This window comes from Pseudomonas sp. MWU13-2100 (assembly GCF_023242365.1).
Taxonomy (GTDB): Bacteria; Pseudomonadota; Gammaproteobacteria; order Pseudomonadales; family Pseudomonadaceae; genus Aquipseudomonas.
Map to the genome: position 1 here is coordinate 1 of NZ_JALLIX010000004.1, position 57,671 is coordinate 57,671.

Below are 57,671 nucleotides of genomic sequence, written 5' to 3' on the forward strand. Positions count from 1 at the left end.
GCTGATCAAGATGAAGCGCCAGCGCTATATCTGGGTGACCTTGCTGCCCGCCGCCTGGTTGCTGATTTGTACCACCAGCGCCGGTTTCATCAAGCTGTTCGACGCCAACCCGGCCATCGGTTTCCTCGCCCTGGCGAAGAAATACAGCGTAGCGCTGGACGCCGGTCAGGTGATCGCCCCGGCCAAGGACATCACCCAGATGCAGCACGTGATCTTCAATGCCTATACCAACGCTACGTTGACCGCGCTGTTCCTGTTCGTGGTCTTCAGCATCCTGTTCTATGCCATCAAGGTCGGTGTCGCCGCCTGGAGCAGCAAGGAACGTACGGATAAGGAGTCGCCGTTCCAGGCTATTCCCGAGGCGTAATCAAGGTTTGTCCCGGTAGATAAAAAAGAATGCCCCGTATCGAAAGATACGGGGCATTCTTCGTTAGAGAACCGCAACAACTCGTTCCTTTGGCGCAGATTCGCTACTATGGATGCCCCGCTTTTCTTGTCGGCGGTTTTCTTCATTGTGGAGCCCGAATGCCTAGCCAAAAGGACATCGCCGCCGAAAGCGGCGCACCGATGATTCCTGAACAGCGCCGTGAATTGATGCTGCGCCAGTTGCGCAAGCACCAGGTGCTGAGCGTTCATCAGTTGATGGAAATGTTCGAGTGCTCGCACATGACGGTGCGCCGCGACATTGCCTTGCTGGAGCAGGAAGGTCGCGCCTACTCGGTCACTGGTGGCGTACGAATCGCCAGCCAGCTGCACAGTGAGCCCAGCCATCAGCTCAAGGCCGTGGTCGAGTTGCCGCAGAAACAGGCCATGGCGAAACTCGCCGCCCGGCTGCTGCATGCCGATATGACCATCTACCTGGATGCGGGCACCAGTACGCTGGAGATCGTACCCTACGTCAAGGCGCTCTGCGGCATGACCGTGGTGACCAACGATTTCGGTATTGTCCAGGCCTTGATGGACGCGCCCCAGGTCACGGTCATCCATACCGGGGGACAGCTGGATCACTCCAACCATTCCTGCGTTGGCGGCCTGGCGGTCGCCACCTTGCGCCAGATGGTCACCGATATCGCCTTTATCTCCACCAGTTCCTGGGATTTGCGGCGCGGCCTGACCACGCCTTCGGCGCTGAAGGTCGAGGTCAAGCAAGTGGCGATGCAATCGGCCGCGCAAACGGTGCTGGTGGCCAGCAGTTCGAAGTATGGCACCTTCAGCATGTACCGGATCGCCGGCCTAGAGCAGTTCGACATCATTCTCAGCGACGACGCGCTGACCGCCGCCGCGGCCGACGGCATCCGCAAGCAAGGCGTGGAACTGCTGTTGCCTTGCGCCTAGCGCGCCTTCCAGTCCCGCAGCCACTGCAAGCCCGCCGAGGTGTCAGCCTTCGGCCGGTACTCGCAGCCGACCCAGCCGTCATACCCCAACTGGTCGACCAACTCGAACAGATAGGGATAGTTGAGCTCTCCCAGGTCCGGCTCATGGCGGTCCGGCACACCCGCAATCTGGATATGACCGATACCCTCGAAGTCCCGGCGCAATTTGCTGGCCAGGTCGCCTTCGACGATCTGGCAGTGATAACAATCGAACTGCACCTTCAGGTTGCGGGCGCCAACTTCCTTGCGGATGGCCTGGGCCTGATCCTGGCGATTGAGGAAGAAACCCGGCATGTCACGGGTATTGATCGGTTCCAGCAGCACCGTGACCCCGACCTTGGCGGCCTCGGTGGTCGCGTACGCGAGGTTTTCCAGGTAGATGCCGTGATGCCGGGCCCGGTCGCTCTCCGAAGGCAGCAGGCCGGCCATGACGTGAATGCGTGAATTGCCCAGCACCGCGGCATACTCCAGGGCACGGTCAAAGCCGCCACGAAACTCACGCTCGCGCCCCGGCAGCGACACGGTGCCGCGCTCGCCCGCCGCCCAGTCACCGGGCGGCGCGTTGAACAGCGCCTGCACCAGGCCGTTGTCGCTCAAGCGCTGCTTGAGCTCTTGCGCGCTGTAGTCGTAGGGAAACAGGTACTCCACCGCCTCGAAACCGTCGGCGGACGCCGCGGCGAAGCGTTCCAGAAACCCGTATTGCGGGTAAAGCATGCTGAGGTTCGCAGCAAAACGAGGCATGGTAGCTCCCAGGATAAAGGCTCAGACAAACGGCCAGATCAACAAGGTAATACAGAAACCCAGCATGCCGAGCAAGGTGGTCAGCAGCGTCCAGGTGCGCAGGCCATCGGCGACATTCAGCCCGGCCAGCTTGGTGAAGATCCAGTAGCCGGCATCGTTGATATGGGACATGGCCAACCCGCCACCACCCATCGCCAGGCACAGCAGGGCCATATGGTTCGGCGTGAGGTTGAGGGTCGCGATCAACGGGCTGATGATACCGGCGGTGGTTACCAGCGCCACGGTGGTCGAGCCCTGTACCGCGCGCAACAGCAAGGTCAGCAGAAAGCCCAGGGCAAGCACTGGCAGTCCGGTGCTGCGCAACATATCGGAGACCACCGCACCAATGCCGGTGTCCACCAGGACCTTGCCGAAGACCCCACCGGCCCCGGCAATCAGGATCACCATCGCCACTCCGGGCAAAGCCGAACCGATCACATCGGACACTTGGCTCCGGCTCCAGCCCCGCCGCGAACCGAGTAACCAGGCACACAGCAGGGTGTCGAGCAGCAGCGCTACCAGCGGCGCGCCGAGTACGGTCATGATGCTGCGTAGGGTCGAATCGGCGGGCAATAACGAGGTGGCCAGGGTGCCCAGCAAAATCAGCAGGATCGGCAGCAGGATCAGGCCGACAATCAGTCCAAAACCCGGCGGCGGTGCCGGCGGCAACTTGGCGACGAGGTTGCTGGTGGACTCTTCCAGGCCCATGTGCGACACGGCAACGGCAGCTTGCACAGTGCCGCTGTCGTTGCCATTGGCCCAGGCGGCCAAGTCTTCGTTGGTGACATGCGGGCCGTAGACCTCGGCACGGATATCATCGGTCATCGGGTACACCCGACGGGTCATGTGCCCGGCCACGCGGTAGCCGACATAGCACAGCAGCGCAGTGATCGGCAGGCCGAACATCAGCACACGCCCGAGGTCGGCGCCCAACTGGCCGGCAGCGGCCACCGCACCCGGATGTGGTGGCAGGAACGCGTGCACGGTCAAGAGCGCCGCGCACATCGGCAGCGCGAACACCAACAGCGGTTTGCGCGCACTGCGAGCGACACCATAGGCCAACGGCATCAGGATGATCACGCCGACCTCGAAGAACACCGGCACCCCGACCATAAAGCCGGCAATCGTCAACGCCAGGGGGGTGCGCCGGTTGCCGAAACGGCTGATCAGCGTCTTGGCCAGGGCCTCGGCACCACCGGAGAGCTCGATGATCCGCCCGATCATCGCCCCCAGGGCGATGATGATCGCGATATGCCCCAGGGTCTTGCCCATCCCGCCTTCAATGGTAGCCACCAGCTCGGCCGGCTTCACCCCGGCCACCAACGCCACCAGAATGCTCACCAGCATCAAGGCGACAAAGGGCTGGAACTTGTACTTGAGCACCAGGAACAACAATAGCGCGATGCCCGCTCCGGCGGTCACCATCAGGATTAACGGGCTCATTTGCGCAACCCTCCGCGTTGGGTGCACGCAGCGCGTGCGCCACTGGATCTGAAGTTGCCGCCGTGAAGGTCAAACATGCTTGGATTTCCTGTTGTTATTGTTTTTTTGGCAAGCCGGGGCCATCAGGAGTCGCTGCGCGTCTCCCGGACAGGGCCTGCGTTATCGATCTGTTGTCGGGCTAAAAACCGCGTTCTACCAATGCGCGCCGAAGGTCTCGCGCAGCTCGTCCAGCGCCGCCTGATCGAGCGGCTCGGGCCTGGGATTGCTCATCAGCCAGAGCCGCGCGGTTTCCTCGAGTTCTTCCAGGGCATAGCTGGCCTTGGACACCGAAGTCTCCCAGACCACCGGGCCCAGCCGTTCAAGCATCACGCCGCGCACGCGGTTGGCCAGTTGCGCGACCTGTTCGGCCACTTTCGGCGAGCCGGGGCGCTGATAACCGATCAACGGGATATGTCCGACCTTCATGACCTGATATGGCGTCAGCGGCGGCAGAATGTCGTCCGTTTGCCAGACGCCCGCCAGGGTCAAGGCGACCAGATGGGTGGAATGGGTGTGAACCACACCGCCAACACTGGGGTTACGGTCATAGACCTGGCGATGCAGCGCCAGGGTCTTCGAGGGTTTGTCCCCGGACAGCCATTCACCGGCCAGGTTGACCTTGGCAATCATCGCCCGGTCGAGGCGACCAAGGCAGACGTCAGTCGGCGTGATCAACCAACCATCGTCCAGCCGCGCACTGATATTGCCCGCGCTGCCAACGGTATAACCGCGCGCGTAAAGGCTGCGGCCGACCTCGCAGATTTCGTCACGCAAGGCGTTTTCATGAGTCATTGCGCCTCTCCAGTCCGAGCAAGCTGCTTCAAGGCCTTGTAGAAGAAGTCGCGTCCGCCGAAGTTGCCCGACTTGAGGGCCAACGCCAGCGGTTCAGCGGTGCTGCTGACCGTCGCCGGCACCCCGGGATCGATCTGCGCGCCGATGCGCAGCAGCTGCACGCCCAAGGCTTGCACCACCGCGCCCGAGGTTTCGCCACCGGCAATCACGAAGCGCCGCACACCGCTCTGGAGCAGCCCATCGGCGATTTCACCAAAAGCGTTTTCCACCAGGCTACCGGCCCGTTCGCCCCCCAGTTGCTGTTGCACCACCTTGACCTCTTCCGCTGAACAGGTGGCATAGATCAAAACGGTTTCCTTGTGCGCACGGGCGAACGCCAAAGCTTGCGCAACTACCGGCGCACCGGCGGCCAAGGCCAGTGGGTCGATACGCAGGGCCGGCCGCGCGGCTTCGAGCCAGGCCGCTACTTGTCCGTTGGTCGCCAGCGAAGCGCTACCGGCCAGTACCACTTCGCCGCCCGGAACCGGCGTCAATTGCGCCGCATCAAGGTTGCGCAACTTTCCTGTGCGACGGAAGTTTTCCGGCAAGCCCAAGGCCAACCCGGAACCGCCGGTCAGCAATGGCAGGTCGGCGCAAGCCGTGCCCAAGGTGTACAAATCTTCGTTCGACACGGCATCGGCAATGGCGATGCCAACACCTTGCGCACGTAATTCGCTGATGCGCGCACGAACCTGTTCGGCGCCCCGGGCAATACTGTCATAGCGCAGCAGGCCGACATTCAGGCCGGTCTGCGCTTGCAGCACCCGCACCAGGTTGGCATCGCTCATCGGCGTCAGCGGGTGATGCTGCATACCCGACTCGTTGAGAAGTTGATCCTGAACGAACAAGTGGCCGCGAAAGATCGTCCGGCCATTTTCCGGAAACGCCGGGCACGCCAGGGTGAAGTCGCTGCCCAACGCCGCCAGCAGAGCTTCGCTGACCTGGCCGATATTGCCGACCGCCGTGGAGTCGAACGTCGAACAGTACTTGAAAAAGATCTGCTCGCAGCCCTGTTCGCGTAGCCAGGCCAGCGCCGCGAGGCTCTCCCCGACCGCCTCGGCGGCCGGTGTGGTGCGTGACTTCAAGGCAATCACGATCGCATCGGCATCGATCCCGGCGGCGACTTCGCGACTCGGGATACCGATGCTCTGAACAGTGCGCATACCGCCACGCACCAGCATATTGGCAAGGTCGGTGGCCCCGGTGAAATCGTCGGCGATGCAGCCCAGCAATGGTCGGTTATTCATTGTGCGCTCCTCAAACCGGCACGGTCCTGGCCGTGGGCAGCTGGATGCCCGGGAAAATCTTGATCACCGCCGAGTCGTCCTCGCGGCCGAAGCCGGCGCTGGAGGCCTGCATGAACATCTGGTGGGCGGTCGCCGACAGCGGCAGCGGGAATTTGCTGGCCCGCGCGGTATCCAGTACCAGCCCCAGGTCCTTGACGAAAATATCCACCGCGGACAACGGCGTGTAGTCGGCCTTGAGAATGTGCGGCACGCGGTTTTCGAACATCCAGGAGTTACCGGCGCTGTGGGTGATCACTTCGTAAAGCGCGTCGGCATCGACCCCCTCGCGTAAACCGAGGGCCATGGCTTCGGCAGAGGCCGCGATATGCACCCCGGCCAGCAGTTGGTTGATGATCTTGACCTTCGAACCCAGGCCATGGGCATCCCCCAGGCGATAGACCTTGCCGGCCATGCCCGCCAGGATCGCCTCGGCCTTGGCGTAAGCCGCCAGCGGGCCCGAAGTCATCATGGTCATCTCGCCGGCGGCGGCCTTGGCCGCGCCACCGGAGATGGGGGCATCCAGATACAGCAATCCTTTCTCGGCCAGGCGTTGGCCAAGATCCACCGCATAGGTCGGGGCCACGGTGGCGCAGCCGATGACCAGGCTGCCAGGACGCAGCGCCGCTACGGCGCCCCCTTCGCCAAACAGGACGATCTCGGTCTGCTCGGCATTCACCACGACCGTAATGAGCACATCACACTCACCGGCCATGTGCGCGGGCGACGAACAAGCCACTCCACCCTCGCCGGCAAACTGTTGCGTTACCGCCGCCCGCACATCGCAGGCATGCACATTGAAACCGCTGCGCAACAGCGAGCGGGCAATGCCCAGCCCCATCGCGCCCAGACCGACTACACCGACATTTTTGTTATTCATGGGAGGACTCCATCAGGTTGAGCGGATATTCCCCCAATGATCAGAATATGTGAAGCTGTTTTTCAAAATAACATTTTTTAACATCGCGACAGAACTTCACCCCACAGGCAAAGCTCCGCCGCCCGCGCCCGCTTGTTCAGGTTCTGAAACACGCGACTGTCTTGTGCAGGGCACCGGCCATCTGCGCCAACTCCAGACCGGCGGTATGAGTCTGCCGGGCGCCTTGCGAGACCTGCTCGGACAGATTACGAATCCCCACCAGATTGCGATCCACCTCGCGAGCCACCAAGGCCTGCTCTTCCGTGGCGCTGGCGATCATCAGGTTGCGCTCGTTGATCTGCGAGATCGACCGAGTGATTTCTTCCAGTGCCTCACCGGAGCGTTGCGCGACTTCCAGGGTGGCCTGCACCAACTGGCGGCTGCTGTGCATGGCATTTACCGCCTGCCCGGTGTCCTGGCGCACATTGCCGATCATCTGCTCGATCTCCCGGGTCGAGACCTGGGTGCGATGGGCCAGCGCCCGCACCTCATCGGCAACCACCGCAAAGCCACGGCCGGCCTCACCGGCACGGGCCGCTTCAATCGCCGCGTTGAGGGCCAGCAGATTGGTTTGCTCGGCAATACTGCGAATCACGTCCAGCACCGTGCTGATATCCTGCACGCGCCCGGCCAATTGCTGGATACGCTGGGAGGTATCGGTCATGCCGTCCGCCAGCGTGCCGATCGAGGCCACCGTTTCCTGCACCTGTTCACGGCCGCGCCGGGCGGTTTGCTCGGAGATCCGTGATGCCTCGCTGGTACTGACCGCATTGCGCGCGACTTCATCGACCGCCGCGGTCATTTGATTGACCGCCGCCGCGGCCTGCTCGATCTCCTGGCCCTGCAACTGCAAACTGTTGCGGGTCTGGTGGCTGACCACGCCCATCTGTTCTGACGAACTGGCGACGCTATCGACCGACGCGGCAATGTGCTTGACCATCGCATTCAGGCTTTGCTGCATCCGATGCATGTTCATCATCATGCTGCCCTCGGTACTGGCCTGCACGGGCACCTGGATCGTCAGATCGCCTTGGGCGATTTGACTCAAGACTTGCGCGGCCATATCGGGCTCCCCCCCCAAGGGCCGGGTGACGCTGCGCGTGACGATGACCGCCGCGGCAGTGACCGAGACCAGGCAGAGTACAAACAAACCGAGCATGTTCCGGCGCGCATCGCTGTACAGTTCGCCGGCCGAACGTTCACGATCGATAAAGATCTGCCCTTGCAGCGCCATCAAGGCATCCAGGCTTTGATAAACCTGCTGTTCGGCGGGAATGACTTGCTGTTTCAACTGGGTCATCGCCGCCTCGGGAGCGCCTTGCTTGATCAACACCTGCACCTGGGTGAACGCGGCGACATAAGCCTCGCGATTCTTTTTCAGGTTGGCATAGGCGACCTTGCCTGCTGGCGTATCGAGCAATGGCTCAAGGACTTCAAAAGCCTGGCTGATGCGTTTTCTGGTGCTATCGATGGACTGCTGTGCTTGCTGGTTGTCTTTGTCGAGCAGCAGATCCCGGGTGTTCCTGCCATTGTCCCGTACCCCCGTGGCAATCACCATGATCGGGGCGATCTTCGGCCAGTCCTGCTTGACGATCACCATCGACTGGTCCTTGAGCGTTGCCAGATCGTGCAACGCGTACAACACCAGGCCCGTCAGTAGCAACGGGGCAATTGCAAAGCCGATGACAATACGTTGTGCCGTGCTTAGCTTGGCCATATCAAATGTTCTCCGATTAATACCTGCCCGCCGGGCAGCACATTTGAAAACTTCGTGCCCCAGAAACCTTCGATCCGTTTGCTCCAGGATCGCTTCAATGTCCGCGAATGTAGTGCTCCAGCTGCCGGATCAGGTCGGCCTGCTCGGCGATGGCCTCCTTGACCAGATCACCGATCGACAACAGGCCAATCAATTGCCCGCCGTCCATTACCGGCAGATGGCGCAGATGACTGTCGGTCATCACCGCCATGCAGCGCTCGATGCTCTGCTGACTGTCGGCCGTCACCACGGGCGCGCTCATGATGTCCCTGACCGCTGTCCCCACCGAAGACCGCCCCTGTAGAACGACCTTGCGCGCATAGTCCCGCTCGCTGATCACCCCGATCACCTGCCCCGCCTCAATGACGGGTAGAGCGCCGACGTTCTTTTCGGCCATCAGCTTCAGCGCTTCGAGCACCATCTGGTCGGGCGCGATGCTATGCACCTGCTGGTTTTGCACGATCTTGAGCTTCAGCAGCTGTGCGGCGGTTTTCATAGGAGACTCCGATACTGTTCACGATTAAAAAGGCAAAAAAAAACGCCTGAAACCTTGCGGTTCCAGGCGCCTTTGCCTGTTCTTATGCTATGCGTGTTGAAAATTGCCCTGGCCTATTTGGCCAATCGATCGTCGTTGACCGAGGAAGCTGTTCGCGGAAATACATTCCCGGTGAACCTGGAGCGAGCCTTGCAGCCTTTGTGCCAGTCGACGGCACAAAACGCTAAGGCGAATTGCCGGGAAAATCAATCGGGATTGCCATGGCTGAGCGCCTCCGACTGGTGCAAAGGTCGACTGCTGGCGCTTTATAAAAGTGCGGAGATCCGCTGCGTGACCCATCCGGCATATCGAAGCCGGGCGGGGGATCCCGCCGCTGCAGGCGCTACCCAGCGAATTGCTCGGCACTTGCCTGATAGCCATCGACTTGAGCGACGACTGAGCGCGGCGCACCTTGTTTGTCGCGGTCAGGGATGCGGTGCAACCGGCCCCGGAGGCAGCCAAGTTGTTTGAGTATCTGAGTAGCATGCGCGACTGAGGAACAGGCGATGTGCGTCTGTAGTCTATAGTTCCTAGCGGATCAGTTGATAATCTCTTTCGCTCGGACGCTACAAGGAGCATCGATTCCCCCTCCTCGCGCCCTGATCCCGTCGGATACCCGCTAGCCTAGAGTGTTGGTACAACGCAGGGAGCACTGCATGTCGATCCAACGGACAAACGGACTGAGGTCGGCTCCCGGTAGCGCAACGCCCGTAGACACCCCTTCCAAGCCCCGCAACAACCTCTTTCGGCGAGCGCTGGAGCCGATCAAGGAAGCCTACATCTTATTCCCGCTACTGGCCGCCCTGCTGGTGCTGGCCATCTGGTCGGCCAGCCTCTATCTGATCAAGCTGGAACAGACCCGGGCGCAACGCGGCGCCGCCACCGCCAGCCTGGAGATCAGCGCCACCTACGAAGCGCAGATGTTGCGCGCCGTTCGTGAAATTGACCAAACCCTCAAGCTGGTCAAATACACCTATGAAACCGAGGGTGAGCGTAATCCACTGCCCAGGCTCAAGGAACGAGCCTTGTTGCCGCCGGCCCTGTTGTTTGACGTCAGTGTGGTCAACCCGGATGGTGAGCCCGTGGCGAGCACGCGCGCCAACGAGGCGGGAACTATCACCGAACCGGATGAACAGCAGACGCTGCGGCACAACGATACGCTGTTGATCAGTCGCCCCTGGAAAAACCCCTTGACGGGAGAGTGGCGGCTGCGCTTCAGCCGGCGACTCAACGCGGCGAACGGCACGTTCTCGGGCATTGCCCGGGTCGAGGTCGATGCGGCTTACTTCGTCAGCAGTTATGACGACTCGAAACTCGGCGACCGCGGCGTGCTCGGACTCCTGGGCACCGATGGCATCTTCCGGGTACGACGCAGCGGGGAGTCGGTGCTGGCCGGCGACGCCGTCGACTACGCGACACTGGCCCCCAACACCGAGGACACCCAAGCGCGGCTCTCTACCAATGCCTGGGATGGCGTACGGCGCTATACCAGCGTACGCCAGCTCTATGACTTTCCCCTGGCGGTGATTGTCGGACTGTCCGCCGAAGAACGCCTGGCCGCCGTGACCCGGCAAGCGCAGACCTACCTGTGGCGGGCCGCCGCCGGCAGTCTGCTGCTGGTGCTCCTGGCCGGCCTGCTGAGCCGTATGAACTGGCAGCTGGCGCAAAGTCGCTTGCGCGCCGCCGAAGACAAAGTGGCCTATGCCGAGCGCGTCGAGTACCTCGCCTATCACGACGGTCTCACGGCGCTGCCCAATCGCAGTCTGTTCAGCAAACTGTTGAGCCAGAACATCAGTGAAGCGCGCCGTTATCATCGACAACTGGCGGTGCTGTTCCTGGACCTCGACCGCTTCAAATACATCAATGACACGTTGGGCCACCATGCCGGTGACCAACTGCTGCAGGAAGTCGCGATCCGTCTCAAGGCCTGCCTTCGCGCCAGCGATACCGTCGCCCGCCTGGGTGGTGACGAATTCGTGGTCTTGCTGCCGGAACTGTCCGAGGCCAAGTATGTGGCGAACACCGCGCAGAAAATCCTCTCCGCCATTGCCAAACCCTTCAACCTTCAGGGGCGCGAGTACCGGGTGACCGCCAGCATCGGCATCAGCCTCTATGCGCAGGACGGCCTGGACGAACAGACGCTGACCAAACATGCCGATATCGCCATGTATCAGGCCAAGCAACAGGGTAAGAACAACTTCCAGTTCTACTCCGAGAAACTCAACGCCGAGTCGCTGGAACGGTTGACCCTGGAACTGGGCTTGCGCCACGCCTTGGAACGTCACGAGTTCCGCCTCCACTATCAGGCCAAGCGCGATATCCGCAGTGGTCGGATTACCGGCATGGAAGCGCTGTTGCGTTGGGAACACCCGGACCTTGGGCTGATAGCTCCCATGCAATTTATCCCCGTCGCCGAGGAAACCGGCTTGATCATCCCCATCGGCAAATGGGTACTGAGAACCGCCTGCCTGCAGAACATCGCCTGGCAACAGCAGGGGCTGCCGCATCTGGGGATCGCCGTGAACCTGACAGCCCGTCAGTTTGTCGATGACAATCTACTCACCGACCTCGCCGCGATACTGACCGAAACCGGCATGGAAGCCGGCTTGCTGGAACTGGAAATTGCCGAGAGCCTGCTCATGCAGGATGTCAAACGAGCGCTGCGGGTGTTGAACGGGCTTAAAAAGCTGAAGGTCCGGATCGCCATCGATGATTTCGGAATTGGCTACTCTTCGCTCTCGGCGCTCAAGCAGTTCCCACTCGACTCGATCAAGATCGATCGTTCGTTTATCCGTGACGTCACCAGCGTGGAGGAAGACAAGGCCCTGACCGAGGCCATTATCGCGATGGGGCGAACCCTCAGTCTGACGGTGGTCGCTCAAGGGGTGGAAACCCGCGAGCAGGCCGATTTCCTGCGTGACAACGCCTGCGACGAATTCCAGGGTTTCTACTTCAACAAGCCGGTGCCCGCCGATCAGTTCGGGGAATTGCTCCAGGCGCAGGCGGCCAACAAGGCGCCCGGCAGGTAACGTCATCATGGGGCGGGAGGCAGCACCCGGACGCTCGCATCCACTTCACCGGCCTCGATATAACCGATGCTGTCGGGATTCCCGGCAATACGCTTTTTCACTTCCGCGCTATTGGAAAGCGCTTCCGGCGGCTGGCCCCGGCCGGTAAAAATGATTTTCGACCAGTGTGCCTTGAGCTGCGCCGCCGACTTGCCGGTGAAGGTGCTATAGAACTCATCACGGACCGCGGAACCTTCCGCCTGGTCGATTGGAATGGCCGGCTTGCCGCTGGGAAAACGATTGCTCTTGCCCAGGAAGATGTCCGCTACCTGATTGCGCGTCAACGCCTGCACCGGGCCGGCGGCGGAGACAACCACCACCACCTCGGCCATGGCGAGCGTGCTGCACAGACACAGGACGCCCCCTGCCACCGTGCAACCGGCACGTTTGAGAAATCCCATGATCGGCGCCATCAGAAGACAAAATCGACAGCGAGGCTGATCAGGTTGAACGAACCTCCCGGTTCATAGCCCGGCTGGAGATTGATCAACGGGCCAATGGCGTTGCTGTTCAGGCGCGTGTAGTCGTACTGCAACTTGGCATCCATATTCTGCATGAAATCCCAGCGCATGCCGACGGACAGGGTGTGCTGGCCGCTGTTCGATACCAGCAGGGTGTTGAGCGCACTGTTGAGGTCGGTGGCGGCCCCCGCCAAGGCGGGCGGCAACGTCGAGGTGGGCAGGCCTGTGGTGGAGGTTTCGCTCACTGTCTTTGATCGCGCATAAGTGACATAGGGGGTGAACGCGTTGATCCTGTAGCCACTGCTGACATACCAGGCGCTCATCGCTCCGATGACCGAATGACTGTCGAAATGCCCCCATTCACCCATGACGAACCACCTGCCCGGGTCATAGATCGCCCCCACACCGACGAATTCAAAGGGCTTGTCCTTGGAATCATAGTGATCCGCGATAGCATTGCCCTCCTCGCCAAAGCCCCTGAAACTGTCGAAAAGTGGATTGAACGACTCTACGGTCAGGTGGGTTTTCTGGTAGGTGATGCGGGTGGTCAAGGCCCCGTATTCGGTCAAATTGGAAATGCCCCAGGCGTCCCGGCTCAAGGTCCTGCCCGTGTTGGCGGGCATGCGAAAATCGCCCTGGCCGACATTGCCCTGCACGGTATTGGTCAGATCCCCGAAGTGCAGCCGGTAGCTGAGGTCGACGCCATCGGTGCTGGTGACCGGTATCAGGCTATAGACCTCTCCCGGCGGGCGCACCCATGGCAGGGTGTATCCCACCTTTCGGCTATCGGAGAGCAGGAACGCCGGCTGCACTGTACGCCCGACACGCACGCTGAAATCGGGAGAAAACTGATACTTGAAGTTCGCCCACTCGACGGCGGGACGGTAGCTGTCATCGTAAAGCTGCTCCGAGATGACCTGTAGCACCGCCGAGAGCTGCGGGGTAAAGTTGGCGCTCACCTGCGCACCGATCAAGCTGTCGACATCGGCATCCCAGTTACGGGTGTGACCGGCACCGTTGGGTTTGTAGAAGCTGGAGGTGAAGTCGGCGTTTTTCTCGCTGGAGTGAACGATACCGACCGTACCGAAACTGCTGAGTGAAAACGTCGGCAGCGTGGCGTCATCGGCGTTGGCGCCGGAGACATACAACGTCATCACCGCCAGGGCCAGTCTGTTGAGTCTTGGCATCATGGGATCAACGCAGCCGTATCAGGGGAGCGAAGATATCCAGGCAGGCTTTCGCCCTGGAAAGAGTCCCGGGATTGACTGATGGGTTGCAGAAGAGGACTGCGGCCATTCGTTCTATTCCTTGTAACGTTGGCTCAATAGAATCCAGCGATGCCACGAACGAAATTGTAGACGACAAAACCCCGTACGCCCGGCTTATGCAAGCGCTGTCGGGGTCCAGGCCTTGAGGGGCAGCTCCAGGGTGAAGATCGCCCCTTGTCCCGGCCCGTCGCTGTGGACCTTCAAGACCCCGCCCATCTCCATGGCCGCCAGGATGCAACTGTGCAATCCAAAACCATGACCTTCCTTGCGTGTGGTGAATCCGTGGGCAAAAATCCGCGTCAGATTCTCCGCGGCAATACCCTCGCCATTGTCGATCACCTTGATGACCAGGGTCTGCTCCGGCAGCACCTCGGTATGCAGTGTAATCAGCGGAGGTCGGTCGGCAGGATTGTCCATCGCGCCGCCGGCATTTTTTATCAGGTTGACCAGGATCATCAGCAGGCGGTGCTTGTCCAGTTGCAAACCGGGCGTTTCGGCAAACTCTCTCACCACGGTGACCTGGCGGGCGGCGAGGTAGCTGGCATTCATGCGCAGCGCATCCTCTATCAACTGCGGGACCTGCACGGTCTCGGCGAAACTGGAGGCCCCTGAATAAGACTGCTGGGCCGCGACGATTTCCTTGATGTGATCGATGCTTTGGGTCAATTGCTCGAGTTCGTCGGCCATGCTCTTTTGTTCGACCGCCAAAGCGTCCACCAACTGGTTCAGATAGCCCGGCAGCAGCTTGCCTTTCTCGTCCTGGGAAATGAAATGCCCCAGGTCCGCGGCATGCGCGTTCATCAACTGCACCGCTTTGCTCAGCCCCAAGGCTTTGCTGGTGCGCAGCTTGCGGGTAATCACTTCGGCGGAGACATTCACGCTATTGAGCACATTGCCCACGTTATGCAGGACATTGGTGGCGATTTCCGCCATGCCTGCCTGGCGCGCAACGGCGACCAGTTGGGCCTGGGCTTCGGCCGTACGCAAGCGGCTTTGCGCGAGCTGCCAGCTCATCCGGCTCAGCAGGCCGACCAGCAACACCAGCAGCAGGCTGCCGCCGGTGGCCCGCCACAAATAGGTATGTGCCTGCCCGGTCACCGTTGCCAGTTGTTCTTCTTCGGACAACCCGACAATCACTGCCAGGGGCAGGTCATAGAGCTGGCGGGCGCTGGTGTAGCGGCGCACGCCGTCCCAGGTATTGGTTGCCAGCAGCGCCTGGGTGTCCTCGGTGTCCGGAACCAGCCCCGCATAATCGACGCTGTCGCCGGCCAGCAGCGAGTCCCCGCTACGCCGCACCCGGAAAATGCCGTCGGTGCCCAACAGGCCGAGTACGCCCCGGTCACCGAGTTTCGAGGCGTCATAACTGCTGACGAAATAGGCCGCGTCGACCTCGACCCTGGCGATGCCCGAGAACCTGCCGTCCGGCGCATTGAGGCGACGACTGAAGCGCAACCGCCATTCCCCGGTCAGCGGGTTTTTCCAGGGGTGGCTGATCAACAACGTATCGTTGTGCAGCAATGCCTGCTGCTCATCCGGGTCAGGGACAGTATCGGTTTCGTTGGCCCGTGTGCTTGCCACCAGACTGCCGTCCGGGTTGGCCACACTGACGTCAAACAACAGGGGCGGCGGCAACAACGCCCGCTCCTTGAGCCTGGGCAGTGGGTTACGCTCGCCCTCGGCCTCATAGGTATATTTGACCAGTTTGAGGGTTTGATCGATCTCGTGAACGGCACGCAGCATCTGTGCCTCGTAGGTGGCGCCGATCTCCAGGCTGGCCGTGGCCGCGCCGCGCTGTGCCCGCGCCAATTCACTGCTGATGAGGTACAGCGTTGTCGTCCAGATGACCAGCAACAGGCCAACCGCCAGCAAGGGAAACAGGATATAGGCTTCCCTGACCTGATCGAGCCCATGCCGAAAAAGACGGTGGGTACTCCTGGCAACGGCGTCTGCCAACCTGACTATACGAGGAGCCAACCCCAGTCCGTTTGGTCGTTGGATCGACATGCTCTGCTCCCTGCGTTGTACCAATACTCCAGGCTGGCCGGCATCCGACAGAATGGGGCTCAAGGAGATGACAGGTGCTCCTGATAGCGTCCGAGAGAATGAGATTCTCATCGGATCCGCTAAGAACTATAGATCACAAACCGGGTGAGCGAGCTCGATTGCCGAGCGCCAAACTCATTACACCATGTCATCAATAATGTTCCAAACCCCACCTTTATCCATCCATTACAAGCTAATAAATTGACCCCACTGCCTGCCATCATGCCGATGGCAGGTCACTGGAGACTTGTCATGCCTTTTGTCAGCGTGCGCATCACCCGTGACGGTGTCACCTCGGAGCAGAAAGCCCGGGTGATTGCCGAAATCACTGAAACCCTGCGACGGGTGCTCAACAAACGTCCGGACCTGACCCACATCGTGATCGAAGAAGTCGACACCGATAACTGGGGCTATGCCGGTATCAGCACCACCCAGTACCGCCAGCAACTGGGGCAAGCCCCGTCATGAGCGCGGATTTTTTTAGCGACGGCGAGAACCTGAGCGAGCGCGAAACCCTCCGAAGCCGGACTGGATGCTCAGGGAAATAGGCTCCGCTGCCGCTTGATTGATCACGCCCTACCCCATTTATTTGTCTATTCGAGGTTTCATCATGAGCAATACGAGAAAAGTCGTTGTAGTCACCGGCGCTTCCCAAGGTATCGGTGCTGCGCTGGTCAAGGCCTACCGTGATCTCGATTATCGGGTAGTCGCCACCGCCCGCTCGGTCAAGCCGTCCACTGATCCGGACATCCTTATCGTCGCCGGTGACATTGCCGACCCGGCTACCGCCGAGCGTGTCATCCGTGAAGGTGTTACCCGGTTTGGTCGCATCGACAGCCTGGTCAACAACGCCGGGATATTCGTCGCCAAGCCGTTCACCGCCTACACCCACGAAGACTACGTCAAGGTGCTGTCGGTGAACCTGAACGGGTTCTTCTACATTACCCAGTTGGCGATCACTGAAATGGAGAAACAAGGCAAGGGTCATATCGTCAACGTCACCACCAGCCTGGTGGATCATGCGATTGAAGGGGTGCCTTCGGTGCTGGCGTCGCTGACCAAGGGCGGGCTCAATTCGGCGACCAAGTCCCTGGCGATCGAATACGCCAAGCGCGGGATTCGGGTCAATGCGGTCAGCCCCGGGATCATCAAGACACCAATGCATGCTGAACAAACCCACCAAGCGCTGGGCAGCCTGCATCCGGTTGGGCGGATGGGGGAAATCAGCGACATCGTCCAGGCGATTGTCTACCTGGAGTCGGCCGGGTTTGTGATGGGTGAGATCCTGCACGTGGATGGTGGGCAGAGCGCCGGGCACTAGACCTTTGAGCTGAAGCCCGCCGGCAAGCGGGCTTTGCCATGGCCTGGAAAGGCTGATCAGATCTTGAACCTGGTCACCAGGGACGTGAAGAAAACCGCCACTCTTAAAATTCCAGACCATTGAGTTGACAGTAGACACTCCACTCTACATCGACCATTTCCGCCAATTCCTGATGGGCCTTTAGCCGCGACGCCAGTAGCTCACAAGGAGTGTCTGATTCCAGTATCAAAATCAACTCCCAGGTGGCAAGGCCGACTGCCACAGCCTCATCGTCGAGCAAGCGACCGATATGAAATATTTGATCGTCATCGAGCACGGCCCTGGAACTCACAGTCCTGACCTTCAGTTCCTGGAGTTTTTGATCAACCCAGGGGCGTTGAGCAATAAATTTCAAAATGGCTTTATGAGAAATATTATTCGGTCCGTACATATTCCAGGCTCACTCAAATGACGCATCCTTTCGAAAGTTTATTAAAAACCCTCTCTCACGCCACAGCGCGGCAAGGCCATTTGACTTGAAACTTCCCTGGATTCATGACCCACGATACACCGCCCCTTCATCTGAAGCTCAGGCAACTTCCTGCTGCTCCGGAGAATGATCCAGATAACGCATCGACGTCTAGAGAAAAATCAACAAAACCGGAGTTCATAATACAAATATTCACCCGGTCATATATTTCACAAACGATACAATCCATCCCATGACACGCCGCATCCAACACGCGAAAACTCATGTCAAAACAATGAATTCCGCAGGTTTGAATTAACGGTGCCTTGAAAAGAGGGGGATTTTCAGGTTGGCCGGCACCCAATAGATTGATGCGCCATAAGACTTTTGTAGACCATCCCGACAGCGGTTCACAGAGCGATGACAGGATCCAACCGACGGCGAAGAGGCATCAGGGCGATGACCGCCAACGGTCATCGCCAAGCGGTTCTTGTGGATGCTTCAGACGCGAGCGGGCGACACGATGATTTTCACATTGTGCTCCTTGTTATTCACCAACTCCTCGAAGCCCTGTCCAACGATCTGCTCCAGTTGAATACGCCCGGTGATCAGCGGCGTGATGTCGAGGCGACCGTCGGCGATAAAAGCGATGACATCAGCAAATTCACCGTTGTAGGCCAGTGCGCCGAGCACCTGCTTCTCGGTCGCGACCAGCTCGAAGAAATTGAATTGGCTGGGCTCCTCGAAAATACCCACCAGCACACACTTGCCGGCCTTGCGGATCAGGTCGATAGCAAGCTTGGCCGTGTGCTTGTTGCCGATGCACTCGAAACTGACATCCGCCCCCAGCCCGTTGGTCAGTCGCCGCACCTCAGCCAGGGCGTCGCACGCCTTGGGGTCGAGCACCTGGCTGGCGCCGACTTCCAACGCCTTGGCCTTGCGCGCGCCGGACATCTCCAGGGCAATGACCTGAGCCGCGCCCGCCGCCTTGGCGCACATGATGGTGCACAGACCGATGGTCCCCGCGCCCACCACCACGACATTTTTACCCAGCAGGCTGCCAGCCTTTTTCACCGCATGCATGCCCACCGCCAAGGGCTCGATCAGCGCCCCGGCTTCAGCGGGAAAATTGGCCGGCAATTTGTAAAGCAGGTTGGCCGGTACGTTGACCAACTCGGCGAACGCGCCATTGTTCATCAGACCGGTGAACGCCAGGTTTTCGCAAATGTTGTACAGCCCATGGGTGCAGTAATAACAGGTCCCGCAGTGCTGGCAGGCATCGGCGGCCACCGGTTCACCGACGCTGAAACCCTGGACGCCGGCACCGATTTCGACGATTTCGCCACAGAATTCATGGCCGAGAATGCACTGGCCCTTGATCCCGGTGAGCGGGTGCGGTGCGTCCACCGGAATGAACACCGGCCCGGCCACGTACTCGTGCAGGTCGGACCCGCAAATCCCGCACCACTGCACACGAATCTGCACCCAGCCGGCGGGCGGTGACACGGGCAGCGGAACGTCTTCGACGCGGATATCATTGCGGCCATGCCAGACAGCGGCACGCATGCTACGGAGCGGATGGGTTGAAAGTTTCATCGCACAATCTCCTTGAAAGCGTTGGCCCGGCCCCCACAAGGGGGCCGGGGACTTGTCAGTGCTGCTGCACAAAATCCAGGATCAACCGGTTGACCTGCTCGGCGGCCTCCATCTGCACCATGTGGGCCTGTCCCGGGAGGATCTCGATCCGGGCCGTCAGCCCCTCGCCGTGGACCGCCGGAATGATCGCGTCATCACTGCCCCAGATCAGCAGCACCGGCTGCCGGCCTTCCTGCACCACACCGCGTAGATCCTGCGTTTGCCGGCCATCGGGAAACAGCTTGGCAACCAGCAAGCGCAGGGCTGCATCCACCCCCTCCAGGCGCTTGTACTTGAGCATGTCTTCCAGCATCTGCCGATTGACCATCTGCGCATTCGAGAACAGCTGTACCAGCGACGGCTTGAGGGCATTGCGGCTGGCCGCCTCGACAAAGCCTTGCAGGTACTCATCATTGATATGCTCTCCCAGGCCGGCGCTGCCGATCAGTGTCAGGGAACGCACCCGCTGCGGTGCCAGGCGTGCGGTGTTCAGCGATATGGCACCGCCCATGGAGTGCCCGACCAGATGCACCACCGGGATCTGCAGATGGTCGAGCAGCGCCAGCAACACTCCACTCAGTTCATCGAGGTCGCCACGCTGCAGCTGTTTGCTCGACTCGCCATGACCCGGCAGGTCGAGGGCAATCACCCGGCGCCCGGCGGCCAATGCCTCGTGATTGAACAACCAGTTGTTCAGATCACCGCCAAACCCGTGCACCAGCAGCAACGGCTCGCCACCCTCGCCACGTTCGAAGAAGCGGATCAGCCGCCCGTCCAGCTCGACCTTTTGCGGTCTGGGTCCACCGTCTTGCTCAGCGGCATCGGCCGGCACAAACATGGCCTGGAACTGCTCGACCACCGCATCGATCTCCGTCTCGCTGGCTTCGCCTTCGACCACAATGCCAAGCAAGGCGCCGACGGCGAGCGTCTCATCCTGGCGCGCGATCTGCCGACGCAGCACGCCGGAAAACGGCGCCTCGACGCTGCTGGAAATCTTGTCGGTTTCCACATCCAGCACTTCGTCGCCCTTGTCGATCGCCTGCCCCTCCTCCTTGAGCCAGACATCGACACGGCCCTCGGTCATGGACAAGCCCCACTTGGGCATGGTCAGGGTATGGATCCGGCTCATCAGCGCTTGCTCCATTCGATCACTTTGAGCACGGCGTTTTCGATCTTGGCCGCGTCAGGGATGTAGAGGTCTTCCAGGGCATCGGAGAACGGTACCGGTGTATGCGGCGCGGTGACCATTTCAATCGGTGCCTTGAGCCAGGCAAAGGCCTTTTGCGCAACCAGCGCCGAGATATCGGTGGCCATGGAGCATCGGGGGTTGGCTTCGTCGATCACCACCAGGCGCCCGGTCTTTTCCACGCTTTCAAGAATGCTGTCTTCATCCAGCGGGCTGGTGCTGCGCAGATCGATGACCTCGCAGTCGATGCCGCGCCCGGCCAGGCTGCGGGCGGCGTCCATTGCCGTGTTGACCGTGCGCCCGTAGGAGACCAGGGTCACGTCCTTGCCATCGCGCAGGAAGTTGGCCTCGCCGAACGGGATGCCATAGAGCTCTTCCGGCACCTCGCCCTGCATGCTGTAGAGCAGTTTGTGTTCGCAGAAAATCACCGGGTCATTGTCGCGGATAGCCTGGATCAGCAGGCCCTTGGCGTCATAGGGTGAGGACGGACAGACGACTTTCAGGCCAGGAATGTGGGTCCACAGCGAGGTGAGCATCTGCGAGTGCTGGGCGGCCGCGCGCAGGCCCGCGCCGACCATGGTGCGAATCACCAACGGTGTGGAGGCCTTGCCGCCGAACATGTAGCGAAACTTGGCCGCTTGATTGAGGATCTGGTCCAGGCAGCAACCGGCAAAGTCGACAAACATCAACTCACACACCGGGCGCACGCCACAGGTCGCCGCGCCTACCGCGGCACCGACATAGCCCAGCTCCGACAGTGGCGTGTCCAGCACGCGCCCGGGGAATTGATGATAGAGGCCCTTGGTCACCCCCAGCACCCCGCCCCAGGCGTCGTTTTCACCGGGTGCACCGGCACCGCCGGCGACATCTTCGCCCATGATGAACACGCTGGGATCGCGGCGCATCTCCTGGGCCAGGGCTTCGTTGATTGCCTGCTGATAGCTGATTTTTCTCGCCATGATGATGGTCTCGATTCTTGTTATAGGGGTGTTCAGGGGTAGGAGACGTAGACGTCGGTGAGCAAGTCGGCCGCGCTCGGCTTGGGGTCGGATTTGGCCTTGCGCACGGCGTTTTCGATCAGTTGCCCGACCTCGCCATCGATGTCGTCCAGCTGGCCGGAATCGACCAGCCCGGTGCGGGTGGTTCGCTCGCGGAACTGCATCAGGCAATCGTTGTGCTCACGGAAATACTTGACCTCGTCCGTCCCCCGGTAAGTCTGGGCGTCGCCCTCGAAGTGGCCGTAGTAGCGGGTCAGCTTGACCTCGATCAGCGAAGGTCCCTCGCCTGCCCGGGCTCGCTCGACGGCGGCACCGGCGGCTTCGTGAACGGCGAAGAAGTCGAAGCCGTCTACCGTGACCCCGGGCATGCCAAAACCGGCGGCGCGGTCGGCAATGTGGTCGCAGGCCACCGACCAGTTGGAGGCAGTGGCCTCGGCATAGCCGTTGTTCTCGGCAATGAACAGGCAGGGCAGGTTCCATACCGAGGCCATGTTCATCGCCTCGAACACCGCGCCTTCGTTGGAGCCGCCGTCGCCAAAGAACACCACGGCGACAGCGTCGGTCCCCTTGAGCCGGGCGGCCAGCGCCGCCCCCACCACCAGCGGCGCACCGGCACCGACAATGCCGTTGGCGCCGAGCATGCCTTTCTCGAAATCGGCGATGTGCATGGAGCCGCCCTTGCCCTGGCAGACCCCGGTTTTCTTGCCGTAGATCTCGGCCATCATCCCGTGCACATCAACGCCCTTGGCGATGCAATGACCATGACCACGGTGGTTGGAAGCAATGCAGTCATCATCCCGCAGGTGCGCCATGACCCCGGCGGCCGAAGCCTCTTCACCGGCATAAAGATGGACGAAGCCGGGAATTTCGCCGGTGGCGAACTCCACATGCAGGCGCTCTTCAAAGACGCGGATGGTGCGCATCACCCGGTAGGCGTGGAGCAATTGTTCAGCGTTCAGCGGTGTCGACATTTTTATTCTCCAGGGTGTCTTGGGACTCAAGGTTCAGAGGGTGTTGCGGATGCTCGCGGCCGATGGCCAGCAGCCGCTGGCGGGCGGCATGGGCCAGGGCCGCCGGCACGTCGATGCTCAGCGGCCCGCCGGCGTCGAGGGTCACGCTGGGACGGTCGAAGGCGTTGAATTCGATTTCCCGCTCGCCATCCAGAGCGAGGGTGCCGCTGCTCAGGCACAGGTGGTGGGCGACCCCGGGCTCGAGGCTGCCGGCGGCGAGGACACCGCAGCCTTGCAGCAAGCCCGGTGCCAGTGGCACCAGCAGGGCATCGGGGGCGTGCGGATCAAGACGCATCCAGGCACCGCCCGGGGCTTGGCGCGAGACCGGAAACCACAGGCCACAGAGGGCCGAGATGCCAATGGACTGGGGTTCGGCAAAGGTCACGAACACCTCGGCCAGATCGATTGCGCGACTGATTGCCCGGGCCCCGACAAAGGCCAGCGAGGACACAGCCACATCCACCAGCGCCACTTCGCAAAGGCCGCGACTCGGCACCTGCACCCGCAGGCGCTTGTTGCGACGCAAGGCAATCTCGGGAGGAATCCGCCCACTGGCGAACAGCCCCCCGGCCAATCCGGCGCTGGTGGCTTCACGCAGTTCCGGGAAGGCATTGTTGGTTCCGGTGGACAGGGTCAACAGTGGAATGTCGCCGACCTCGGCCGCCACCGCCTTGTGGGTGCCGTCACCACCGAGCACGGCGATCAGCGACACACCGCGTTCCGCCATCCAGCGTGCGGCCTGGCGGGTGTCGGCCACGCTCTGGCGCAAGGTGAGGTCGAGGAACTCCAGCGTCGGCCAGTGGCTGTCGCGAGCCTGGCGGCCATGGCTGTTCCTCTGCACCGCCGCGGCGATACCGGTCATGTCGGTGGGCATCAGCACCCGCTCGACACCGGTAGCGCCAAACGCCGCCAGCAACCGCTGGATCACCGAGACCTTGTCGGTGCTGGAAAACAGCCCGGCATTCGCCGTCAGCCGGCGGACATCCCGACCGGACGCCGGGTTGGCAATGATGCCGACTGTCAGCGGCACGCGACTCATGTTGCCACCGCGGGTGGAACGGGGAATGGGTCTCGGAAGGAGGACATGGGGCACCTCTTTTTATTATCGGGTTGCCAGTCACACTGGTTGCAAGGGGTAGAGCAAGGCCGGTGCCAGGTCCGCGAAAACCTGCGAAGATGGCTGTTCCAGAGCGCTTTTCAAGGGCTGTTCGGCTGTTCGGAAGCAGCCTCGCTTGAGACGCTCCCTATCAGCCGGCAAGGGCTGGCGCAGAGACCGTGAGACGTCGCGTCTCATCGGCGGCGTTGATGAACCTGCGCTTGTCGCCCCGCCATGAACGGCGCTTAATAGCCGCACAACTACAAGAAGCTGGATCCGGAGGCCCTAATGCTTTGCGCACATTCAAAGGCGCATGTGGATTGCGTCAGCCGTGTTCTGAAAAACGCCGCGCACCTGCCGCAGCTGCCGGTGTCGGACCTGATACTCGATTCCTGGCGCCGCTCCATGGAGCAACACCATCTGGACCCGGGCTCGTTGCAAGGGCCGCGGATCCTTTCGCAGAGCCTGCTGCGCGAGTGCCGCGAGCGCTCCGAGCTGTTCCTGCGCATCGCCAGTGAAGAGGTCGCCCGCCTCCACGGCCGCGTGCGTGCCGCCGACTACTGCGTGCTACTCACTGACGCCCAAGGCCGGACCATCGACTACCGCGTGGAAAGCGCGATCCGCAACGACTGCCGCAAAGCCGGCCTGTATCTGGGCACCTGTTGGTCGGAGGGCGAGGAAGGTACCTGTGGCGTCGCCGCGGTACTGACCGCGCGGACACCGATCACAGTGCACAAGCGTGATCACTTCCGCGCGGCGTTTATTGGACTCACCTGCTCTGCCGCGCCGGTCTTCGATCCTCGCGGCGAACTGCTCGGGGTACTCGACGTTTCGGCGGTACGCTCACCCGACGACCGGCGCTCGCAACACCTGATCCGCCAGATGGTGGTACAGAGCGCAGAGGAAATAGAGCAAGCCTTTTTCATGAGCAGCGCTCAGGGGTACTGGGTGCTGCGGGCCCACCACAGCCCGGGCTACGTCGACAGCCACCCCGACTACCTGTTCGCCTGGGACGATGACGGCCAGTTGCAGGCACTGAACCCCGCAGCGCGACAATGGCTGCTGCATAGCTTCGGCCAACTACCGGAACATATCGGGCAGGTATTCGAACAGCGGTTGTTGCATCGCGCCAGAGACGGCGCGCTCTGCCTGCTGCACTGTCACAGCGACGATCATGTCGTGCATGGACGGCTCAGCGCGCCACGTCGGGCAAAACCTCATGCCTCGCGTCTGCTGCCGCCCGCCACCGAACTCGACCCGAGACTGGCAGAAAGCCTGCGCCTGGCAATCCGGGTCAAGGACCGCAACTTGCCGATTCTGATCCAAGGCGAGACTGGCTCCGGCAAGGAAGTCTTCGCCCGCCAGTTGCATCGGGCCAGTCTTCGCCGTGAACAGCCCTTTATCGCGGTGAATTGCGCGGCAATTCCCGAAAGCCTGATTGAAAGCGAGCTGTTCGGTTATGTGGCCGGAGCCTTTACCGGTGCGTCGAGCAAGGGCATGCAAGGACTCCTGGAACAAGCCGATGGCGGCACGCTGTTTCTCGATGAAATCGGCGATATGCCGTTGGCCCTGCAAACCCGGCTGCTCAGGGTACTGGCCGAAGGCGAAGTGTCGCCCCTGGGGGCGTCACGCAGCAAAGCGATTGACATTCAGGTCGTCTGTGCGAGCCATCGCGGTCTGGAAGACTTGGTGCAGGCTGGCGCGTTTCGCGAGGATCTGTACTTTCGTCTCAGTGGCGCACGTTTCCAGTTGCCCCCCTTGCGTGAGCGCAGTGATCGGCTGGCCTTGATCAACCAGATACTCGATGAAGAAGCACGAGCCTGCGGGGTATCGATGCGACTGGGGGTCAGCGCACTGGAGTGTCTGCTCGGTTACCGCTGGCCGGGCAATGTGCGCGAGCTGCGTCATGTGCTGCGCTACGCCTGCGCAGTGTGCGAGAGCGACCTGATTGTGTTGAGCGACCTGCCCGGGCAACTGCTGGGTGGCGGCCCCGATGTTCCGGCAACCGATGGCGCGGTGGAGCCCTGCGCCAGTCCGGAACGTCAGGCACTTATCGATGCCCTCGTGCGTCATCGCTGGAAACCCATCGCCGCGGCCAAGGCCCTGGGTATCTCCCGGGCAACGCTGTACCGACGGGTGCAGCAACATGCCATCGATATGCCCGGCAGAGGTCTGGGGTAAACCCCATCAACATCTGTTTGCCCTCTGTGTGATCTAAATCAAGCACGTCGAACGCCTTCACGGGGACAGTAAGTAGCCGTGTCCCCACGGTTCCGTATCGATTGGAAGTCGCGGTCGGGAAAACCGACCTTGTCAGGACTGTCGAATCGATCCCGCTTTGCCGGGCGAGACAAGCGACCTGGACGCTTGCCCAGCCAGGCTCACCCAAGAGGAGATGTGACGATGGCTAATTCCGTGAAAAAAATGCCGCTGCAGACCGAAGACAAGGCCAGCCACCACCCGGTAACCACTGACCTGTGGCGCCCTCTGGAAAAACTGCGGCAACAAGTGGATCACCTGTTTGAAGACTTCACCCATGGCTCCGGACTGCCCTCCTTTGGACGTGGCCTGTTCGATGTGGAGCCGTTCTGGCGTCGGGAACTGATTACTCACGCAATGCCGGCCGTGGATATCGTCGAGAAAGACAAGAGCTTCGAAATCACTGCGGAACTCCCCGGCATGGATCAGAAAAATATTGAAATCAAACTGTCCAATGGCAGCTTGATCATCAAAGGGGAGAAGAAAGAGGACAAGGAAGAAAAGCGCAAGGGTTATCACATGACCGAACGCCATTACGGCAGCTTCGAGCGTGTCTTCAACCTGCCGACCTCCGTCGAGGCGGAAAAGATCGAAGCCCACTTCAGTAAAGGTGTATTGAACATTTCCTTGCCGAAGAAAGCCGAAGCCATGAAGGCGGAAAAAGTCGTACCAATCAAAGGCGACTGACTGGGTAAGTACTTTGCCCCTGCCGGAATGCCGGCAGGGGCTTTTTACTGCTCGCCAATCGGCTGATAGCCCCGTTTTTCGAACCGGATGCACCACGATCGACCAGGACTGTAGAGCAGAGCGGCAACCCAGCCTCCCTGGCCGGATTGCAAAACCGCCTTACTTGCGGACGGCTTTTTCCAGCATGCGGTTGGCCCGTTCATTGGCCTCGTCAGCCGTGCGTTGCGCCTGAGCGGCGGCGGCCATCGCCTGGTCGGCCTTCGCATAAGCTTCATCAGCCTTCGAGCGGGCCGACGCGGCATTGCTTTGCGCGGAATCCAGACGCGCATCCATTTCACGAACATGTTGCTGGCTGCAACCGGCGGTCGCCGCCAGCATGACACCCAGTACCGCAACAGATAGGAACTTGTTCATGGTATTGCCCTCGATGAAGTGCACTTGAAAAACCAGAATGTCCGGAAAGTATCGGGGCTTGAAAAAACGGAACGCTGATCTTTATCAACTAACGGTACGAACGCCTGATTCGAGCCTTCGCCACCAGGACAGCCCCCGCGGACTACAGATCCAGGCATTGTTGATATAACTCAATGATTTCCCGGCCCTACAGCGTAAAAAAAACAGGTGTGACCGGCCTGGTGCGGTCTGTCATGAACAACCCACCCGCCCGTTAGATAAACCGGGTTTGAAAACGTCGCCCTCCCATCTCTTCCTCCCTGGGCCAAGGTCATGAAAAAGACTCATCAATGGAACCTGTCGTATTTTTTTGTTGCGTTACTCGTGTTTGCCGCGCTGCAGATGTTCCTCGGTCAACAACACACCGTTGAAAGCCTGCCCTACAGCCAGTTCCTCCAACTGCTGGATGCGCACAAAGTCAGTGAATTGCAGGTCGAAAAGGATCAGATCAGCGGCAAGTTGCAAGAGCCCATCAATGGCCATGACCGGTTCACCACGGTACGCGTCGATCCCGCGCTGGCGACCGAACTGGCACAATCCAATGCCAGCTTCTCTGGTGTCAACGAAAACACCCTGCTCACGGGTTTGATTGGCTGGCTGCTGCCCTTTGTCATGATCATGGTGGTCTGGCATTTCCTGTTCCGCGGCATGGCCGAAAAACAGGGCCTCGGCGGAATGATGAATGTCGGCAAGTCACGGGCCAAGATTTTTGTCCAGCGCGATACCGGGGTGACCTTCGCCGATGTCGCCGGCATCGACGAGGCCAAGGCCGAACTGGTGGAAATCGTCTCCTTCCTCAAGGACAAGGAACAATACTCGCGCCTGGGCGCCCATATTCCGAAGGGTACGTTGCTGGTCGGGCCCCCAGGCACCGGCAAGACCCTGGCAGCCAAGGCGATTGCCGGTGAAGCCGGCGTGCCATTTTTTTCCATCTCGGGTTCCGAATTCGTCGAGATGTTCGTTGGCGTGGGCGCTGCCCGTGTCCGTGACCTGTTCGAGCAGGCACGGCAGGCCGCCCCCTGCATTATTTTCATCGACGAACTGGATGCTCTGGGCAAGGCACGCGGTGTGGGAGCCCTGGGGGGCAACGATGAAAAAGAACAGACGCTCAATCAGTTGTTGGCGGAGCTCGATGGCTTTGACCCCCGTGAAGGGGTGGTTCTGCTGGCGGCGACCAATCGTCCGGAAATTCTTGATCCGGCCCTGCTGCGTGCCGGTCGCTTTGACCGGCAGATCCTGATCGACCGTCCCGATCGCAAGGGGCGCCTGGCCATTCTCAAGGTCCACCTGAAAAAAATCACCATGGACCCCGGCACGGATGCCGAACGCATTGCCGATATCACCACTGGTTTCACCGGCGCCGACCTGGCCAACCTGGTCAACGAGGCCGCAATCGTCGCCACCCGCCGCGCAGGCTTGAGCGTCAATCTGCAAGACTTCACCAACGCGGTCGAACGCATCGTCGTCGGCCTTGAACACAAAAGCAGCCTGCTGCATCCCGAGGAACGCCTGATCGTCGCCTATCACGAGATGGGGCATGCCCTGGCAGCCGCGACCTTACCCGGGATGGACCCGGTGCACAAAGTGTCCATTATCCCTCGTGCCGCCGGCTCGCTGGGCTACACCTTGCAGCGCCCGACCGAGGATCACTTCCTGATCAGTTGCCAGATGCTCAAGGATCGAATTGTGGTGCTGATGGCCGGACGCGCGGCCGAATATATCGTCTACGGCCAGATCTCCACCGGCGCGGCCGACGATCTGGCACGCGCCACCGATATCGCCCGGCAGTTGATCACTCGCTTCGGCATGAGCGCCGAGCTCGGCCAATCAGTGCTGGAACGGCAGTCGCCCACTTATCTGGGCGAGCGCCTGCCTGGCATGGGTGAAAAAGACTACTCGGAACAGACCGCCCGGGAAGTCGACCTGGGCATTCGCGCCTTGCTCGCCGAGGCCTATGAGCGGGCCAAGACACTGCTCAACCAGCGGCGCGCCGAGCTGGATAGCGGTGCCAAGCTGTTGATGGAGAAGGAAACGCTCACACCCGAGGAGTTCCCTGCCCTGATGCCCTTGGCTCCCACCGCCGAGTTGCGCCACATTATCGTCTCCGACAGCCCCTCAGGCGTCGCCACGGACGCGACGAAGATAATCCCCGAGCTGCACCAGCGAGCGGGTATTGAGCACCTGTGATTTCTCCAGCCAGGCTCGGCGGGCCTGGCCGACCCCATAAGGCAGGTAGCCAAAGTCAGCGCCAATCCGGGCGTCGGCGCTGATACTGATCAGCACGCCATGATCGCGAGCGTATTGGCACTGCAGGTCGAACAGATCCATGCGCTGGGGCTGCGCATTCAGTTCCAGACAACATCCACGCCGCGCCGCGGCCTTGACCACTGCCGGAAAATCCATGGCCAGGGGCCCACGCTCGTTTATCAAGCGGCACAATGGATGGGCCAGGAGGGTGAAGTACTGATGTTCCATGGCGCGCAGCAGGCGGCGGGTCTGCTGCGCTGAAGGTAACGTGAAATGCTTGCGCACCGCCCCGACCACCAGGTCCAGGTGCGCCAACAGACTGTCAGGCACATCCAGGCGACCATCTTCGAGGATTTCCACTTCGAGCCCCTTGAGCAAGGTGATACCCGACAATCGCCGGTTGATGGCATCAATCTGCTCGATCTGCTGCTCCAGCCGCTCGAACTCAGGCCCCCGCTCGCCCTGCAGGAATGCCGAATCATCGGTGATTGCCAGATATTCCAGACCTGCGGCGCGCGCCGCCAGCGCCATGTCTTCCAGCGCGCGGGGACCACCGTCGAGCGGAGTATGGGCGTGCAAATCGCCTTTGATATCCCCTGATTCGATCAGACAAGGCAGTTGCCCATTCAGCGCGGCGAGGATCTCACCGCGGTCCTCGCGCAGCTCGGGCGCGATCCAGGGCAGCCCCAGGGCCAGGTAGACCTGCGTCTCGCTGGCCCTGGCCAGGCACTGGATTCCGCTGAAAAGCCCATACTCGCTGAGCTTCAGGTTATGCTTCTTGGCCCGCTGACGCAGGGCGATGTTGTGCGCCTTGCTGCCGGTAAAGTACAGCAGCGCCGCCCCTTCGACTGCGGGGTCGACCACGCGCAAGTCGACTTGCAGACCGTCGTCGAGGATCACGCTGGCCCGCGTCGGTCCTTGCTGTAGCTGCGTCTTGATGGCGGGGTAGCGCAGGAAATGGGCCATGACCGCTATATCGGGAGGCGCCGTCACCAGCAGATCGATATCGCCGATCGTATCGCGCATGCGACGCAGGCTGCCGGCCACGGCGGCGGTCCGCACCCCCGGAAAGTCTTGCAGGTACTCGCACAACCGCTGGGCCAGCGGCGCCACCCAGGCCAACGGCAAACGCCGTTCGCCCACGGAGCCTTGTGCCGCTTTGAGCAGGCGGTTTTCCGTCTCCGCGCCAAAGCCGCGCAAATGCCGGATACGCCCCTGGCTGGCCGCCTCGCTCAGTTGCTCCAGGGTCTGGATGCCCAGTTCCTGATAGAGATGCTGCACCCTTTTAGGCCCCAATCCCGGAATGGCCAGCAGTTGCACCAGCCCCGGCATGGATTCGCGCAGGCGCTGGTGCAGGGCGCAATCACCGGTGGTGGTGATCTCCTGGATCTTGCCCAGCAGGTCCTTGCCGATGCCCCGCAGCTTTTCCGGTTGCTTGCCCTGGGCAATCAGTTTCGCCAGCTCGTAGGTCAGCCCCCGGAGCGTCCGTGCGGCGTTGTGGTAGGCACGGATTCGGAAAGGGTTGGCGCCCTGGACCTCCAGCAGTTCGGCGATATCGTCAAAGATCAGCGCGATGGTCTCATTGGCCGGCCATCGAGCCGGCGCATGGGGCTGAACTGACGGGGCCACGACAGTTTTCTTCAGACGTGCTGCGTAAGGACTCATGGGAGACTTCCTCCAGGGAGAAGGTGTCCAGGCAGCATGGATCAAAGTTTCGGCCAATAACTGATCTGGATCAGATCCGCGCGTAAACGAGGTGTGTGTCCGGGTCTACAAGGCCTATGCTCCTACGAGCAATGCGCAGCGCCCGCTCTTGCTCAACCAGGGCGGCCTCAAGACCACTGCCTATGGAGAATCCTCATGCATGCCATGGTCCTGCACTCCCCCGGCCAGCCCCTGCAATCGGAGGAACGGCAGATTCCGCATCCAGCGCAAGGGCAACTGCTGATCAAGGTGTTGGCCTGTGGTGTGTGCCGCACCGATCTGCACCTGCTGGACGGCGAATTGCCCCAGGCTGTGCTACCCAGGGTGCCCGGGCATGAAATCGTCGGCGAAGTGATCGCTGTCGGCAGCGATGTCGCCTCCAGTTGGATCGGCCAGCGGGTCGGTGTGCCCTGGCTGGGCTGGACGTGCGGGGAATGCGAGTTCTGCCGCTCGGGCCGGGAAAATCTTTGCGAGCAAGCGCAATTCACCGGCTGTCACCTGGACGGCGGCTATGCGCAATACACAGTGGCCGATGCAAGATTCTGCTTTGCCCTGCCCGAAAGCATGAGTGCCACTGAAGCGGCCCCCCTGCTCTGCGCCGGCTTGATCGGCTTTCGTGCCCTGCGCTTGGCCGGCACGGCGCCACACCTGGGTCTCTACGGCTTCGGCGCGGCGGCCCATCTGGCGATCCAGGTGGCGCTGGGCCGGGGACAGCAGGTCTATGCGTTCACCCGGCCCGGGGACACTGAAGGCCAGGCTTACGCTCGGGCACTCGGCGCGACCTGGGCCGGCCCCTCGGACCAGCCGCCACCCCATCTGCTGGACGCGAGCCTGATCTTTGCCCCGGTCGGCCCGCTGGTCCCACAGGCGCTGGCCTCCACTGTCCGGGGCGGCTGTGTGATCTGTGCCGGTATTCATATGAGCGATGTGCCAGGTTTTCCCTATCGGCTGCTGTGGGGCGAACGTTGCATACGTTCGGTAGCCAACCTGACGCGCGACGACGGCACGGCATTTTTCGACGAGATCCGACGCACACCGGTGCATTGCGACGTCACGGTTTTTCCCCTGGGCGAGGCCAACCAGGCCTTGGCGCAACTCAGGGCCGGAGCGGTCAAGGGGGCGATCGTGCTGACCCCCTGGCCAACCAGCGCACCCGACAGCTCGTCAGGGCAGCGCTCTCCCGCCGACGGGCTCAGTTGAGTTCGACGCCGTCGCGATACTCCGGCACCGACACCGACCAGCCCAGTTCCTGGCTGATGCGTTGACGCAACACATCCGCGGCATTGGGCTCGCCATGGACCACGTAGGTATGCTTGGGCGGCCGCTGGAACCCACGCAACCACTGGATGATTTCATCGGCATCGGCATGCGCGGACAGGCTGTCCATCTGCACCACTTCGGCTCGGATCGGCACATCCTGGCCGTGGATACGCACCGACGGCGCCCCCGCGACAATATGCGCACCGCGCGTGCCGCCGGCCTGGAAGCCAGGGATCAACAGGGTATTGAGCGGGTTCGGCGCCAATGACTTGAGGTGGTGCAGGACCCGCCCGCCGGTAGCCATGCCGCTGGCGGCGATGATCACCGCCGGGATGCGCTGCTGGTCAAGATCGATGGACTCCTGGGTCGAATGCACGAAGTGCGTGCCCTCGCACATGCCCCGGCATTCTTCCGATGACAAACGGTGTTCATCGCGAAAGCGCTCATACAGGCGCGTGACATCCGTTGCCATGGGGCTGTTGAGGTAGATCGGCAAGTCCGGGATCGCGTGTTTTTGCTTCAACCGATACAGGTAATACATCAGCAACTGCGCACGCCCGACCGCGAACGACGGTACCAGGGTGATACCGTGGCGCAACGCGGTACGGGTAATGACCTCGGCCAATTTCTCTTCCGGGTCCTCGACCGGGTGCCGACGGTCGCCATAAGTCGACTCCACCAGCAGATAGTCCGCCTGCTCGATGGTTTCCGGCGCGAACATCAACGGATCGTTCGGCCGCCCGAGATCGCCCGAACACACCAAGGTCACGCCATCGGCCACGATTTCCACGCTGGCGGCACCGAGGATATGCCCGGCCCCGCGCAACCGCAGGCTCAGCTGCGGGGCGATATCGACCTTGTGGTGCAACGCCAGCGGTCGCAACAGCTTCAACGCCTGCTCGGCGTCCTGCTCGGTGTACAACGGCAGCGCCGGGGCATGCTTGGAGAAACCATGGCGATTGGCGAACTCGGCCTCTTCTTCCTGCAAACGCCCACTGTCCAGCAGCAGGATCTTGACCAATTCGCAGGTCGCGGCGGTGGCATAGACCGGGCCGCGATAACCATTGCGCACCAGCACCGGCAGGTAGCCGCTGTGATCCAGGTGGGCGTGGGTCAGCACAATGGCATCCAGATCGCGCACCGGCAGGCCGAAAGAATCCCAGTTATGCAGGCGCAGCTGCTTGTAGCCCTGGAACAGGCCGCAATCGATCAACACATGTTTGCCGTGATGTTCCAGCAGGTACTTGCTACCTGTGACCGTACCCGCCGCACCAAGAAATGTCATTCGCATGGTCGTCTCTTTGAACACAGTTTAAGTGTTCTATTCATCCTCTCTTGACGGGCATGGGCTGTTGATATTTATCAACGGGGAGGCTTGCAGCCCCACCCGAGCAGCCCGCCCTTCAGCCCCTGAAAATATCGAAAGGCTCGATTCTCAGGACCTTGCGGATACCCACATAGCTGGAGACCCCGGCGATCAGGAGCACCATGACGAAGGCCAGCCCGAGATTCCAGAACGTGATGATGGCCGCATAGCTGGGCAGGTTGGAACGCGCCACGGAGATCATCAGCGTGACCAGGCCGATGCCCAGTCCATAACCGGTCATCGCCGTGAACGTGGCCATGAACAGGATCATGTAGATCAGTTCACGGCTCTTGGCGCCAATGGCCTTGAGCGCGGCGAATTTGTCCAGGTTTTCCAGGATGAAGGTGTAGAAGGTCTGGCCGGAAATCGACAAGCCGACCAGAAAGCTGATGATCGTCATCATCAGAATATTGGTGCCCACCCCGGTCTGATAGATGTAGTAATTGGCGATCCGCTGGTTGAACTCGTCCTTGGTCAAGGCGATGTAACCCAACTTCGAGACCTGTTGCTTGATCTGGCTCACGGCCGCTTCATCGCGGGGGTCCAGGAGGATATAGGAAATGGTGAACCGGGTGGTCGGCAGGTATTCGATGGCACGCCTGTAGGTGGTGTAGAGCGTCGGCACTCCGGTCAGGCCGCTGGTGAGTACCTTGGCAATGCCGACGATGGTGCCGCGATGATCATTGAGCTCGAAGGCGGTGCCTATCCTGGGATTCTCCAGCTTCGAAAACTCGGCATCGTGGACCATGATGAACGCGTTTTCGGCATAGATATCCTCGATGGCTCCCTGCTCCAGTTCCGGCCGGCCAAACAGGCTGGTGTCGTCCAGGCCGATCACACTGACCGACTGGTAAGTGCCGCTGGCCAGCCTGACCTGGGCGCCGCCGATGAAAATCGGCACGGCATAGCGCACCTGGTCCATGCTGCGCACCGCGTCAAGCAGGTAATCCGGCAGCGGGATGACGCTGGTCGGGGTGTTCACGGCAGGGTCCAGGACCCACATCGCCGCGCCGATATTGGTCACTGTCGAGTAGGCCCGGTTGAGGATCCCGGCAAACATCGCCGTCATCTGCATCATCAGGAATACCGAAAAGGTAATGCCCACCAGCAGCGCGGAAAACTTTGAGCGGTCATTGACCAGGAGTTTGAAGCCTATGCGCAGAATGCCGAAGTGCTTCATGGGCCGGGCCTGCTGCTGGTAGCGGCGGCTCGATTCCACCAGCCGCCCCCCAGGGCAACGAACAGGCCGACGGTGTCCTGATGACGTTGGGCGAGCGCCTGCAAATAGGCGATGTTGACCTGATGCAGTTGCACATCGGCGGCCAGCAGATCCAGATAGGTCACCAGGCCCGAGCGATAGTTGGCTTGCAACAACCGCAAGGCCTCTGCGGCGGCGGCCTGGGCTTCGGCCTGCTTTTGCAAGGCCTGGGCATCGAACTCCAGCGCCTTGAGGGTATCGGCGACCTGGGCGAAAGATTCCAGCACCACTTCCCGATAACTCGCCGCGGCCTGCTGATAGGCATCGATCGCGGCCTTGCGGCCAAACCACAGGCGGCCACCTTGGAACAGCGGGATATCGATCGACGGCCCGACACTCCAGAAGCGCCCCGCACCGGCGAACAGTGATCCGGGGCTCGACCCGGCAGTGCCATAGGTGCCCGTCAGGCTGAAGCTGGGAAACATCGCCGCCGTGGCCACCCCGATAGCGGCACTGGCCTGGTGCAGTTGCGCTTCGGCGGAAAGGATGTCCGGGCGCTGGCGGACCAGTACCGAAGGCAGACTGACCGGCAGATCCTTGGGTAACGACAGCCCGGTCAGCTGGATATCCGGGAGTTTGACCTCAGACGGCACAACGCCTTCCAGGGTGGCCAGCAAATGCTCGGCCTGGCTGACTTTCTGCCGCAGGGCCGGCAACAGCGCCTCGTTGCTGGCGATCAGGCTTTGCAAGCTGAGGATCGCCGAATACGCTGTCGTACCGCTGCGTACCTGCACCTGCGTGGTTTGCAACTGCTGTTTTTGCAGTTCGATCAGTTGCTCAGTGGCCTGGATCTGCGCGGCATAAGCCGCGCGGGCGATCGCGGTGTTGACGACATTGGCGGTCAAGGTGAGGTAAGCCGCATGGGTCAGCCAGGTCTGGTGGTCGACCTGGGCCTGCAGGCCCTCCACGGTTCGCCGTTCGCCGCCGAAAATATCGAGGGTGTAGCTGATCGTGCCACTCAAGGTCACAACGTTGAAGATCGCCCCCTTGGTACCCAGACCTTGCTGGATGGGTGCACTGCGCTCACGGTCGGCTCCCGCGTGAACATCCAGGTGCGGGTAGAAAACCCCATAGCCGGCCAACAGCGTATCCTGACTTTGCCGCAAGCTGGCCTCGGCCGCCTGCAGGGTCATGTTGTTGGCAATCGCCTGATGTACCACCGCATCCAGCGAGGCGGACTGGAACAGCCGCCACCAGTCGGCCGCGACCTCGGCCCCCGACAAAAAGCGCTGCGCCTGCCCCTGCGCGGCCACGGTAGCGCTGACCGGATCGCGAATATATCCCTCCTGCGCCGGAGCTGCCGGGCGCGAGAAATCCGGCCCCAGGGTACAAGCACTGGTCAGCGTCAACAGGCCGAGAATCAGCCAGCGGCCACCGGGCCGTATCGGACGAAACACGCACGGCTGGTCCATTATTTCCGCCCTATGAAAACATCGACCAACTGCCCCGGGTACACCATCGGGAGGTCTTTTTTCTCAAAGCGGAAAATCACCGGCAAGACCCTCAGGTCGACTTTCTCCTGGCGCTGATCGGATAACTCGATTTTCGGCGACACATAGGGCTGCACCCGCACGAACTCCAGCGGCACCTTGATCTCCGTCCCACGGATCTGCATCTGCGCGCGGATATGTTCAGGGGCCGGCAAGCGGGCAATCAGGATCTCGTCGATGTAACAGCGCACAGCCAGATGATCCTGCTCGGAGCTCATGATCAGCAACGGCGTGAAACCCTCGGTGTAGGTGTTATAGGCGCCCTGGGACGACACATAACTGCCGACGGTGCTGTTGATGGCCAACACCACCCCATTGGCGGGCGCCTTGAGCGCATATTGCGCCAGCGTCGCCGCCGCGGCCTTCAATGCCGCCTGGGCCTGGGCCGCCGTGTCCCTGGCGGTGTCGAGGGTATCCTTGCTGATCGACTTGGGGTCCATGCCGTAGGAGGCCAGACGCTTGTTGTACTGGTCCCGGGCCGTGCTCAGATTGGCCTGCGCCAACTCGTAATTGGCCCTGGGTACGGCATCGTCAAGGGTGACCAACGGCGTCCCCAGGGTCACCTTCTGTCCCTCGTGCACCAACAATTGCGTTACCGGCCCAGCCACCTGCGGGTAAATCACGATGTCGGAACCGCCGGACTGTTCGCTCTCGATAATGCCGTTGGCATAAATCGCGGTCTCATAGGGACTGCTCGCCGGGGCGAAGACCGGCGGCGGCGTCTGCGGAACGCGCCCAAACAGATAGGCGGCCACCAGACCGGCCAGGACACCGAGTACAGCCACACCGAACAGCAGGCGGTTTTTCATGAGGCGACCCGTTCAAGTTCGGTGATGCGCCCGTCTTCCATGTGAATGATGCGATCGGCGTACTCGTTGATCCGCGCATCATGGGTGACGATCAGGATGCATCGCTGCTGGTTGAGGATATGGGTCTTGACGAAGGCGATGATCATTTTCCCGGTATCGCCATCGAGGGACGCGGTCGGCTCGTCGAAGATCAGAATCTGTGGCTCGCCGACAATCGCCCGGGCAATGGCCACGCGCTGTTGTTCGCCGCCGGACAGCTTGACCGGCAGAATATCCCCGCGATCCTTGAGACCGACCACTTCCAGGCTCTGCCTGGCCCGGACGATGGCATCGTTCCAGTCGTGATGCTGGAGAATCAGCGGAATCGCGACATTCTCGGCGGCGGTCAAGCGTGCAAAGAGGTGATAGTCCTGAAACACGAAGCCGATGTTATTGAGGCGCAGCTCGGCCAGTTGGTCGGTGTCCAAACTCCAGATATCCTGGCCATTGATGCTCACCGTGCCGGCATCGGGGCGCAGGATGCCGGAGATCATGCTCAACAAGGTAGTCTTGCCGCTGCCGGAAGGACCGACGATAAACACCATTTCGCCAAACCCGGCGACCAGTGCCACTTGATCGACCGCCTGCATGCGTGCACTGCCTTCGCCAAACCATTTGCTCAGGCCGCTTGAGGCGATCGCCGGATGATCGGCAGCAACGACTGGATCCGTACTCATGATCTCTCCTGCCCGACATGGCTTGGTATGGAAATGGCTACGCGGGGCTTGCCAGCCTTGGCTACATCGGTTGTGACGGAGCGCTTCCCGGGGTTCAGCTGGAAGCTCCCGAGGGTGTGGCAAGTATCTGGCGCTCTTGCCAATGGCCCCTGATCTTTATCAACAAACGGCCATCTATCGACCCGCAAAAGGCACTATTGATTTAGCTCAATGATTTTTCGTCGCCTCAGCGTAAAAAGCACTGATCGGTACCAGGCTTGAGGACGGTAGGCGATCATTTTTCCTCTATTGCCGGAGGCCGACCATGCTGGCAGTCACACTGATCAATACACTGGTGGTAATCATTGCCGTAATGATCCACTACGAGTGCCTCTTGAGGCTCAACGACTGGCTGCCCCGACTCAAGCTCTCGAACCGTTTCAGGATTGTCATCGGAGTATTCGGCGCGCTGATGGCCCACGCAGCAGAAGTCTGGTGCTTCGCGCTGGTCTATTACCTGATGGTCAGCTCCGGCAAATGGGGAACCCTGGCGGGCCAGTTCGATGGCACGTTCATGGACTGCGTGTACTTTTCCTTCACCACCTACACCACGATCGGCTTCGGCGACATTTCCCCCATCGGCAACCTCAAGTACCTGACCGGGTTGCAGGGACTGACCGGCCTGGTGCTGATTTCCTGGACCGCCTCGTTTCTGTTTCTCGAAATGCAGAAATACTGGAAGAACAAATAGTCTTCCTCGCCCGCGTCTTGCCCTGGACTTGATTTCCATCAAGTCCCAAAGCCGAAGTTCAAGCTCAATGACAATGCAGCTTGAGCATGGGGCTGCCGGTTGTCATCGGCTCCCGCGCCGACGTCGTCGCGGATCAATGATCATGTTCGCCCAGAGCTATCGCACCATGACCAACACTCTTGAGTCCCCGGCCATTTCCATCCGGGCTTTGCGCAAGTGCTTCGACCACTTCGTGGCGCTCGAAGGTTTGGACCTGCAAGTGCCCCACGGCTGCATCTTCGGTCTGCTAGGTCCGAATGGCGCCGGCAAGAGTACCGTGATCAAGATGCTGACCACCCTGCTCGACCCCACTAGCGGCTCGGCAACGGTGGCCGGTTTTGATATTACCCGTCGACCGATCGAGGTCCGCCGTCATATCGGCTATGTGCCACAGATGCTCTCGGCTGACGGGGCGTTGACCGCCATTGAAAACTTGAACCTTTCGGCCCGTTTGCAAGGCCTGCGCGGCGCCCGACGGCTGGCGCGGGTGCAAGAGGCGCTGGCGTTCGCCGGCCTTGAAGAGACGGCGTCGAAACTGGTCCGGACTTATTCCGGCGGCATGATTCGCCGCCTAGAAATCGCCCAGGCCACGCTGCACTACCCACAAGTCCTGTTCCTCGATGAACCGACCATCGGTCTGGACCCCATCGCCCGCCGGACCGTGTGGGAACGCTTGCGGCAATTGCGCCAGAGCAAAGGCACGACCATCCTGATCACCACCCACGACATGGAGGAAGCCGACGTGCTGTGCGACGAGCTGGCGATTCTTCACCAGGGGCGCCTGGCCGTCGTCGGCAAACCCGCTGAACTCAAGGCACAGGTGGGCAAGCAGGCCAGCCTGGACGATGTGTTCGTTTACTTCAGTGGCGTCAGCATCGAACAGGGCGGCAACTATCGCGGTACTCGCGACGGCCGCGACGTCGCCCAGAGGTTGGGATGATGAGTCTGTTCGACTACCTCAATGAAACATTTGCGGTCTGCGATGCCGAGGTGCGCAAGCTGATTCGCGACCCTACCGAGTTGCTCTCGCGAGCCGTCCAGCCGGTGCTGTGGCTGGCGGTATTCGGGCAGGTCTTCAGCCAGGTCCGCGGCATCCCCACGGGCAACCTGCGTTACCTGGACTACATGGCGCCGGGCATCCTGGCGCAAAGCATTCTGTTCAGCGCCATTTTCTATGGCATTGCCATTATCTGGGAGCGCGACCTGGGGATCGTTCACAAGCTCCTGGTGACCCCGGCGCATCGCAGCGCCCTGATCATGGGCAAGGCCTTTGCCGCCGGCCTGCGCGGGCTGGTGCAGGCGGCCGTGGTCTATCTGGTGGCCATCGCCTTGAAGGTCGAAATCCGCTGGGAGCTGCTGCCGATCCTCACGGTTGCCGCCGGGGTGTTCATCGGTTCGTGTATTTTCTCGACCTTTTCCCTGGTGATCGCCTGCATCGTCAAGACCCGGGAGCGCTTCATGGGGATCGGCCAGGTCCTGACCATGCCACTGTTCTTCGCCTCGAACGCCATTTATCCGCTGGAGCTGATGCCCGGCTGGCTGAAGGTCATTGCAGTCTGCAACCCGCTGACCTACCTGGTGGATGCCTTGCGCGGCGGCATGATTGTCGGTGGCAACAGTGTGTATGCCTTGAGTACGAGCTTTGCCGTGATGCTCTCCGTTTTCGCCCTGCTTTTACTGCTGGCGGCCCGGCTGTATCCCGGATTGGCGCGCTGAGAAAACATTCATCAATGCACTTGCGGTCGTCTGACATAGATCAGATTTACCCCCCAGCCCCACTCCTATTCTCGACCTGACAATCACGGTATCGGCAGGGGCTGAAGATGAAAAAGTCAGGTTTGCTCGCTCAATGCATGTTGGTGGTGGCCAGCGCTTTTCTGTTGCCATCCACCCACGTCATGGCGAATCCACAAATGTCAGGGTCAGGGGGCATGTTCAAGCTCCACTCGGAATTCGACTGGATCAAACATACCCAACTGACCCTTGACGACCTCAAAGGCAAACTGAATCTGAAACCGGAGCAATTGCCGGCCTGGGAGACCTGGTCGTCAGGGGTCCTGGCCGATGCCAAGGAGCAACTGCACAAGGGCAACGGCCAAAGTGACAAAGGCAGCGCCCCCCCGAAGGCGCTGGTTGACCAGACCACCCCGGAAAGAATGGCCAGGGGCATAGAGCGCCTGCGCGCGCAGAACCAGTGGATGCAGGCCCACCTGGTTCGCCTGGATGCCGCGCAGGTACGTACCCAAACCTTCTACGACAGCTTGGCCGCCGAACAGAAGACCATTTTCGATTTGTTCTGGACCGCCATGCACCACCGGGCCTGCGCCGCCGATGGTTGGCAGATGCCCATGCAATCGCTCAACCCGTCGCAGGCAGAAAACCGCGATGAAACCGTCGAACAATAAGCGCTACTGAACGTTCCATTATTGGACAGACATCATGAATATCGGCTCGGTAAAACGTTGTGTTGTCATAGGCATGCTTGTAGTCGCCAGCAGCCTTGCGGTATCGGCCAACGCCGCACCGCGTGGAGGCGGCTATCGCGCAGGCGTGGGTTGGTGGGGGCTGGCGCTTGGCCTGGGCCTGGGTTGGGAGGCGGGACGTCTCAGCGCTCCGTATTACGCTCCGGTTTATCCGGTCTACTACTACCCCGTCCCTCAGTATTACTACCCTGACATCCCGCCCTCGGTGGTGATCGCAGCCCCTCCGGTGGTCACAGCTCCCGCCGCCACGCCCGCTGCCGCAAACTGGTACTACTGCCCGTCAGTCAAGGGCTACTACCCTTATGTGCGCGAGTGTCCGGAAGGCTGGCGGGTGGTACCGGCGACTCCCCCCGCCCCCAAGTAAGACCAGCGGTCTGATCGTCCGATTCAGCCAATCCAGCGGATCTGTGCCGGGTTGTGCTGGACCGGGGCCGGCACGGACTTGGGATGTCCCAGGATGATCGGCGCAACCGGCAACCATTCGGCGGGAAGCCCCAGCAGACTCTTGCCCTCCGGCGTATCGAGAAAGCGCTGGGCAAATCCGATCCAGCAACTGCCGAGCCCCTCGGCGTAGGCGGCGAGCATCAGATTCTCGGCAGCCAATGCGCAATCTTCGACCATCCACTGTCCTTGGCTGCTCCCCGAAATAAGGATGAGCACCGGTGCCTGATAGAAGATCTGGAAGTCCGCATCATTGAGCACCGAATGGAAGTGCTCGGACTGGGTTCCCGCAGGCATGGTCGCGAGCATGTGGGCCTTGGCGCCGCGAGAGATCCGATCCAGCACCCCTTGATCACGTATGACCGTGAACGTCCACGGTTGCTGGTTGACCGCGCTGGGCGCCTGGATGGCGGCATTGATCAAGCGCTGAATGAGCTGTTCGTCAACGGCTTGCGTGGTGTATTCGCGTATCGAGCGACGACCCGAGATCGCCTCGTTGATATTCATGAACGTATACCTCCGATAGTGTCCTTTCACACAGTCACGCGCCAACGATGGGCTAACCTTGATATAGATCAAGTCAACACGCCGGGCAGCACCATGTAGCACGGCGTTGACTTTCATCATATGGACGCAGCCGTACTCAACACACACTGGATACGCCTCGCATTCGCGAGACGGATGACGCGAGTGAGCATGACTCGCGCAGGAGTACTCAGATGTGCGGAAAATTCATGCTGTGTGTCGTGCTGGCAGCCCTTTGCGGGCATGCCTGGGGCACGGGCACGGACGGCGTCACACAGCACGCGCAACCCCGGGTCGCGATCCTGGTTTACCACCGTTTCTCGGAAACGGCGGACGACTCGATGACCGTGCGCATGAGCACCTTCGAGGCCCAACTACAGGTCCTGCACGAGCGTGGCTATCACATCGTACCGCTGCGCGAGGTGGTCGATTGGCTGCGTGACCCCAATGCGACGCTACCGCAGAAGCCGGTGGTGATCACGGTGGATGACGGACACCGCTCGGTCTTCGAAAAGCTGCGGCCCATCGTGCTGCGCGATCGGTTTCCGGTGACACTGTTCATCTATCCGTCGGCGATCTCGAACGCCTCCTATGCGCTGACCTGGGAGCAATTGCGAACCCTGAAACAGACCGGGCTCTTCGATATCCAGTCGCACACCTACTGGCATCCCAATTTCAAGGTCGAACGCAAACGGCGTACAGCCGAGGATTTCCAGCAGTTCGTCCGCACGCAACTGGACAACTCACGTCGCCGTCTCGTGGCACAAACGGGGGCGTCGATCGACATGCTCGCCTGGCCCTACGGCATCTACGATGACGAACTGCTCGCACTCGCCGCCGAAGAACACTACGTGGCCGCCTTCACCCTCGACGCCCGCAAGGCGGACCGCCACGCATCGCTACTGGCCCTGCCACGCTTCCTGATGATCGATGCCTATGGTGCCAGGGCGTTCGCCCGTCTGCTCGGCGAACCGGACACCCCACCGATACCCGCAGCGGGGAACACACCATGACCCTCCGCCCCTCAAGGCGCTACGCGATTGCGCTACTGCTCGGCATCGCCGCCTTGCTGACAGGTCAAGGCGCCCTGGCCGTGAGCGGCGTCGTGCTCGACTCAAGCACGCGGGGGCCGCTGGTCGGCGCAATCATCACCACATCGGCCGGGGTCACCCGCACCGACGAGCAAGGGCGGTTCGAGACCACCGAGGCGGTCAGCACCGTCGGGGCGCGCGCTCCCGGGTATCTGCGCGCGGAAGCCAAGGTGTCCGACGAAACGCCCATTACGCTCGTATTGACCCCGTTTCGTCCGAAAGCAGTCTATCTATCGGTGTACGGTGTGACCAGCGCAACCCTACGCAACCGGGCCGTCAGCCTTTCCCAAAGCACGGTCATCAATGCCTTGGTGATCGACGTCAAGGGCGACCGCGGCCTGACGCCCTATCACAGCGTCGCTCGCGAGAAGAGTGGCGCCACCACCCATCTGGCCGAGCGCGCCCCCCAGTTGCAGGATTTTCCGGCACTGCTGGCCAGGCTGCACGCCCAACACCTGTACCTGATCGCGCGCATCGTGGTGTTCAAGGACGACCCGCTTGCCAGCGCGCATCCGGAATGGAGCGTGCACGATGCCGAAGGCCGGCCATGGCGCGATAATGAGAAACTGCAATGGATGGACCCGTTTTCCCACGAGGTCTGGCAGCACAATCTCGATATCGCCGAAGAGGCAGCACAAATGGGCTTCGATGAAGTCCAGTTCGACTATGTGCGTTTTCCCGACAAGGGAGGGCTGCGCTTTGCCCTCCCGAATACCCGGGGCAACCGGACAGCGGCGATTGTCGGTTTCCTGCAAGCCGCCCGCGCGCGACTGGCGCCCTACAACGTATTCGTCTCCGCCGACATCTTCGGCTACGTTTGCTGGAATCTCGACGATACCGCCATCGGCCAGCAGCTCGAAACCCTCGGTGCACCGCTCGACTATATTTCACCGATGCTCTACCCGTCCGGCTTCACCTGGGGGCTGCCGGGCTTGCGCAACCCGGTCACCGATCCCGGCCAGATCGTCAGGCGCTCCCTGACGCAAGCCATGAAGCGCACCCACCTGCCAGGCGTGCGTTTTCGTCCGTGGCTCCAGGCCTTCCGCGATTATGCATTCGATCATCGCGTATTTGACGCCGCCGCGATCAGTGCACAGATAAAGGCCGCCGATGCCGCCGACAGCGATGGATGGATGTTATGGAACCCGCACAATCACTACGACGCCGCCGATTTACCGCAGCGTTGATCGGGGCCCTGAAGTGCTCGGCGATCTTCGCCGGCATGGCGACGATGCAGATCGCCGGGGCCGCCGATCTCGATGCAGTGGCTCGCCTGCAAGCCGCACGTATCGTCGAGGGGCAGATCGCCGCAGGGCGTATCCCGGGGGCTGTCGTACTGATCGGGGACGCCGGCCATGTGTTCTATCGCCAAGCCTTTGGACAACGCGCGACACTGCCGGTCGCGGAGCCGATGACGCTGGACACCGAGTTCGATCTCGCCTCGCTGACCAAGGTGATCGCCACCACCACGGCGATCATGCAATTGGCCGAAACCGGCCGCCTCGACCTGAACGCCCCTGTGGCGCGCTATTGGCCGGCCTTTGCGGCCCACGGCAAAAACACAGTGAGCGTGCGTGACCTGCTGGCGCACACCTCCGGGCTGCGCGCGGACCTGCCGGCACGACCCGCGCAGCCGGGCCGCGAAGGCGTATTGAGCGCCATCGCCGCAGAGCGTCCGCGCAGCGCGCCCGGTGAACGGGTCATCTACAGTGACCTGAATTTCGTGGTGCTTGGCGAACTGGTCGAGCGCATCAGCCGCCTTCCCCTCGACGCCTATTGTCGGGTGCACATCTTCGGCCCGCTCGGCATGCGCGACACGCTCTTTCTCCCGGACCTGGGGCGAGCGGCACGCAGTGCCCCGACAACCCCGGACCAGGCCGGCATGCGCCAAGGTCACGTGCACGATCCGACCGCCCAATGGATGGGTGGTGTCTCCGGCAATGCCGGGCTGTTTTCCACGGCCGACGACCTCGCTCGCTTCGCGCAGATGCTGCTGAACGACGGGCGCGCGGGCAGCACCCGGATCCTGCGGTCGCAGAGCATCAGCGCGCTCGCCACGGCCGCCTCGCCCCTGGCGAACCCGCCGTGGCGCGGACTCGGCTGGGAACTGGCCGCCCCCCTGGTGGCGAACCGTGATCGTCTACCGCCGGTTGGCATGCTCGGCCACACCGGATATACCGGCACGGGCCTGTGGGTCGATCCCCTGACACAGCAGTTCATTGTCATCCTGAGCAACCGCGTGCATCCCAACGACCGCGGCGACGCTCGCCCGCTACGGGCCCAGTTGCTCGCCCTGCTGGCCAGCCGGGCCGCACCGACCAGCGCCGGGCAAATCGCTCGATTGCAGCCGTCGGCATTGTCGGCGTTGCGGGCCGCCGATCAGTTGCCGACCTCGACCGGCCCGGTGCAGACCGGTATCGACGTACTGGAGGCACAGCAGTTTGCCGCGCTCGCCGGCCTGCGCGTGGGCCTGATCACCAATCGCAGCGGCTTCGACGCCAACGGCCGGCGCACCGTCGACGTACTCGCCCATGCGCCGGGCGTCAAGCTGGCAGCACTGTTCTCGCCAGAGCATGGACTGAACACCGATCTCGACGAACGGGTCGGCGACACGCTCGACAGCGCCACGGGCCTCACCGTGCACAGCCTCTACGGTGCGACACAGCGCTTCCCGGCCGGTTCACTCCAGGGACTGGATGCGCTGGTCTTCGATATCCAGGATGCCGGCGTGCGCTTCTTCACCTACGAGACCACGCTGGGCTACGCACTCGAGGCCGCGGCGGCACGCGGTATACCGCTGTTTGTCCTGGACCGGCCCGATCCGCTCGGCGCGCAACGCTTCGGCGGACCGCTGCTGGACAGCCGCCACAGTTCATTTACCGGTTACTTCCCGCTCCCGTTGCTTCCCGGCATGACCGTCGGAGAACTGGCGAATCTTTTCAACCGCGGCAAGTCTATCGGCGCGGATCTGCGGGTCGTGCCAATGCTGGGTTACCGGCGCGCGATGACCTTCGCCGACACCGGGCGGGGCTGGGTGCCGCTCTCACCGAACCTGCGCACACTGTCGCAGTTGGACCTGTACCCGGAGGTCGGTTTGCTCGAAGGTGCGAATCTGAGTGTGGGGCGCGGTACCGCACATCCATTCGAATGGATCGGTGCACCGTGGATCGACGCCACCCGACTGGCAAACGCGCTGAATGTGCTGAATACAGGCATGCATTTCGAAAAGATCGATTTCGTCCCCACCGAGTCGACCTGGCGCGGTCAACTCTGCCATGGCGTCAGCATCGTGCGTGACACCACCGCCGTGCCACGTCCCGTCGCCAGCCTCGGATTGACGCTGCTCGCCACCCTGCATGCGCTCTACCCCGACACCTTCGATCTGGCGGCGACCCGGGCTTCGGTCGGCTCACAAGCGGTATGGCAAGCGATACACGACGGCGCGTCAGCGGACGCCGCCCAAGCGCTCGAGGCTACGTCGCTCGAGCGCTTCGCCCGACTGCGCCAGGAAAGTTTGCGCTACTGAGTCCGCGCTGCCGACTCGGCTGCACCTTGATGTCTGCTCAGCCTATACGACGCTGAGTAGCCATCCGAGCAAGCCGCAGCCGAGGACAACCAGCCACGGCGGAACCTTCCAGAACATCAGGGCGAGCAGGGCCAGCAGCGCCAGACCGAAGTCCTGGGGTTTGAAGATTGCGCTGCTCCAGACCGGGTTGTACAAGGCCGCCAGGAGCAACCCCACCACCCCCGCATTGATCCCCGCCAGGGCCGCCTGGGTGCGAAAGCTGTGTCGCAACGGCTCCCAGAATGGCAGCACGCCGATCACCAGCAGGAACGAAGGCACGAAAATGGCGACGAGGCACAGCATGGCCCCCGCCCAACCGGAAGGCTGGAGGGTCATGGAGGCCCCGAGAAAGGCCGAAAAGGTCAGGAGTGGGCCCGGTACCGCCTGCGCCAGGCCATAACCGGCGAGGAAGGTGTCGTTGGCGACCCAACCATTGGGCACCGTGGCCGCCTGCAGCAACGGTAGCACCACATGGCCGCCGCCAAATACCAACGAACCGGCACGGTAGAAGGCGTTCACCATGGCAAGCCGGTGTGAAGGCCAGACCGCCATCGCCAATGGCAAGCCAACCAACAGGGCGAAGAACAGCACCAGAGAGATCAACCCGACTGTCCGGCTGACCGAGATCGGCAAAGACTCCGCCGCTTGGCCTTGAGCGGGTTTGAACAGCAGCAAACCGATGACGGCGCTACAGACGATCACCCCGATCTGTCCCCAGGCGTTGGGCCACAGCAATGCCGCGCAGGCAGCGAAGGCGGCGATGGTCACCCGCGGCACATCGGTGCAAAGATTGCGCGCCATGCCCCAGACGGCTTGAGCCACCACGGCCACCGCGACGATCTTGAGGCCGTGCAGCAGGCCAACGGGCAATGCACTTCCCCAAATGGACATACCCTGGGCGAACAGGATCAGGGCGACAGCCGAGGGCAAAGTGAACCCCGCCCACGCCGCGACAGCGCCGCCAAATCCGCCACGCAACAGCCCAACCCCTATGCCTACCTGGCTACTGGCGGGCCCCGGAAGAAACTGACACAGGGCGAGCAGATCGACGTAGCTGCGCTCGCTGAGCCATTGGCGCCGGGTCACGAACTCCTCGCGAAAGTAGCCCAGATGCGCGATCGGGCCGCCGAAAGAGGTCAGTCCCAGGCGCAAGAACACCAGGAACACCGACCATGCAGAGTCGGGCCGGCCCCCATTGGTACTACTGGCTACTGACAATATGCATGCTCCCCGAAGTGGCCACTGCCGTTTGCGCGCTGAATTCCATCAAGGCGCAACTCTACTATCAGGGCCTGCTCATCGGAAACCTCTATGCACCAGGCGAGGTATCCGCAGGCATGACCTGCACCTGCGCCAGAGCCTCCATCAGTTGCAACTGACTGTAAGGCTTGAGTATCCGCGGCAGCCTGACGGCCAGACCGTCCAGATGCTGGGCATAACCGGTGGCCAGAATGATCGGCAGCTCGGGGTGGAGTTTTCGCACGGCCTCGGCCAACTCGGCCCCATTCATCTGCGGCATGGCCACATCGGTGATCATCAGGTCGATGCCTGGGTATTGTCTGAAGCATTCCAGGGCCTGCGGACCGGAAGCCGCGCAAATCACCTGATGCCCCAGGTCCTCGAGCAACAACAGGGTGCTGTTGAGCACCAGGCTGTCATCGTCGACCACCAGGACTGTCATGGGCTTGAGCGACATCCTGTGCTTGTCTCCTGATGACGACGGCAGTCCCGGCGCGGCCCCACTGTCCACCGGCAACCAGAGTTCGGCAGTGGTGCCCTGCCCCTTGCTGCTTTTCAGCTGCAGTCGCCCCCCCAACTGCTCCGCCAACCCGTGGACCATCGACAGTCCCAGTCCGGTGCCCTTGCCCACGCCCTTGGTGGTGAAGAAGGGGTCAGCTGCGTAATCCAGGGTCTGCTCATCCATGCCTTCGCCATTGTCGACAACCGACAAACACACGTACTGATCGTGCGCCAGCGTAGCGAGCTTGTCGCGGACCTCGGCCTTGATCCAGAGCGTGCCGCCAGCCGGCATCGCGTCGCGGGCATTGCTCACCAGATTGAGCAATGCCAGCTCCAGCTGGTTGATGTCGGCGTGCACCGCAGGCAACCCATCTGTCAGCTCAGTCAGAACCGTCACCTGGGGCCCCACCGAACTGCACAGCAGGTCGATGAGATTGCTCACCAACTGCGGCAGTTGCACTGCCTCGGTCCTGAGTTCCTGGCGCCGGGCGAAGGCCAGCATACGCTGGGTCAGCGACACCCCGCGTTCAGTACCGAGCAGCGCGTTGTCCACCAGCCGTGAGAGTTTCGGGTCGCCGTCGACGCGTTTGCGCAGCAATTCGAGGTTACCCTGGATAACGGTCAGCAGATTGTTGAAATCATGGGCGACGCCGCCACTGAGTTGACCGACGGCCTGCAGCTTCTGCGACTGGAACAAGGCCTCGCGCGTGAGCTTCAGGGCTTGTTGTGCTTCGACTGCGTCACTGATATCCCGGGTGATTTTGGCGAAACCGAGCAAGTCGCCCGCTGGATCACGGATCGGATCGATGACCACATGACACCAGAAGCGTGTGCCATCCTTGCGGACTCGCCAACCTTCGCCCTCGAAGCGCCCCTCCTCGGTGGCGGTGCTCAAGGCCCGTTCGGGCAAACCGGCCTGGCGGTCTTCGGGAGTGTAGAAACAGGAAAAGTGCCTACCGAGGATCTCCGCCTCCTGATACCCCTTGAATAGCCTGGCCCCCGTATTCCAACTGACGATAATGCCTTGGGGGTCGATCATGTAGATCGCATAGTCGATCACGGCATCGACCAGCAAACGGAAACGGTTATCGTCGAACAGGCTTCGAAGTGCGGGCTGATCAGGCATAACGGCCTCCGATATTGTTTTTTGATGCCTGGTATCGGCTCCGTCAGTATGACTTAAACCACCCCTTGCACCACGTGCATCGACTTCCCTTTCGGCACCCGAAATCACTGACACTCAAATCAGTAGGCAACAGCCTGCAAATCACAGAGAAACATCCGTCTATCGCTCCCAGGGGGCTGGAGAGACTATTTGAGCATTCGGGGCGTCACACGCAACACGGAGCCCATTACCGGGGCGACTTACAAGAATCTGTCACGCCGGGCATCGACTCGCTGCAGAGTCATGCTCGGCGTTTCATCGAACAGTTTGCGGTATTCGCAGGAAAAGCGCCCCAGGTGACTGAACCCCCAGCCCATCGCGATCACAGAGATATTGTGGGCCGAACGATCTTCAAGGATTTCCTGGCGTACCCCCATCAAGCGATATTTCTTCAGGTAAGCCATGGGCGACATCTCGAAGTACTTCTTGAAGTCTTCGAACAACTTGAAACGCGACACCCCGGCGGCGGCTTCAATATCGTCGAGGTTCAGCGCATCGCGGGCATGGGCATGGATGAAGTCCTTGGCGCGAACCAGGTAGTGCGGCAGCTTCACCCCAAGACGCTCGCGCAGCTCAGCGGAATAGTTGTGCGGCTGGGACAGGATCAGGCCCTTGAGCAAGGCGCTCTCCAGATCACGATTGAACATCAGTTGGCCGTACAGTTCGCTACGCTCCATCTCCTCGATGAAATGCCTGACCGTGCGCCACCAGGAAGCGACGGCACCGTCCACCGCATCCATTTCTGGCTCAAAACGCAAGGCGCTGCCCAGCGGATGCTGCAACATGTCCTCAAGGGTCTTGCGCATGGCGCTGCGGGTGATCACCACCTGCAGCTTGCGACAATCGCCGGTGATACTCAATTGCTGGCTCTCGTTGGGCGAAACGATGACGCCATGGTCGCGATCGGAGCGCAGCAGCGTCCCGCCCCGGCTCAGTTCCTGCTCGCCACTCAACGGCAGGCTCAGGCTGTAGCTGTTGAAGCTGTCAAGGTCGGTGACCCCCACCGTGACATCGGTGCCGTACTCGATGATGCCCAGGGTGGTCGACATCGACTTGAGCACGTTGCCACTGTGGTGGAACTGGATGCGCTCGGGTTTGCTCGCATAGAGCAAATGGGGACCGCAGATCGTCGACATCCATGAGTGCGCCCCTGCCAGGTCGAAGTGATCGGCATGGATGTCTCGGAAATGATGTTCGCGCTTGCTACTCATCGGCGTTACTCAACAAGGCTGTTATCGGTACGCGCTCTGACGGCACGTTCGCGGGTACAGAAGCAATCCCCGCGCCAAGTCATCCTTGCATAATAGGCCGATCGCAGGTGTTGCCTCGTGAGTAGACGACCCGGTTTCCGACATTTAGTGTGCGATTACCGGCCACGAATTTTCCGGACTGTCTTCGCCAACTATGTGGATAGACCGAAAGCTCGACGCGCACCTTTAATGCAGGTACCGATTCGCCCGATGAAACAGGTACCGACTCATGCATTATTCGAAAAGCGTCGCCCAATGGCAGACCTTCATCCAGGGTTGCCTGGACTTCCGTCCGGTCGAGGGCATCTACCGTATCGCCCGGGAAATGTTCACCGAACCTGAACTGTTCGATCTCGAAATGGAACTGATCTTCGAGAAGAACTGGATCTACGCCTGTCACGAAAGCGAGATCGCCCACAAGCACGACTTCATGACGATGCGTGCCGGTCGCCAGCCACTGATCATCACCCGCGACGGTGAAGGCCGCCTCAACGCCCTGATCAACGCCTGCCAGCACCGTGGCACGACCCTGACCCGGGTGGGCAAGGGCAACCAGTCGACCTTCACCTGCCCCTTCCACGCCTGGTGCTACAAGAGCGACGGCCGCCTGGTCAAGGTCAAGGCGCCGGGGGAATACCCAGAGGACTTCGACAAGGCCACCCGCGGCCTGAAAAAAGCCCGGATCGAAAGCTACAAGGGCTTTGTCTTCGTCAGCCTTGATGTCGACGGCAGCGACAGCCTGCAGGACTACCTGGGCGACGCCAAGGTGTTCTTCGACATGATGGTGGCGCAATCGGCCAGTGGCGAACTGGAAGTGCTGCCCGGCAAGTCATCCTATACCTATAACGGCAACTGGAAGCTGCAGAACGAAAACGGTCTGGACGGTTATCACGTCAGCACCGTGCACTACAACTACGTCGCCACGGTGCAGCATCGCCAGCAAGTCAACGCCGAGAAAGGCAGCGCTTCGGGCGACACCCTGGACTACAGCAAGCTCGGCGCCGGCGATGCCGAGACCGATGACGGCTGGTTCTCCTTCAACAACGGCCACAGCCTGCTGTTCAGCGACATGCCCAACCCGGCAGTACGTCCCGGTTACGCCACCATCATGCCGCGTCTGGTCGAGGAATATGGCCAGGACAAGGCTGAATGGATGATGCATCGCCTGCGCAACCTGAACGTCTACCCGAGCATGTTCTTCCTCGACCAGATCAGCTCGCAGTTGCGGATCATTCGTCCGCTGGCCTGGAACAAGACCGAGATCCACAGCTTCTGCCTGGGGGTCAAAGGCGAGTCGGATGCCGATCGCGAAAACCGCATTCGCCAGTTTGAAGATTTCTTCAATGTCTCCGGCCTCGGCACCCCCGATGACCTGGTGGAATTCCGTGAAGCCCAGCGCGGCTTCCAGGCGCGCCTGGAGCGCTGGAGCGACATCTCTCGCGGCCATGACCACTGGCTCAGCGGCTCGACCCGCAACAGCGAAACCCTCGGTATCGAACCGGTCCTGACCGGCACCGAGTTCACCCACGAAGGCCTCTATGTCAACCAGCACGGCAACTGGCAGCGCTTCCTGCTCGAAGGCCTGGCGCGCAAGGCCGCCGAAGAGCACCCCCTGCAACTGCGCGAGGTGCAGCCATGAATTCGCAACTGCAATACCGTGTCGAACAGTTCTTTTACCGCAAGGCCGAACTATGCGACGCCCAGGATTGGGACGCCTACCTCGACCTGTTCAGCGAGGACAGCGAATTCCACCTGCCGCAATGGGATTCGGAGCACGTCTACACCACCGACCCGAAGAAGGGCATGTCGCTGATCTACTACGCCAACCGCGGCGGCCTGGAAGACCGGGTGTTCCGCTTGCGCACCGGCAAGGCCGCCTCGACCATCCCGATGCCACGCACCTTGCACATGCTCAACAATATCCGCATCACGGCGCTGCAAAACGATGAGCTGGAGGTCAGGCTCAACTGGCAGACGCTGTACTACCGCATGGCCACCTCCGAGCAATTCTACGGCCGCGCCACCTACCGCCTGCGGCCCGACGGCGACAGTTGGAAGATCGCCCGCAAGCATGTGCTGCTGCTCAACGACACGATCAATTCAGTGCTCGATTTCTACCATTTATAAGCCACGGAGTACCGGCTGATGAACCACAAAGTGGCTTTCAATTTTGCCGATGGCAAGACCTCGTTCTTCGAGGTCAAGGCCAACGAACTGCTGCTCGACGCCGCCCTGCGCCACGGCGTGAACATTCCCCTGGATTGTCGCGAAGGCGTCTGCGGTACATGCCAGGGACGCTGCGAATCCGGCCAGTACACGCAAGACTATGTCGACGACGAAGTCTTCAGCGAAACCGACCTGGCGCAAGGCAAGATGCTCTCCTGCCAGACCCGCGTGCAGTCCGCGGCGTCCTTTTACTTCGACTTCGATTCAAGCCTGTGCAATGCCGGCGCCACCCGGCGCATACAGGCCGTGATCGCCAAGGTCGAACAGATTTCCGACACCACGGCCATCCTGCATGTCGACGCCAGTTCCAGCGAACGGCTACTGGACTTCCTGCCCGGCCAATACGCGCGCCTGAAGGTGCCGGGTACCGATGCCTGGCGCTCCTACTCGTTCGCCAACCGGCCCAACCCGCACAACCAGCTGCAGTTTCTGATCCGGCTGCTACCGGATGGCCTGATGAGCCACTTTATCCGCGAGCGTTGCGAGCCCGGACAAGCGCTGGAACTCGAGGCCCCGCTGGGCAGTTTCTATCTGCGCCAGGTCAACCAGCCGCTGCTGATGGTGGCCGGCGGCACGGGCCTCTCGGCGTTCCTTGGCATGCTCGACGAGATTGCCGACAAGGGCGGATGCCAACAACCAATCAAGCTGTTCTATGGCGTCAGTCGGCACACGGATTTGTGCGAACTGAATCGCCTGGCGGACTACCGAAGCCGCATCGAAGGTTTCGAGTATCACCTGGTGGTCAGCCAGCCGTCGCCGCAATGGCCAGGCAAGACCGGACGGATCCCCGAACACTTCGATCGCCAGGCCATGAACGCCAATCCGTTCGATATCTACCTGTGCGGCCCTCCGCCGATGGTGGAGGCGGTCAAGACGTGGTTGACCGAGCAACGTATCGATGGCTTCCATCTGTATTACGAGAAGTTCATCGACAGCAACTCGGGGGGTTGACTGCAAGTGCGCGCCGGGCCCGCATCCCACTGCCCGGCATCCTTGCCACTCAAGAGACCAAGCAAGGGACTATACAATTCAGGGAAACATCCATCTATCTCATCCCATGGCTTTGGATCGACTATCCGGACTGGGCACCTTGGGCGTTGGGCCTGGCTGTTCGATCAAGGAGCTGCAATCGCCCTGTGGGAGCAGGCCGCGGACCAGCGTTCCTCTATCCGGGTACTGCAATGGAGTATCGGGGTGACATTCCTCTGTGTGGCGGCGCCGCTGATCCGAAATGTGTTCGGGGGGGGAGGTGCAGCAGGGCTGGCCTCACCCCTGGAGGAGATCCCCCTGACCGGCCGCCGCCCCGCCGAGTCCGACCTGTTCCAGGTAGGCCTCCAACATTGCCACCTCCCCGGCTGCGAAAATGGCCCCCATGTAGCCATCCGGACGCACCAGCAGCCAATCACCGACCGCTGGATTGTAGGCATCGAAAAAGTGGCCCGCCACATCGAACAGGTCTCCTTGCGGACCGAAAGCATGGATATGCAGGCCCGGGCGTGGTTGCACCGAACCACGCTCGACCTGATAGCCGAGCAATGTCCAGTGCCCGCCGCGGAACAGCTCGAACAGTCGGCTCGAACAGTCGGCTCGATTGACCGGCGGCCCCACGGACCGGGGCATCCGGGGCTCGGTCACCGGCGACCACGCCACTGACAGCGACGGCCTTTCCCTGCGCCAACGAGGAATCGGGATAACCGATATCAAGCTGCTGCACTTCCCGGCCACGACGCATCTGGCCTCGCGTCTGGGCAGCAAGAAGCCGTGTTGCCAACCCAAGCATCGCCGCCGCCACCGGCCATCGGGCTTGTGCAGCCTCCTGTAGGAATCCACCGAACGTTCGCGACAACGACCAAAGGCCCTGCCCTACCAAGCCTCGTACAGAAGACTTCGACATCCATAAAGGCCAATGGCCACATGGGCTTTCCAACCTTCACAGCCCCCTGGCAGCCCTACAACTGGCGTCCCTATTTCCCAGTACAGACGTAGGATAAAACCTTACGATTGAATGTCGGATATCATCAACCGACAACGGCGCCCCCCAGCATGGAGCTACTTTTCGAACAATTATTATCACGGAAGATAACAGCATGAAGCCGACGCACGACCTCACGCACGGCCACGATCCGTACCTCTATCTGCGCTTGGGCGAGCTGGTTTCCAGCGCCGCCGAGGACGCCTTTGCCGAGCACATGCTGGCGTTCGTCAACAGCCTGGTGCCGATTCACGGACTGGACCTCAGCGAATGGACCCTGGATGCGGACCGGAGCAGTGTCAGCCCGAGCAAATGCCTCGGCAGCGCCGGCCAGCCGCATGACCTTTGCGCACCGGACACCCTGCCCCATCCGCTGCTGCAAAGCGTCATGGAGATGGACGCCCCGCTGCTCATCCAGCTCAAGACACCGCCGAGCCTGCAACACCCAAAACGCAGCGCGCACCAGTGCAATCTGGTCTCGGCCAGTGGCGATCTGCGCTGGGTCATCTGCTTCCATCGCCTGGCCAGTTTACGGGCGTTCTCCGTGGCCGAACTGACGCTGCTCAAGAGCCTGTCCGATACCTTGCTACCGCTGGTGGCGCATCGCGCACAACTACTTGCACAGCCCGGAACACGTTGGACCGGCACGACGCAGGCCGACTCCGAGCTTGAGTCCCTGCATCAGGCCTTCAATGGACGGCTGGCTCAAGATGCGGTCAACCTTTCCGCCCGCGAGCAAGAGGTTTGCCTGGGCCTGCTGACAGGCATCACCGTGTCGGAAATGGCCCAGCGCCTGAACGTCAAGAACAGCTCGGTGGAAACCTACCTCAAGCGTGCCACCACCAAACTGGGCGTCAGTGGCCGACATGGTTTGACGCGCTGGATGGCATTTGTGCCCAGTCGGGCGAAGCATGTGCCTGCGGCTTCATCTGATACTCCTGACGAGTCGACGGGCAAGACCGGACCATGCAAGGATCACCACGGATAAGAAAGGTACCACGGCCACGCTAGACGACTGGTCTATTTGTTTATATAGTCAAGCCCACGAACACGCCCATGACTGCCCGCAGACCCCAGTGCGAGCAGACCAGCATCCCCCCTCAACCGACAGGTAACCATCATGAAGATTCTCATCGTCCTGACGTCCCATGACACCCTTGGCAACACCGGCAAGAAGACCGGCTTCTGGCTCGAAGAGTTGGCTGCCCCCTACTACGCCTTTATCGATGCTGGCGCCGAACTGACCCTCGCGTCGCCCAAAGGTGGCCAGCCACCGCTCGATCCCAAGAGCAACGAGCCCGACTTCCAGACCGAAGCCACCCACCGTTTCGAGGCCGATCCGCTCGCTCTGAAAGCGCTGGCCAATACCCGGAAGCTGGACGAGGTCTCCAGCGCCGACTTCGACGCCGTGTTCTATCCCGGTGGCCATGGTCCGCTGTGGGATCTGGCGGAGGACCCCCACTCCATCGCCCTGATCGAAGCCACCATCCGCACTGGCAAGCCGGTCGCGGTTGTCTGCCACGCGCCCGCCGCGCTGCGCCATGTCAAGGGTAGCGATGGCCATCCGTTGGTGGCGGGCAAGGCGGTCACCGGCTTCAGCAATAGCGAGGAAGCCGCCGTGGGGCTGACCGAGGTCGTGCCCTTCCTGGTGGAAGACATGCTCAAGGCCAATGGTGGGCGCTATAGCAAAGGCGCCGATTGGCAGTCCCACGTCGAAGTCGACGGACTGCTGGTCACCGGCCAGAATCCAGGGTCGTCCGAGGCCACCGCCCATGCGTTGCTCAAGCTGCTGGCCTGAGAAGGTGTGTATAGCCCCGCGCCCTGACGCTATAAAATAGACCAGTCAACTATATTCGATCAGAAGAATATCCGCCTCTACAGGCGGATATTGCATTTCAGGGCAAGTCAGATCCCCAGCATCGCCTTGGTCGTGGCCATGGCATTCTCCAGCGGACGGCCATTGCGATGCAGCTTGCTCATCAGGCTCGCACCAAGCCATAGCTGATACAACGCCGTGGCCGTGCGATGGGCGTTGCCCGGCGAGAGTGAACCGTCACGCCCGCCCTGCTCGATGCAGTCAGTGATGTGTTCGATGATCCGCTCGGCGCCATCACGCAGGGTAATCCGCATGGGCTCCGAGAGGTCCGCCACTTCGGCGCTCAACTTCACTACCAGGCAGGTCTGCACGGCGCAGGGCTCGCAATAGCTGTCCAGCCAATTCTGCCAATAGCCCATGAGGCGTTCGCAACCGCTCTGCCCCACCACGGCGAAGCGTTGCTCCATGTCGGCCAGGTAGTTGCGCAAGTAGTCTTCCAGCAGAGACTGGCCGTACTGCTCCTTGGACTTGAAGTAGTGGTAGAACGACCCCTTGGGCACGCCCGCCGTCTGCAGGATTTCGTTGAGGCCGACACCGGTGAAACCTTTGGCCGACATCATCCGGTGGCCGGTATCGAGCAGGTGTTGGCGAGTGTCATCGTAGCTGGGTTTCATGGTGCGCAGGGTATCCAGAACTAGACCAGTCGTCTATATAGCATTTCAGTGAGCCTATTATAAGCGTGATCTGCGCCATTGCGCTGAATCTGGGCTGGGGGTATTGCCAAGGAACGCGGTGTGGGGATCAGAATGCCTAGTCCAACCAGATCTTTAAACTCCGCGGGTGCTTAAGAGCGTTAGATCAGCTCTCAGAGGAAATGATTGATTCG

At 61.3% G+C, this 57,671-nt stretch carries 50 protein-coding genes and 2 pseudogenes (1 of these 52 running past the window's edge); 22 read left to right on the top strand and 30 right to left on the bottom strand.

Translation table 11 applies throughout. The features are described 5' to 3' along the window. Both M5B99_RS04185 and M5B99_RS04190 read left to right on the top strand, forming a co-directional pair. Nucleotides 1-367, top strand: a pseudogene (locus M5B99_RS04185) (carbon starvation protein A); the annotation flags it as partial. A gap of 158 nt (nt 368-525) precedes the next feature. After that, nucleotides 526-1,335, top strand: a complete 810-nt coding sequence (locus tag M5B99_RS04190; protein ID WP_248802787.1) for a DeoR/GlpR family DNA-binding transcription regulator — start codon at nt 526-528, stop codon at nt 1,333-1,335. On the opposite strand, the gene otnI is transcribed toward M5B99_RS04190, so the two are convergent. From otnI to M5B99_RS04225, 7 genes are all read right to left on the bottom strand, one after another. After that, nucleotides 1,332-2,114 (bottom strand): 2-oxo-tetronate isomerase, encoded by a 783-nt coding sequence (gene otnI / locus M5B99_RS04195; RefSeq protein WP_248802788.1) that lies wholly within the window; start codon nt 2,112-2,114, stop codon nt 1,332-1,334. The two genes, M5B99_RS04190 and otnI, sit on opposite strands and share 4 nt — an antisense overlap. Before the next feature lie 21 nt (nt 2,115-2,135). Continuing rightward, nucleotides 2,136-3,596, bottom strand: coding sequence for an SLC13 family permease (locus tag M5B99_RS04200; RefSeq protein ID WP_248802789.1), 1,461 nt, complete (start codon nt 3,594-3,596; stop codon nt 2,136-2,138). A 192-nt stretch (nt 3,597-3,788) separates the two neighbouring features. Beyond that, entirely contained in the window at nt 3,789-4,427 is a 639-nt protein-coding gene (locus tag M5B99_RS04205; protein ID WP_248802790.1) for an aldolase, read from the bottom strand. Continuing rightward, complete coding sequence (gene otnK / locus M5B99_RS04210) at nt 4,424-5,713, bottom strand: 3-oxo-tetronate kinase (protein WP_248802791.1); 1,290 nt, start codon at nt 5,711-5,713, stop codon at nt 4,424-4,426. The genes M5B99_RS04205 and otnK overlap by 4 nt, the downstream gene beginning before the upstream one ends. A 10-nt stretch (nt 5,714-5,723) precedes the next feature. Next, nucleotides 5,724-6,629, bottom strand: coding sequence for an L-threonate dehydrogenase (gene ltnD, locus M5B99_RS04215; RefSeq protein WP_248802792.1), 906 nt, complete (start codon nt 6,627-6,629; stop codon nt 5,724-5,726). A gap of 136 nt (nt 6,630-6,765) precedes the next feature. Next, nucleotides 6,766-8,385, bottom strand: a complete 1,620-nt coding sequence (locus M5B99_RS04220; RefSeq protein WP_248802793.1) for a methyl-accepting chemotaxis protein — start codon at nt 8,383-8,385, stop codon at nt 6,766-6,768. 94 nt (nt 8,386-8,479) lie between these two features. Next, the gene (locus M5B99_RS04225) at nt 8,480-8,920 is read right to left on the bottom strand and encodes a CBS domain-containing protein (protein WP_248802794.1); all 441 of its coding nucleotides are present in this window, start codon (nt 8,918-8,920) and stop codon (nt 8,480-8,482) included. Nucleotides 8,921-9,615: 695 nt separating this feature from the next. Between M5B99_RS04225 and M5B99_RS04230 the strand changes: the two genes are divergently transcribed. Next, on the top strand, nt 9,616-11,988 hold the full coding sequence (locus tag M5B99_RS04230; RefSeq protein WP_248802795.1) for a putative bifunctional diguanylate cyclase/phosphodiesterase: 2,373 nt from the start codon (nt 9,616-9,618) through the stop codon (nt 11,986-11,988). A 5-nt stretch (nt 11,989-11,993) separates the two neighbouring features. Here M5B99_RS04230 and M5B99_RS04235 read toward each other — a convergent pair whose 3' ends face one another. From M5B99_RS04235 to M5B99_RS04245, 3 genes are all read right to left on the bottom strand, one after another. Further along, nucleotides 11,994-12,428: a phosphate ABC transporter substrate-binding protein gene (locus M5B99_RS04235; RefSeq protein WP_248802796.1), complete on the bottom strand. Its 435-nt coding sequence runs from the start codon at nt 12,426-12,428 to the stop codon at nt 11,994-11,996. An 11-nt stretch (nt 12,429-12,439) separates the two neighbouring features. Further along, a complete protein-coding gene (locus M5B99_RS04240) occupies nt 12,440-13,675 on the bottom strand; it encodes a hypothetical protein (protein ID WP_248802797.1) in 1,236 nt (411 codons plus the stop codon). 195 nt (nt 13,676-13,870) lie between these two features. Then, complete coding sequence (locus M5B99_RS04245) at nt 13,871-15,760, bottom strand: ATP-binding protein (protein WP_248802798.1); 1,890 nt, start codon at nt 15,758-15,760, stop codon at nt 13,871-13,873. A gap of 291 nt (nt 15,761-16,051) precedes the next feature. Between M5B99_RS04245 and M5B99_RS04250 the strand changes: the two genes are divergently transcribed. Together M5B99_RS04250 and M5B99_RS04255 are read left to right on the top strand one after the other, a co-directional pair. Beyond that, nucleotides 16,052-16,267, top strand: a complete 216-nt coding sequence (locus M5B99_RS04250) for a tautomerase family protein (protein ID WP_248802799.1) — start codon at nt 16,052-16,054, stop codon at nt 16,265-16,267. Nucleotides 16,268-16,409: 142 nt separating this feature from the next. Next, nucleotides 16,410-17,120 (top strand): SDR family NAD(P)-dependent oxidoreductase, encoded by a 711-nt coding sequence (locus tag M5B99_RS04255; RefSeq protein ID WP_248802800.1) that lies wholly within the window; start codon nt 16,410-16,412, stop codon nt 17,118-17,120. A gap of 103 nt (nt 17,121-17,223) precedes the next feature. On the opposite strand, the gene M5B99_RS04260 is transcribed toward M5B99_RS04255, so the two are convergent. The 6 genes from M5B99_RS04260 to M5B99_RS04285 form a co-directional block, all read right to left on the bottom strand. After that, nucleotides 17,224-17,550: a DUF6388 family protein gene (locus M5B99_RS04260; RefSeq protein WP_248802801.1), complete on the bottom strand. Its 327-nt coding sequence runs from the start codon at nt 17,548-17,550 to the stop codon at nt 17,224-17,226. Nucleotides 17,551-18,069: 519 nt separating this feature from the next. Beyond that, entirely contained in the window at nt 18,070-19,134 is a 1,065-nt protein-coding gene (locus M5B99_RS04265) for a 2,3-butanediol dehydrogenase (protein WP_248802970.1), read from the bottom strand. An 85-nt stretch (nt 19,135-19,219) separates the two neighbouring features. Further along, on the bottom strand, nt 19,220-20,332 hold the full coding sequence (locus M5B99_RS04270) for an acetoin dehydrogenase dihydrolipoyllysine-residue acetyltransferase subunit (protein WP_248802802.1): 1,113 nt from the start codon (nt 20,330-20,332) through the stop codon (nt 19,220-19,222). Further along, nucleotides 20,332-21,348, bottom strand: coding sequence for an alpha-ketoacid dehydrogenase subunit beta (locus tag M5B99_RS04275; RefSeq protein WP_248802803.1), 1,017 nt, complete (start codon nt 21,346-21,348; stop codon nt 20,332-20,334). The genes M5B99_RS04270 and M5B99_RS04275 overlap by 1 nt, the downstream gene beginning before the upstream one ends. Before the next feature lie 32 nt (nt 21,349-21,380). Beyond that, nucleotides 21,381-22,358: a thiamine pyrophosphate-dependent dehydrogenase E1 component subunit alpha gene (locus M5B99_RS04280; RefSeq protein WP_248802804.1), complete on the bottom strand. Its 978-nt coding sequence runs from the start codon at nt 22,356-22,358 to the stop codon at nt 21,381-21,383. Next, nucleotides 22,336-23,436, bottom strand: coding sequence for an ATP-NAD kinase family protein (locus M5B99_RS04285; RefSeq protein ID WP_248802805.1), 1,101 nt, complete (start codon nt 23,434-23,436; stop codon nt 22,336-22,338). Before M5B99_RS04285 ends, M5B99_RS04280 begins: the two co-directional genes overlap by 23 nt. Nucleotides 23,437-23,781: 345 nt before the next feature. On the opposite strand from M5B99_RS04285, the gene M5B99_RS04290 reads away from it, so the two are divergent. Together M5B99_RS04290 and M5B99_RS04295 are read left to right on the top strand one after the other, a co-directional pair. After that, a complete protein-coding gene (locus tag M5B99_RS04290; RefSeq protein WP_248802806.1) occupies nt 23,782-25,674 on the top strand; it encodes a sigma-54-dependent Fis family transcriptional regulator in 1,893 nt (630 codons plus the stop codon). A 222-nt stretch (nt 25,675-25,896) separates the two neighbouring features. Continuing rightward, entirely contained in the window at nt 25,897-26,439 is a 543-nt protein-coding gene (locus M5B99_RS04295) for an Hsp20/alpha crystallin family protein (RefSeq protein WP_248802971.1), read from the top strand. A 159-nt stretch (nt 26,440-26,598) separates the two neighbouring features. Here M5B99_RS04295 and M5B99_RS04300 read toward each other — a convergent pair whose 3' ends face one another. Beyond that, a complete protein-coding gene (locus M5B99_RS04300; RefSeq protein ID WP_248802972.1) occupies nt 26,599-26,853 on the bottom strand; it encodes an Lpp/OprI family alanine-zipper lipoprotein in 255 nt (84 codons plus the stop codon). A 312-nt stretch (nt 26,854-27,165) separates the two neighbouring features. On the opposite strand from M5B99_RS04300, the gene ftsH reads away from it, so the two are divergent. Then, nucleotides 27,166-29,079 (top strand): ATP-dependent zinc metalloprotease FtsH, encoded by a 1,914-nt coding sequence (gene ftsH / locus M5B99_RS04305; RefSeq protein ID WP_412548690.1) that lies wholly within the window; start codon nt 27,166-27,168, stop codon nt 29,077-29,079. Here ftsH and polX read toward each other — a convergent pair. Then, nucleotides 29,008-30,804 (bottom strand): DNA polymerase/3'-5' exonuclease PolX, encoded by a 1,797-nt coding sequence (gene polX / locus M5B99_RS04310; RefSeq protein ID WP_248802807.1) that lies wholly within the window; start codon nt 30,802-30,804, stop codon nt 29,008-29,010. The two genes, ftsH and polX, sit on opposite strands and share 72 nt — an antisense overlap. A 195-nt stretch (nt 30,805-30,999) precedes the next feature. Between polX and M5B99_RS04315 the strand changes: the two are divergent. Continuing rightward, nucleotides 31,000-31,980, top strand: a pseudogene (locus M5B99_RS04315) (zinc-dependent alcohol dehydrogenase family protein); the annotation flags it as partial. Nucleotides 31,981-32,035: 55 nt separating this feature from the next. Here M5B99_RS04315 and M5B99_RS04320 read toward each other — a convergent pair. From M5B99_RS04320 to M5B99_RS04340, 5 genes are all read right to left on the bottom strand, one after another. After that, on the bottom strand, nt 32,036-33,394 hold the full coding sequence (locus tag M5B99_RS04320; protein WP_248802808.1) for an MBL fold metallo-hydrolase RNA specificity domain-containing protein: 1,359 nt from the start codon (nt 33,392-33,394) through the stop codon (nt 32,036-32,038). Nucleotides 33,395-33,506: 112 nt separating this feature from the next. Beyond that, the gene (locus M5B99_RS04325; protein WP_248802809.1) at nt 33,507-34,688 is read right to left on the bottom strand and encodes an ABC transporter permease; all 1,182 of its coding nucleotides are present in this window, start codon (nt 34,686-34,688) and stop codon (nt 33,507-33,509) included. Beyond that, entirely contained in the window at nt 34,646-36,139 is a 1,494-nt protein-coding gene (locus M5B99_RS04330) for an efflux transporter outer membrane subunit (RefSeq protein WP_248802810.1), read from the bottom strand. The genes M5B99_RS04325 and M5B99_RS04330 overlap by 43 nt, the downstream gene beginning before the upstream one ends. Continuing rightward, nucleotides 36,139-37,026 carry an efflux RND transporter periplasmic adaptor subunit gene (locus M5B99_RS04335; protein ID WP_248802811.1) on the bottom strand — a complete coding sequence of 296 codons (888 nt, stop codon included), beginning with the start codon at nt 37,024-37,026 and terminating at the stop codon, nt 36,139-36,141. The genes M5B99_RS04330 and M5B99_RS04335 overlap by 1 nt, the downstream gene beginning before the upstream one ends. Continuing rightward, nucleotides 37,023-37,742 carry an ABC transporter ATP-binding protein gene (locus M5B99_RS04340; protein ID WP_248802812.1) on the bottom strand — a complete coding sequence of 240 codons (720 nt, stop codon included), beginning with the start codon at nt 37,740-37,742 and terminating at the stop codon, nt 37,023-37,025. The genes M5B99_RS04335 and M5B99_RS04340 overlap by 4 nt, the downstream gene beginning before the upstream one ends. Nucleotides 37,743-38,046: 304 nt before the next feature. Here M5B99_RS04340 and M5B99_RS04345 point away from each other — a divergent pair, with 304 nt between their 5' ends. The 5 genes from M5B99_RS04345 to M5B99_RS04365 all read left to right on the top strand — a co-directional run bounded on the left by M5B99_RS04345 (nt 38,047) and on the right by M5B99_RS04365 (nt 41,358). Further along, on the top strand, nt 38,047-38,472 hold the full coding sequence (locus M5B99_RS04345; protein ID WP_248802813.1) for a potassium channel family protein: 426 nt from the start codon (nt 38,047-38,049) through the stop codon (nt 38,470-38,472). A 142-nt stretch (nt 38,473-38,614) separates the two neighbouring features. Further along, nucleotides 38,615-39,451, top strand: a complete 837-nt coding sequence (locus M5B99_RS04350; RefSeq protein WP_248802814.1) for an ATP-binding cassette domain-containing protein — start codon at nt 38,615-38,617, stop codon at nt 39,449-39,451. Then, complete coding sequence (locus M5B99_RS04355; protein WP_248802815.1) at nt 39,448-40,227, top strand: ABC transporter permease; 780 nt, start codon at nt 39,448-39,450, stop codon at nt 40,225-40,227. Before M5B99_RS04350 ends, M5B99_RS04355 begins: the two co-directional genes overlap by 4 nt. A gap of 215 nt (nt 40,228-40,442) precedes the next feature. Next, nucleotides 40,443-40,916, top strand: a complete 474-nt coding sequence (locus tag M5B99_RS04360; RefSeq protein WP_318654558.1) for a Spy/CpxP family protein refolding chaperone — start codon at nt 40,443-40,445, stop codon at nt 40,914-40,916. Between the two features lie 73 nt (nt 40,917-40,989). After that, nucleotides 40,990-41,358, top strand: coding sequence for a hypothetical protein (locus M5B99_RS04365; RefSeq protein ID WP_248802817.1), 369 nt, complete (start codon nt 40,990-40,992; stop codon nt 41,356-41,358). A 23-nt stretch (nt 41,359-41,381) separates the two neighbouring features. Here the strand turns inward: M5B99_RS04365 and M5B99_RS04370 are convergent, their stop codons facing one another. Further along, complete coding sequence (locus M5B99_RS04370) at nt 41,382-41,942, bottom strand: nitroreductase family protein (RefSeq protein ID WP_248802818.1); 561 nt, start codon at nt 41,940-41,942, stop codon at nt 41,382-41,384. Between the two features lie 212 nt (nt 41,943-42,154). Between M5B99_RS04370 and M5B99_RS04375 the strand changes: the two genes are divergently transcribed. From M5B99_RS04375 to M5B99_RS04385, 3 genes are read left to right on the top strand one after another with little or no spacing between them, the layout of a single operon-like run. Beyond that, the gene (locus M5B99_RS04375; protein ID WP_248802819.1) at nt 42,155-42,973 is read left to right on the top strand and encodes a polysaccharide deacetylase family protein; all 819 of its coding nucleotides are present in this window, start codon (nt 42,155-42,157) and stop codon (nt 42,971-42,973) included. Next, a complete protein-coding gene (locus M5B99_RS04380) occupies nt 42,970-44,238 on the top strand; it encodes a putative glycoside hydrolase (RefSeq protein ID WP_248802820.1) in 1,269 nt (422 codons plus the stop codon). Before M5B99_RS04375 ends, M5B99_RS04380 begins: the two co-directional genes overlap by 4 nt. Further along, on the top strand, nt 44,190-46,577 hold the full coding sequence (locus tag M5B99_RS04385; RefSeq protein WP_248802821.1) for a serine hydrolase: 2,388 nt from the start codon (nt 44,190-44,192) through the stop codon (nt 46,575-46,577). The genes M5B99_RS04380 and M5B99_RS04385 overlap by 49 nt, the downstream gene beginning before the upstream one ends. Nucleotides 46,578-46,619: 42 nt before the next feature. On the opposite strand, the gene chrA is transcribed toward M5B99_RS04385, so the two are convergent. The 3 genes from chrA to M5B99_RS04400 form a co-directional block, all read right to left on the bottom strand. Continuing rightward, nucleotides 46,620-47,834, bottom strand: coding sequence for a chromate efflux transporter (chrA, locus tag M5B99_RS04390; protein ID WP_248802822.1), 1,215 nt, complete (start codon nt 47,832-47,834; stop codon nt 46,620-46,622). Nucleotides 47,835-47,925: 91 nt separating this feature from the next. Continuing rightward, complete coding sequence (locus M5B99_RS04395) at nt 47,926-49,482, bottom strand: PAS domain-containing sensor histidine kinase (protein WP_248802823.1); 1,557 nt, start codon at nt 49,480-49,482, stop codon at nt 47,926-47,928. A gap of 239 nt (nt 49,483-49,721) precedes the next feature. After that, nucleotides 49,722-50,732 (bottom strand): AraC family transcriptional regulator, encoded by a 1,011-nt coding sequence (locus M5B99_RS04400; protein ID WP_248802824.1) that lies wholly within the window; start codon nt 50,730-50,732, stop codon nt 49,722-49,724. A 268-nt stretch (nt 50,733-51,000) separates the two neighbouring features. On the opposite strand from M5B99_RS04400, the gene antA reads away from it, so the two are divergent. Genes antA through antC form a run of 3 tightly spaced genes read left to right on the top strand, consistent with a single transcriptional unit; the run spans nt 51,001 to nt 53,948 of the window. Continuing rightward, entirely contained in the window at nt 51,001-52,410 is a 1,410-nt protein-coding gene (antA, locus tag M5B99_RS04405; protein WP_248802825.1) for an anthranilate 1,2-dioxygenase large subunit, read from the top strand. Continuing rightward, a complete protein-coding gene (gene antB, locus M5B99_RS04410; RefSeq protein WP_248802826.1) occupies nt 52,407-52,898 on the top strand; it encodes an anthranilate 1,2-dioxygenase small subunit in 492 nt (163 codons plus the stop codon). The genes antA and antB overlap by 4 nt, the downstream gene beginning before the upstream one ends. 18 nt (nt 52,899-52,916) lie before the next feature. Continuing rightward, the gene (gene antC, locus M5B99_RS04415) at nt 52,917-53,948 is read left to right on the top strand and encodes an anthranilate 1,2-dioxygenase electron transfer component AntC (protein ID WP_248802827.1); all 1,032 of its coding nucleotides are present in this window, start codon (nt 52,917-52,919) and stop codon (nt 53,946-53,948) included. A 315-nt stretch (nt 53,949-54,263) separates the two neighbouring features. Here antC and M5B99_RS04420 read toward each other — a convergent pair whose 3' ends face one another. Next, nucleotides 54,264-54,617: a hypothetical protein gene (locus M5B99_RS04420; RefSeq protein ID WP_248802828.1), complete on the bottom strand. Its 354-nt coding sequence runs from the start codon at nt 54,615-54,617 to the stop codon at nt 54,264-54,266. 467 nt (nt 54,618-55,084) lie between these two features. Here M5B99_RS04420 and M5B99_RS04425 point away from each other — a divergent pair, with 467 nt between their 5' ends. Both M5B99_RS04425 and M5B99_RS04430 read left to right on the top strand, forming a co-directional pair. Further along, the gene (locus M5B99_RS04425) at nt 55,085-55,957 is read left to right on the top strand and encodes a helix-turn-helix transcriptional regulator (protein WP_248802829.1); all 873 of its coding nucleotides are present in this window, start codon (nt 55,085-55,087) and stop codon (nt 55,955-55,957) included. 132 nt (nt 55,958-56,089) lie between these two features. After that, nucleotides 56,090-56,767, top strand: coding sequence for a type 1 glutamine amidotransferase domain-containing protein (locus M5B99_RS04430; RefSeq protein ID WP_248802830.1), 678 nt, complete (start codon nt 56,090-56,092; stop codon nt 56,765-56,767). Nucleotides 56,768-56,874: 107 nt separating this feature from the next. Here M5B99_RS04430 and M5B99_RS04435 read toward each other — a convergent pair whose 3' ends face one another. Beyond that, a complete protein-coding gene (locus M5B99_RS04435) occupies nt 56,875-57,459 on the bottom strand; it encodes a TetR/AcrR family transcriptional regulator (protein WP_248802831.1) in 585 nt (194 codons plus the stop codon). Between the two features lie 184 nt (nt 57,460-57,643). Beyond that, nucleotides 57,644-57,671 carry the 3' portion of a DUF2986 domain-containing protein gene (locus M5B99_RS04440; protein WP_248802832.1) on the bottom strand. The gene runs 134 nt beyond the window's last position, so 28 of the gene's 162 nt are visible here — the last part of the coding sequence; its start codon lies beyond the right edge, outside the window; the stop codon is at nt 57,644-57,646.

Coding starts and splice junctions, on each gene's coding strand:
- M5B99_RS04190 (WP_248802787.1), top strand. CDS start 526: ATGCCTAGCCAAAAGGACATCGCCGCCGAAAGCGGCGCACCGATGATT.
- otnI (WP_248802788.1), bottom strand. CDS start 2,114: ATGCCTCGTTTTGCTGCGAACCTCAGCATGCTTTACCCGCAATACGGG.
- M5B99_RS04200 (WP_248802789.1), bottom strand. CDS start 3,596: ATGAGCCCGTTAATCCTGATGGTGACCGCCGGAGCGGGCATCGCGCTA.
- M5B99_RS04205 (WP_248802790.1), bottom strand. CDS start 4,427: ATGACTCATGAAAACGCCTTGCGTGACGAAATCTGCGAGGTCGGCCGC.
- otnK (WP_248802791.1), bottom strand. CDS start 5,713: ATGAATAACCGACCATTGCTGGGCTGCATCGCCGACGATTTCACCGGG.
- ltnD (WP_248802792.1), bottom strand. CDS start 6,629: ATGAATAACAAAAATGTCGGTGTAGTCGGTCTGGGCGCGATGGGGCTG.
- M5B99_RS04220 (WP_248802793.1), bottom strand. CDS start 8,385: ATGGCCAAGCTAAGCACGGCACAACGTATTGTCATCGGCTTTGCAATT.
- M5B99_RS04225 (WP_248802794.1), bottom strand. CDS start 8,920: ATGAAAACCGCCGCACAGCTGCTGAAGCTCAAGATCGTGCAAAACCAG.
- M5B99_RS04230 (WP_248802795.1), top strand. CDS start 9,616: ATGTCGATCCAACGGACAAACGGACTGAGGTCGGCTCCCGGTAGCGCA.
- M5B99_RS04235 (WP_248802796.1), bottom strand. CDS start 12,428: ATGGGATTTCTCAAACGTGCCGGTTGCACGGTGGCAGGGGGCGTCCTG.
- M5B99_RS04240 (WP_248802797.1), bottom strand. CDS start 13,675: ATGCCAAGACTCAACAGACTGGCCCTGGCGGTGATGACGTTGTATGTC.
- M5B99_RS04245 (WP_248802798.1), bottom strand. CDS start 15,760: ATGTCGATCCAACGACCAAACGGACTGGGGTTGGCTCCTCGTATAGTC.
- M5B99_RS04250 (WP_248802799.1), top strand. CDS start 16,052: ATGCCTTTTGTCAGCGTGCGCATCACCCGTGACGGTGTCACCTCGGAG.
- M5B99_RS04255 (WP_248802800.1), top strand. CDS start 16,410: ATGAGCAATACGAGAAAAGTCGTTGTAGTCACCGGCGCTTCCCAAGGT.
- M5B99_RS04260 (WP_248802801.1), bottom strand. CDS start 17,550: ATGTACGGACCGAATAATATTTCTCATAAAGCCATTTTGAAATTTATT.
- M5B99_RS04265 (WP_248802970.1), bottom strand. CDS start 19,134: ATGCGTGCCGCTGTCTGGCATGGCCGCAATGATATCCGCGTCGAAGAC.
- M5B99_RS04270 (WP_248802802.1), bottom strand. CDS start 20,332: ATGAGCCGGATCCATACCCTGACCATGCCCAAGTGGGGCTTGTCCATG.
- M5B99_RS04275 (WP_248802803.1), bottom strand. CDS start 21,348: ATGGCGAGAAAAATCAGCTATCAGCAGGCAATCAACGAAGCCCTGGCC.
- M5B99_RS04280 (WP_248802804.1), bottom strand. CDS start 22,358: ATGTCGACACCGCTGAACGCTGAACAATTGCTCCACGCCTACCGGGTG.
- M5B99_RS04285 (WP_248802805.1), bottom strand. CDS start 23,436: ATGAGTCGCGTGCCGCTGACAGTCGGCATCATTGCCAACCCGGCGTCC.
- M5B99_RS04290 (WP_248802806.1), top strand. CDS start 23,782: ATGCTTTGCGCACATTCAAAGGCGCATGTGGATTGCGTCAGCCGTGTT.
- M5B99_RS04295 (WP_248802971.1), top strand. CDS start 25,897: ATGGCTAATTCCGTGAAAAAAATGCCGCTGCAGACCGAAGACAAGGCC.
- M5B99_RS04300 (WP_248802972.1), bottom strand. CDS start 26,853: ATGAACAAGTTCCTATCTGTTGCGGTACTGGGTGTCATGCTGGCGGCG.
- ftsH (WP_412548690.1), top strand. CDS start 27,166: ATGAAAAAGACTCATCAATGGAACCTGTCGTATTTTTTTGTTGCGTTA.
- polX (WP_248802807.1), bottom strand. CDS start 30,804: ATGAGTCCTTACGCAGCACGTCTGAAGAAAACTGTCGTGGCCCCGTCA.
- M5B99_RS04320 (WP_248802808.1), bottom strand. CDS start 33,394: ATGCGAATGACATTTCTTGGTGCGGCGGGTACGGTCACAGGTAGCAAG.
- M5B99_RS04330 (WP_248802810.1), bottom strand. CDS start 36,139: ATGGACCAGCCGTGCGTGTTTCGTCCGATACGGCCCGGTGGCCGCTGG.
- M5B99_RS04335 (WP_248802811.1), bottom strand. CDS start 37,026: ATGAAAAACCGCCTGCTGTTCGGTGTGGCTGTACTCGGTGTCCTGGCC.
- M5B99_RS04340 (WP_248802812.1), bottom strand. CDS start 37,742: ATGAGTACGGATCCAGTCGTTGCTGCCGATCATCCGGCGATCGCCTCA.
- M5B99_RS04345 (WP_248802813.1), top strand. CDS start 38,047: ATGCTGGCAGTCACACTGATCAATACACTGGTGGTAATCATTGCCGTA.
- M5B99_RS04350 (WP_248802814.1), top strand. CDS start 38,615: ATGTTCGCCCAGAGCTATCGCACCATGACCAACACTCTTGAGTCCCCG.
- M5B99_RS04355 (WP_248802815.1), top strand. CDS start 39,448: ATGATGAGTCTGTTCGACTACCTCAATGAAACATTTGCGGTCTGCGAT.
- M5B99_RS04360 (WP_318654558.1), top strand. CDS start 40,443: ATGTTCAAGCTCCACTCGGAATTCGACTGGATCAAACATACCCAACTG.
- M5B99_RS04365 (WP_248802817.1), top strand. CDS start 40,990: ATGCTTGTAGTCGCCAGCAGCCTTGCGGTATCGGCCAACGCCGCACCG.
- M5B99_RS04370 (WP_248802818.1), bottom strand. CDS start 41,942: ATGAATATCAACGAGGCGATCTCGGGTCGTCGCTCGATACGCGAATAC.
- M5B99_RS04375 (WP_248802819.1), top strand. CDS start 42,155: ATGTGCGGAAAATTCATGCTGTGTGTCGTGCTGGCAGCCCTTTGCGGG.
- M5B99_RS04380 (WP_248802820.1), top strand. CDS start 42,970: ATGACCCTCCGCCCCTCAAGGCGCTACGCGATTGCGCTACTGCTCGGC.
- M5B99_RS04385 (WP_248802821.1), top strand. CDS start 44,190: ATGGAACCCGCACAATCACTACGACGCCGCCGATTTACCGCAGCGTTG.
- M5B99_RS04395 (WP_248802823.1), bottom strand. CDS start 49,482: ATGCCTGATCAGCCCGCACTTCGAAGCCTGTTCGACGATAACCGTTTC.
- M5B99_RS04400 (WP_248802824.1), bottom strand. CDS start 50,732: ATGAGTAGCAAGCGCGAACATCATTTCCGAGACATCCATGCCGATCAC.
- antA (WP_248802825.1), top strand. CDS start 51,001: ATGCATTATTCGAAAAGCGTCGCCCAATGGCAGACCTTCATCCAGGGT.
- antB (WP_248802826.1), top strand. CDS start 52,407: ATGAATTCGCAACTGCAATACCGTGTCGAACAGTTCTTTTACCGCAAG.
- antC (WP_248802827.1), top strand. CDS start 52,917: ATGAACCACAAAGTGGCTTTCAATTTTGCCGATGGCAAGACCTCGTTC.
- M5B99_RS04420 (WP_248802828.1), bottom strand. CDS start 54,617: ATGCCCCGGTCCGTGGGGCCGCCGGTCAATCGAGCCGACTGTTCGAGC.
- M5B99_RS04425 (WP_248802829.1), top strand. CDS start 55,085: ATGAAGCCGACGCACGACCTCACGCACGGCCACGATCCGTACCTCTAT.
- M5B99_RS04430 (WP_248802830.1), top strand. CDS start 56,090: ATGAAGATTCTCATCGTCCTGACGTCCCATGACACCCTTGGCAACACC.
- M5B99_RS04435 (WP_248802831.1), bottom strand. CDS start 57,459: ATGAAACCCAGCTACGATGACACTCGCCAACACCTGCTCGATACCGGC.